The 57671-nt window shown below is 42.2% G+C and carries 55 protein-coding genes and 2 tRNA genes (1 of these 57 only partly in view); 24 read left to right on the top strand and 33 right to left on the bottom strand.

The genetic code is table 11. From position 1 onward, the window contains the following. Positions 1 to 37: 37 nt before the first annotated feature. Positions 38 to 2464, top strand: a complete 2427-nt coding sequence (lon, locus tag FTV34_RS06170) for an endopeptidase La (protein WP_180069362.1) — start codon at positions 38 to 40, stop codon at positions 2462 to 2464. Between the two features lie 63 nt (positions 2465 to 2527). Here the strand turns inward: lon and FTV34_RS06175 are convergent, their stop codons facing one another. Further along, on the bottom strand, positions 2528 to 3487 hold the full coding sequence (locus FTV34_RS06175) for a M28 family peptidase (protein WP_180069365.1): 960 nt from the start codon (positions 3485 to 3487) through the stop codon (positions 2528 to 2530). Between the two features lie 155 nt (positions 3488 to 3642). On the opposite strand from FTV34_RS06175, the gene rlmH reads away from it, so the two are divergent. From rlmH to FTV34_RS06190, 3 genes are all read left to right on the top strand, one after another. Then, positions 3643 to 4125 (top strand): 23S rRNA (pseudouridine(1915)-N(3))-methyltransferase RlmH, encoded by a 483-nt coding sequence (rlmH, locus tag FTV34_RS06180; RefSeq protein WP_004782895.1) that lies wholly within the window; start codon positions 3643 to 3645, stop codon positions 4123 to 4125. Positions 4126 to 4231: 106 nt separating this feature from the next. Next, complete coding sequence (locus FTV34_RS06185) at positions 4232 to 5008, top strand: dioxygenase (protein ID WP_004782897.1); 777 nt, start codon at positions 4232 to 4234, stop codon at positions 5006 to 5008. A gap of 139 nt (positions 5009 to 5147) precedes the next feature. Continuing rightward, positions 5148 to 5930, top strand: a complete 783-nt coding sequence (locus FTV34_RS06190; RefSeq protein WP_125278710.1) for an META and DUF4377 domain-containing protein — start codon at positions 5148 to 5150, stop codon at positions 5928 to 5930. A 70-nt stretch (positions 5931 to 6000) separates the two neighbouring features. On the opposite strand, the gene gdhA is transcribed toward FTV34_RS06190, so the two are convergent. Further along, complete coding sequence (gene gdhA, locus FTV34_RS06195; RefSeq protein ID WP_180069367.1) at positions 6001 to 7344, bottom strand: NADP-specific glutamate dehydrogenase; 1344 nt, start codon at positions 7342 to 7344, stop codon at positions 6001 to 6003. Positions 7345 to 7691: 347 nt separating this feature from the next. Between gdhA and FTV34_RS06200 the strand changes: the two genes are divergently transcribed. Both FTV34_RS06200 and nth read left to right on the top strand, forming a co-directional pair. Beyond that, entirely contained in the window at positions 7692 to 8483 is a 792-nt protein-coding gene (locus tag FTV34_RS06200; RefSeq protein WP_159123332.1) for an RnfABCDGE type electron transport complex subunit B, read from the top strand. 4 nt (positions 8484 to 8487) lie between these two features. Beyond that, complete coding sequence (nth, locus tag FTV34_RS06205) at positions 8488 to 9201, top strand: endonuclease III (protein ID WP_180069370.1); 714 nt, start codon at positions 8488 to 8490, stop codon at positions 9199 to 9201. Positions 9202 to 9236: 35 nt separating this feature from the next. Here nth and FTV34_RS06210 read toward each other — a convergent pair whose 3' ends face one another. The 4 genes from FTV34_RS06210 to FTV34_RS06225 form a co-directional block, all read right to left on the bottom strand. Continuing rightward, the gene (locus tag FTV34_RS06210) at positions 9237 to 9446 is read right to left on the bottom strand and encodes a hypothetical protein (protein ID WP_004782905.1); all 210 of its coding nucleotides are present in this window, start codon (positions 9444 to 9446) and stop codon (positions 9237 to 9239) included. Between the two features lie 82 nt (positions 9447 to 9528). After that, positions 9529 to 10188 (bottom strand): adenylate kinase, encoded by a 660-nt coding sequence (adk, locus tag FTV34_RS06215; RefSeq protein WP_004782907.1) that lies wholly within the window; start codon positions 10186 to 10188, stop codon positions 9529 to 9531. Between the two features lie 82 nt (positions 10189 to 10270). Then, on the bottom strand, positions 10271 to 11587 hold the full coding sequence (locus tag FTV34_RS06220; RefSeq protein WP_034170491.1) for a membrane protein: 1317 nt from the start codon (positions 11585 to 11587) through the stop codon (positions 10271 to 10273). A 65-nt stretch (positions 11588 to 11652) separates the two neighbouring features. Beyond that, complete coding sequence (locus tag FTV34_RS06225; protein ID WP_034703685.1) at positions 11653 to 12171, bottom strand: hypothetical protein; 519 nt, start codon at positions 12169 to 12171, stop codon at positions 11653 to 11655. Positions 12172 to 12405: 234 nt separating this feature from the next. On the opposite strand from FTV34_RS06225, the gene mrdA reads away from it, so the two are divergent. Together mrdA and rsmD are read left to right on the top strand one after the other, a co-directional pair. Then, complete coding sequence (gene mrdA / locus FTV34_RS06230; protein ID WP_180069373.1) at positions 12406 to 14448, top strand: penicillin-binding protein 2; 2043 nt, start codon at positions 12406 to 12408, stop codon at positions 14446 to 14448. Between the two features lie 3 nt (positions 14449 to 14451). Next, complete coding sequence (rsmD, locus tag FTV34_RS06235; RefSeq protein WP_180069376.1) at positions 14452 to 15009, top strand: 16S rRNA (guanine(966)-N(2))-methyltransferase RsmD; 558 nt, start codon at positions 14452 to 14454, stop codon at positions 15007 to 15009. Positions 15010 to 15084: 75 nt separating this feature from the next. Here the strand turns inward: rsmD and FTV34_RS06240 are convergent, their stop codons facing one another. Continuing rightward, a complete protein-coding gene (locus tag FTV34_RS06240; protein ID WP_004782913.1) occupies positions 15085 to 15291 on the bottom strand; it encodes a hypothetical protein in 207 nt (68 codons plus the stop codon). Positions 15292 to 15535: 244 nt separating this feature from the next. Between FTV34_RS06240 and FTV34_RS06245 the strand changes: the two genes are divergently transcribed. The 3 genes from FTV34_RS06245 to FTV34_RS06255 all read left to right on the top strand — a co-directional run bounded on the left by FTV34_RS06245 (position 15536) and on the right by FTV34_RS06255 (position 17587). After that, on the top strand, positions 15536 to 16285 hold the full coding sequence (locus FTV34_RS06245; RefSeq protein ID WP_180069379.1) for a sulfite exporter TauE/SafE family protein: 750 nt from the start codon (positions 15536 to 15538) through the stop codon (positions 16283 to 16285). 84 nt (positions 16286 to 16369) lie between these two features. Continuing rightward, positions 16370 to 17131: a 3-oxoacyl-ACP reductase gene (locus FTV34_RS06250; protein WP_180069382.1), complete on the top strand. Its 762-nt coding sequence runs from the start codon at positions 16370 to 16372 to the stop codon at positions 17129 to 17131. 132 nt (positions 17132 to 17263) lie between these two features. Beyond that, positions 17264 to 17587 (top strand): hypothetical protein, encoded by a 324-nt coding sequence (locus FTV34_RS06255; protein ID WP_034170495.1) that lies wholly within the window; start codon positions 17264 to 17266, stop codon positions 17585 to 17587. Between the two features lie 64 nt (positions 17588 to 17651). On the opposite strand, the gene FTV34_RS06260 is transcribed toward FTV34_RS06255, so the two are convergent. Further along, positions 17652 to 18230 (bottom strand): 1-acyl-sn-glycerol-3-phosphate acyltransferase, encoded by a 579-nt coding sequence (locus tag FTV34_RS06260; RefSeq protein WP_004782922.1) that lies wholly within the window; start codon positions 18228 to 18230, stop codon positions 17652 to 17654. Positions 18231 to 18538: 308 nt separating this feature from the next. Here FTV34_RS06260 and FTV34_RS06265 point away from each other — a divergent pair, with 308 nt between their 5' ends. Beyond that, on the top strand, positions 18539 to 19723 hold the full coding sequence (locus FTV34_RS06265; protein WP_180016817.1) for a hypothetical protein: 1185 nt from the start codon (positions 18539 to 18541) through the stop codon (positions 19721 to 19723). A 38-nt stretch (positions 19724 to 19761) separates the two neighbouring features. Here FTV34_RS06265 and FTV34_RS06270 read toward each other — a convergent pair whose 3' ends face one another. After that, the gene (locus FTV34_RS06270) at positions 19762 to 20916 is read right to left on the bottom strand and encodes a helix-turn-helix transcriptional regulator (RefSeq protein WP_180069385.1); all 1155 of its coding nucleotides are present in this window, start codon (positions 20914 to 20916) and stop codon (positions 19762 to 19764) included. A 230-nt stretch (positions 20917 to 21146) separates the two neighbouring features. On the opposite strand from FTV34_RS06270, the gene FTV34_RS06275 reads away from it, so the two are divergent. After that, positions 21147 to 21653 carry a copper resistance protein NlpE gene (locus tag FTV34_RS06275; RefSeq protein WP_180069388.1) on the top strand — a complete coding sequence of 169 codons (507 nt, stop codon included), beginning with the start codon at positions 21147 to 21149 and terminating at the stop codon, positions 21651 to 21653. Positions 21654 to 21723: 70 nt separating this feature from the next. Here the strand turns inward: FTV34_RS06275 and groL are convergent, their stop codons facing one another. The 4 genes from groL to FTV34_RS06295 all read right to left on the bottom strand — a co-directional run bounded on the left by groL (position 21724) and on the right by FTV34_RS06295 (position 25592). Then, on the bottom strand, positions 21724 to 23358 hold the full coding sequence (groL, locus tag FTV34_RS06280; RefSeq protein WP_005234685.1) for a chaperonin GroEL: 1635 nt from the start codon (positions 23356 to 23358) through the stop codon (positions 21724 to 21726). A gap of 69 nt (positions 23359 to 23427) precedes the next feature. Further along, a complete protein-coding gene (gene groES, locus FTV34_RS06285) occupies positions 23428 to 23718 on the bottom strand; it encodes a co-chaperone GroES (RefSeq protein ID WP_004646315.1) in 291 nt (96 codons plus the stop codon). A gap of 178 nt (positions 23719 to 23896) precedes the next feature. Beyond that, a complete protein-coding gene (locus tag FTV34_RS06290) occupies positions 23897 to 24673 on the bottom strand; it encodes a metallophosphoesterase (RefSeq protein ID WP_180033410.1) in 777 nt (258 codons plus the stop codon). Next, a complete protein-coding gene (locus FTV34_RS06295; RefSeq protein ID WP_180033411.1) occupies positions 24654 to 25592 on the bottom strand; it encodes a diacylglycerol kinase family protein in 939 nt (312 codons plus the stop codon). Before FTV34_RS06295 ends, FTV34_RS06290 begins: the two co-directional genes overlap by 20 nt. Positions 25593 to 26006: 414 nt before the next feature. Here FTV34_RS06295 and FTV34_RS06300 point away from each other — a divergent pair, with 414 nt between their 5' ends. The 3 genes from FTV34_RS06300 to FTV34_RS06310 all read left to right on the top strand — a co-directional run bounded on the left by FTV34_RS06300 (position 26007) and on the right by FTV34_RS06310 (position 30103). Continuing rightward, a complete protein-coding gene (locus FTV34_RS06300; RefSeq protein WP_034706283.1) occupies positions 26007 to 27836 on the top strand; it encodes a phosphoenolpyruvate carboxykinase (GTP) in 1830 nt (609 codons plus the stop codon). Between the two features lie 388 nt (positions 27837 to 28224). Then, positions 28225 to 29544 (top strand): MFS transporter, encoded by a 1320-nt coding sequence (locus FTV34_RS06305; protein ID WP_180069391.1) that lies wholly within the window; start codon positions 28225 to 28227, stop codon positions 29542 to 29544. 136 nt (positions 29545 to 29680) lie between these two features. Beyond that, on the top strand, positions 29681 to 30103 hold the full coding sequence (locus FTV34_RS06310) for a hypothetical protein (protein ID WP_218949340.1): 423 nt from the start codon (positions 29681 to 29683) through the stop codon (positions 30101 to 30103). 55 nt (positions 30104 to 30158) lie between these two features. On the opposite strand, the gene FTV34_RS06315 is transcribed toward FTV34_RS06310, so the two are convergent. Beyond that, complete coding sequence (locus FTV34_RS06315) at positions 30159 to 30827, bottom strand: methyltransferase (protein ID WP_180069397.1); 669 nt, start codon at positions 30825 to 30827, stop codon at positions 30159 to 30161. Between the two features lie 263 nt (positions 30828 to 31090). Beyond that, positions 31091 to 31939 carry a bifunctional methylenetetrahydrofolate dehydrogenase/methenyltetrahydrofolate cyclohydrolase FolD gene (folD, locus tag FTV34_RS06320; protein WP_004782941.1) on the bottom strand — a complete coding sequence of 283 codons (849 nt, stop codon included), beginning with the start codon at positions 31937 to 31939 and terminating at the stop codon, positions 31091 to 31093. A gap of 153 nt (positions 31940 to 32092) precedes the next feature. Here folD and FTV34_RS06325 point away from each other — a divergent pair. Then, a tRNA-Cys gene (locus FTV34_RS06325) sits at positions 32093 to 32166 on the top strand. Positions 32167 to 32177: 11 nt separating this feature from the next. Next, positions 32178 to 32263, top strand: a tRNA-Leu gene (locus FTV34_RS06330). Positions 32264 to 32394: 131 nt separating this feature from the next. Here the strand turns inward: FTV34_RS06330 and FTV34_RS06335 are convergent. The 3 genes from FTV34_RS06335 to FTV34_RS06345 form a co-directional block, all read right to left on the bottom strand. Next, on the bottom strand, positions 32395 to 33300 hold the full coding sequence (locus tag FTV34_RS06335; RefSeq protein ID WP_180069400.1) for a YafY family protein: 906 nt from the start codon (positions 33298 to 33300) through the stop codon (positions 32395 to 32397). Positions 33301 to 33439: 139 nt separating this feature from the next. Then, positions 33440 to 33640 (bottom strand): hypothetical protein, encoded by a 201-nt coding sequence (locus tag FTV34_RS06340; RefSeq protein WP_159123322.1) that lies wholly within the window; start codon positions 33638 to 33640, stop codon positions 33440 to 33442. A gap of 237 nt (positions 33641 to 33877) precedes the next feature. After that, on the bottom strand, positions 33878 to 34870 hold the full coding sequence (locus FTV34_RS06345; protein ID WP_180069403.1) for an NAD(P)H-quinone oxidoreductase: 993 nt from the start codon (positions 34868 to 34870) through the stop codon (positions 33878 to 33880). 129 nt (positions 34871 to 34999) lie between these two features. Between FTV34_RS06345 and FTV34_RS06350 the strand changes: the two genes are divergently transcribed. Next, positions 35000 to 35440 (top strand): N-acetyltransferase, encoded by a 441-nt coding sequence (locus FTV34_RS06350; RefSeq protein WP_180069405.1) that lies wholly within the window; start codon positions 35000 to 35002, stop codon positions 35438 to 35440. Positions 35441 to 35464: 24 nt separating this feature from the next. Then, the gene (locus FTV34_RS06355; protein WP_180069408.1) at positions 35465 to 35815 is read left to right on the top strand and encodes a co-chaperone YbbN; all 351 of its coding nucleotides are present in this window, start codon (positions 35465 to 35467) and stop codon (positions 35813 to 35815) included. Positions 35816 to 35832: 17 nt separating this feature from the next. Here the strand turns inward: FTV34_RS06355 and FTV34_RS06360 are convergent, their stop codons facing one another. The 6 genes from FTV34_RS06360 to cysD all read right to left on the bottom strand — a co-directional run bounded on the left by FTV34_RS06360 (position 35833) and on the right by cysD (position 40300). Continuing rightward, positions 35833 to 36093 carry a DUF2798 domain-containing protein gene (locus FTV34_RS06360; RefSeq protein WP_034704953.1) on the bottom strand — a complete coding sequence of 87 codons (261 nt, stop codon included), beginning with the start codon at positions 36091 to 36093 and terminating at the stop codon, positions 35833 to 35835. 18 nt (positions 36094 to 36111) lie between these two features. Then, positions 36112 to 36423 (bottom strand): DUF3861 domain-containing protein, encoded by a 312-nt coding sequence (locus tag FTV34_RS06365; RefSeq protein WP_180002281.1) that lies wholly within the window; start codon positions 36421 to 36423, stop codon positions 36112 to 36114. A gap of 9 nt (positions 36424 to 36432) precedes the next feature. Further along, positions 36433 to 36948, bottom strand: a complete 516-nt coding sequence (locus tag FTV34_RS06370) for a PadR family transcriptional regulator (protein ID WP_180069411.1) — start codon at positions 36946 to 36948, stop codon at positions 36433 to 36435. 254 nt (positions 36949 to 37202) lie between these two features. Continuing rightward, positions 37203 to 37469, bottom strand: a complete 267-nt coding sequence (locus FTV34_RS06375) for a hypothetical protein (RefSeq protein WP_180016796.1) — start codon at positions 37467 to 37469, stop codon at positions 37203 to 37205. Positions 37470 to 37616: 147 nt separating this feature from the next. Further along, the gene (gene cysN, locus FTV34_RS06380) at positions 37617 to 39230 is read right to left on the bottom strand and encodes a sulfate adenylyltransferase subunit CysN (protein WP_180069414.1); all 1614 of its coding nucleotides are present in this window, start codon (positions 39228 to 39230) and stop codon (positions 37617 to 37619) included. Between the two features lie 155 nt (positions 39231 to 39385). Further along, complete coding sequence (gene cysD / locus FTV34_RS06385; protein WP_034170514.1) at positions 39386 to 40300, bottom strand: sulfate adenylyltransferase subunit CysD; 915 nt, start codon at positions 40298 to 40300, stop codon at positions 39386 to 39388. Positions 40301 to 40617: 317 nt separating this feature from the next. On the opposite strand from cysD, the gene FTV34_RS06390 reads away from it, so the two are divergent. The 3 genes from FTV34_RS06390 to FTV34_RS06400 all read left to right on the top strand — a co-directional run bounded on the left by FTV34_RS06390 (position 40618) and on the right by FTV34_RS06400 (position 43836). After that, positions 40618 to 41160 carry a hypothetical protein gene (locus tag FTV34_RS06390; RefSeq protein ID WP_180069416.1) on the top strand — a complete coding sequence of 181 codons (543 nt, stop codon included), beginning with the start codon at positions 40618 to 40620 and terminating at the stop codon, positions 41158 to 41160. Positions 41161 to 41430: 270 nt separating this feature from the next. Next, a complete protein-coding gene (locus FTV34_RS06395) occupies positions 41431 to 42066 on the top strand; it encodes a YqiJ family protein (protein WP_180069419.1) in 636 nt (211 codons plus the stop codon). 51 nt (positions 42067 to 42117) lie between these two features. After that, positions 42118 to 43836 (top strand): flotillin family protein, encoded by a 1719-nt coding sequence (locus FTV34_RS06400; protein ID WP_180016790.1) that lies wholly within the window; start codon positions 42118 to 42120, stop codon positions 43834 to 43836. Positions 43837 to 43937: 101 nt separating this feature from the next. Here FTV34_RS06400 and sucD read toward each other — a convergent pair whose 3' ends face one another. The 9 genes from sucD to sdhC all read right to left on the bottom strand — a co-directional run bounded on the left by sucD (position 43938) and on the right by sdhC (position 55968). Beyond that, positions 43938 to 44828, bottom strand: a complete 891-nt coding sequence (gene sucD, locus FTV34_RS06405; RefSeq protein ID WP_004782969.1) for a succinate--CoA ligase subunit alpha — start codon at positions 44826 to 44828, stop codon at positions 43938 to 43940. A gap of 11 nt (positions 44829 to 44839) precedes the next feature. Then, complete coding sequence (gene sucC / locus FTV34_RS06410; RefSeq protein ID WP_004782971.1) at positions 44840 to 46006, bottom strand: ADP-forming succinate--CoA ligase subunit beta; 1167 nt, start codon at positions 46004 to 46006, stop codon at positions 44840 to 44842. Between the two features lie 184 nt (positions 46007 to 46190). Then, positions 46191 to 47624 (bottom strand): dihydrolipoyl dehydrogenase, encoded by a 1434-nt coding sequence (gene lpdA / locus FTV34_RS06415; RefSeq protein WP_004782973.1) that lies wholly within the window; start codon positions 47622 to 47624, stop codon positions 46191 to 46193. A gap of 60 nt (positions 47625 to 47684) precedes the next feature. Continuing rightward, positions 47685 to 48905 carry a 2-oxoglutarate dehydrogenase complex dihydrolipoyllysine-residue succinyltransferase gene (gene odhB, locus FTV34_RS06420; protein ID WP_005234619.1) on the bottom strand — a complete coding sequence of 407 codons (1221 nt, stop codon included), beginning with the start codon at positions 48903 to 48905 and terminating at the stop codon, positions 47685 to 47687. Positions 48906 to 48923: 18 nt separating this feature from the next. After that, complete coding sequence (locus FTV34_RS06425; protein ID WP_005234618.1) at positions 48924 to 51746, bottom strand: 2-oxoglutarate dehydrogenase E1 component; 2823 nt, start codon at positions 51744 to 51746, stop codon at positions 48924 to 48926. Positions 51747 to 52568: 822 nt separating this feature from the next. After that, positions 52569 to 53279: a succinate dehydrogenase iron-sulfur subunit gene (locus tag FTV34_RS06430; RefSeq protein ID WP_004782977.1), complete on the bottom strand. Its 711-nt coding sequence runs from the start codon at positions 53277 to 53279 to the stop codon at positions 52569 to 52571. 14 nt (positions 53280 to 53293) lie between these two features. Beyond that, complete coding sequence (locus FTV34_RS06435) at positions 53294 to 55192, bottom strand: FAD-binding protein (protein WP_004782979.1); 1899 nt, start codon at positions 55190 to 55192, stop codon at positions 53294 to 53296. 12 nt (positions 55193 to 55204) lie between these two features. Next, the gene (gene sdhD, locus FTV34_RS06440) at positions 55205 to 55570 is read right to left on the bottom strand and encodes a succinate dehydrogenase, hydrophobic membrane anchor protein (protein WP_004782980.1); all 366 of its coding nucleotides are present in this window, start codon (positions 55568 to 55570) and stop codon (positions 55205 to 55207) included. After that, entirely contained in the window at positions 55570 to 55968 is a 399-nt protein-coding gene (gene sdhC / locus FTV34_RS06445) for a succinate dehydrogenase, cytochrome b556 subunit (protein WP_034705238.1), read from the bottom strand. The genes sdhD and sdhC overlap by 1 nt, the downstream gene beginning before the upstream one ends. A 1004-nt stretch (positions 55969 to 56972) precedes the next feature. Between sdhC and gltA the strand changes: the two genes are divergently transcribed. Further along, on the top strand, positions 56973 to 57671 hold the 5' portion of the coding sequence (gene gltA / locus FTV34_RS06450; protein ID WP_004782984.1) for a citrate synthase. It continues 576 nt past the right edge of the window; only the first 699 of its 1275 coding nucleotides appear in the window; the start codon lies at positions 56973 to 56975; its stop codon lies off the right edge, out of view.

Below are 57671 nucleotides of genomic sequence, written 5' to 3' on the forward strand. Positions count from 1 at the left end.
AACATGGCAACACCGTTGTCACTCATTAGGAGTGCCCATGTCTGAAATTATTATGAATCAAGAAACCTTAGAGCCTCAGGTTCCAAGTGTATTACCACTTTTGGCGCTACGTGATGTGGTGGTGTACCCACACATGCAAATTGCGCTATTTGTCGGTCGTGAAAAATCGATCAATGCAGTTGATGTGGCTCGTAACAGTGACAATCTAGTATTTGTAGTTGCGCAAAAAGATTCGCTTACAGAAGAAATTGATCACGACAACTTATATCAATACGGTACTGTCGCGAAGATTGTGCAAGTTGTGAATCACGAAAATGATGAAAACTGTATTAAAGTCCTGATTGAGGGACTGTATCGTGCCAAGCTCAAAACCATCATTGATGAAAATGAGTATTTGACTGCTGAGCATGAACTTAGCCCAATGACTGTGTCAGTCGATGAAACAACTCAAGCTACGCGCTTGCAGGAGCTGCGTGCCCTGTTCGCTCAGTATGCTGAAGCAAAACTTCGTAATGCTCGTGAGCTGATTGCAGCTGCGAATAAAATCGAAGACTTGTTGCAACTGTTATTCTTCGTAGCGACCCGTGTTCCTTTGAATATCGAAGTGAAACAGAAATTCCTGGAATATGACGAGTTCGATGCACATTTAACTGAGTTGATGACTTATCTACTGCAACAGTCTGAAGAACAGCAGATCGAACAGACTTTGCATGACTCTGTTAAACGCCAGATGGAAAAAAACCAGCGTGAATACTTCCTGAATGAAAAAATGAAAGTCATTCAGCGCGAGCTTTCCGATATGAATGGCGGTGCGGAAGATGACGTTGCGGAAATCGAAAAACGTCTGGCTGAAGCTGATCTGCCTGAGCATGTGCGTAAAAAAGCGGAATCTGAGTTCCGTAAACTCAAAGCAATGCAACCAGCCTCTAGCGAAGCTGCGGTAGTTCGCAACTATCTGGAAGTGATTCTGGATACGCCATGGAACAAAGCCAGCAAAGTTAGCATTAACTTGAATAAAGCTCAGGAAATCCTGGATGCCGATCACTATGGTCTGGACGATGTCAAAGACCGTATTGTGGAATATCTGGCGGTTCAGTCTCGCGTGAAAAAATTACGCGGTCCAATCCTGTGTCTAGTTGGTCCTCCAGGTGTAGGTAAAACTTCCTTGGGTGAATCGATTGCCAAAGCGACTGGCCGTGAGTTTGTCCGTATGGCCCTAGGTGGTGTACGTGACGAAGCAGAAATTCGTGGTCACCGTCGTACCTACATTGGTGCGATGCCAGGTAAGATCGTGCAGTCATTGACCAAAGTTGGCGTGAAAAACCCGCTGTTCTTGCTCGATGAGATTGACAAGATGGCTCAAGACTACCGCGGTGATCCAGCTTCTGCGATGCTTGAAGTACTTGATCCATCACAGAACAACAAGTTCAATGATCACTATCTTGATTTGGACCTTGACCTGTCAGAAGTGATGTTCATCTGTACTGCCAACACCATGAATATTCCTGAAGCCCTCTTGGACCGTATGGAAGTGATTCGTCTGCCTGGCTATACCGAAGAAGAGAAAGTTAACATTGCTGACCGTTACCTTGTTCCTAAAGCAATCAAGAACAATGGTTTACGTGCTAAAGAGTTGACTGTGCATGAAGAAGCGATTCGTGACATCGTGCGTCGTTATACTCGTGAAGCCGGTGTTCGTAACCTTGAACGTGAAGTGTCTAAAATTGCACGTAAGGTAGTGAAAGAAGCAGTTAGCAAGAAAGCTAAAAATCTTCAGGTTGAAGTGAATGCGGGTAATCTTCCAGATTACTTAGGTCCACACAAATTTGACTACGGTATGGCGGAAGAAGAGGCTCAAATCGGCCGTGTAAATGGCTTGGCTTGGACTTCAGTGGGTGGTGAGTTACTGACTATTGAAGTTGCAGCAGTACCTGGTAAAGGTAAATTCATTACCACCGGTTCACTTGGTGATGTAATGAAAGAATCGATTACCGCTGCCATGACTGTCGTTCGTACCCGTGCGGCTGAGCTAGGTATCGAAGCGTCTCGCTTTGAAGAAACTGATGTGCACGTGCATTTACCAGAAGGTGCGACTCCGAAAGATGGTCCATCTGCAGGTTTGGCACTGACCACTGCTCTAGTTTCTGCATTCACCGGTATTGCGATTCGTCCAGATATTGCGATGACAGGTGAAACCAGCTTAAGTGGCCGTGCAATGCGTATCGGTGGCCTGAAAGAGAAACTGCTTGCTGCGCACCGTGGTGGCATTAAACTGGTGTTCATTCCACAGGAAAACGTTCGCGACCTTGCGGAAATTCCTGAAAATGTAAAAGAAGGCTTAGAAATCAAAGCTGTGAAATCGATTGATGAGATTTTACCTCTGGCTTTGATCGATATGCCGAAAGCACTGGTGAAACCGCCAATTGTGAAAGCAAGTGAAGAAGCTAAAGCTGCACGTCATTAAGACCTAAAGACTTTGAAAAACACCCTGTTCTGGCAGGGTGTTTTTGTATCTAGGTGAAGACAATTAAAGGCGAATCACCATATCGACCAAACCATTCACGACCTGAGCCATCTTGGTCAGATCCAGTTTATCTAAGGTATCCTGCTCGGTATTGTAGTAAGGATTACGATAATGCGCTGTGTCTGTAATCAGCATAGTTGAATAGTTAAACTTGGCATAATTCAAATAGCCAGAAAAATTCATGTCCTGAGCGAATGCCGGACTGACAAAACGCTGACAGTCCAGACGCTTGAAACGTTGCATGGACGCACAGTAATCTCCTGTCAAACCGGCCGATGCCAAATGTCCAATCGCAGCAATAAAGTTTCCATGTCGGGGATAGATCCATTTCAATCCTGTGGGATAGGTCTGCACCAGATTTTCATCATAATAGCCAATAGAATCCAGAATAATGACACCTTTCACTTTTTGTTTCTGGGCCTTTAAAGCTTTGGCATGTAGATAGCTTCCCATATGTTCAGTCTTGAAATAGGGCGGCTCCTCCAGTGTATAGAAAGCGAACTCGATATTATGTTTGAGTTTTGACTTTTGTAAGGCCAGTAATCGGGCTGTTTCCAGTACCCCTGCTACACCAGAAGCATTGTTATCTGCTCCATACAAGTCACTAAAGACATCATAATGCGCGCCAATAACCAGTTTGGTTTTGGCTTTGGCATTCAGTTGACACACCACATTTCTATAGCTTAGGCTATTTACAATATAGTTTTGGAACTGGCATGGAATGCCAAGCAGACGCATCTGTTCCTTGAGCCAGGCTGAAACTCGGTTTAATTCACTGGTATTTTTAAAATTCCGGTATTCATCTACACTGATAATCTGTTTGATAAAAAGTTCCAGATATTCTGGCTGTGCCTGTTTGGAGGAAAAATTTGCAGGCGTAGCAAAGCTCATGCCTGAACTGGTTAAACCGAGAATAATTAGTAGAAAAGTACAATATCTTTTAATAATGAAACTGGTCCGCATTTCTTATTATCCATTCCTTTATTATCAAGCGGATACTTGAATCATGTATATTAAAGCAACATTAAATTCATGATTTCAATTTCAATTTGTTTCCCTAGCTCAACTTCGTGTTGTTTGATCGTTATAATGAAGTATCTAATTATTGATCCAGTTCTATGAAAATCCGTATCTTAACCATCGGCCAGAAAATGCCGGCTTGGGTGCTGACAGGCTTTGAAGACTATTTCAAACGTATTCAGCCTTTTGTACAGACTCAGGTGGTTGAATTGCCAATGGCAAAACGGGGCAAAAACGATTCTGAAGCCGATATTCTGAAATACCGAAATATTGAAGGTGACAGTATTTTAAATGCCTTAAAACAGAATGAAGTCCTGATTGCACTAGAAGTCGGTGGCCGTGAGTTTAGTACGGAAAAACTGGCTGAAACCATGAAAGGCTGGATGCTGGAAGGTCATGATATTGCCTTGGCGATTGGTGGGCCAGATGGCCATTCTGAAGCAGTCCGAAAAGCAGCAGCCTGGCATTGGTCCCTGTCTAAACTCACCTTGCCACATCCGCTAGTCCGTGTAATGCTGATTGAACAACTGTATCGCGCTATGAGCATCAACCATAATCATCCTTATCACCGTGCAGGCTGATCTGTTGATGCGTTCTGATTATGCAACGTTTTGTTGAACAATCCCCCCTGCCTTTGCTTTCCTTTTTATTGCATGATTAAAACATTGAATTAATGTGGTTTGACTTATGAACTTACAGACTTTGCCCGGCTTATTTATTTCTCATGGTTCTCCCATGCTCGCACTCAATCCTGAGCAGGTTGGCCCGGCATTGCATCGTTTAAGCCTGAATCTGCCACGTCCAACTGCCATTATTGTTATGTCGGCACATTGGGAAAGTGAAGCTCTGGAAGTCAATACAGGTATTCGTCCTGAAACTTGGCATGACTTCCGTGGCTTTCCACCTGAGTTATATGAGTTACGCTACCCTGCTCCCGGCAATCCAGAGCTGGCTGAGCAAGTCTTGGGCTTATTGGCCAATGCCGGGTTCTCTGCACATGCCAACAGCACCCGTCCACGTGATCATGGTGTCTGGATGCCGCTCTTACATATGTATCCAGAAGCAGACATCCCGGTGGTTGAAATTTCTTTACCAATGTCGATGAGTGCAGAAGAGATTTACAAGATTGGCCAGACGTTGGCGCCACTTCGTGAGCAGCAGGTTTTTCTGATCGGGTCAGGCAGTATTACCCATAATTTACGTGAATTGTCTTGGCAGGGAAATAGCGATGAAGTTCCGGAATGGGCATCGACCTTCCGCAACTATGTGGCCAATAAATTAACCCATAGTGATTTTGATGCCGTTCTGGACTGGCAGTCTATTCCTCAGTTAAAACGTAATCACCCAACGCTCGAACACTTTGCGCCGCTATTCTTTGCCATGGGCACCGGCAACCGTTTCAGTATCGTGCATAGCAGTTTTACGATGGGCGCTTTGGGAATGGATATTTACCGTTTTGACTGACAGTAAACTTCAACCATTTAACATCCGACTTTTTAATTTGGATACATTTTGTTAGCAAAAGCTACGTTTTGTATCCATATTTTTTGTTAATCTCTTGATTATAATCACGTTGAAACTTTAGCACATAGAATATAAACCAATGAAATTCAGTATTTTTGCGCTTGCCCTGCTCCCTTTAGCTTTAACTGCATGTCAATCTTCTCATCTTCCTGCCACTTCAGGAGATCCGGCTATTTCTACTCTATCCACTACATTAAAAACGCCTACACAAATTTTGCCCGCTTATACTTGGGAACTTGATCGTGGGCTGCAACGCCCGATTGTTCTGAGCTTTGATCAGCAAGGCAGACTGAGTGTAGCTTCTGGCTGTAATGGCCTTGGCACGAGCTGGACTGTTAAAGATAATACCCTGAGTACTGGTGACATGATGGGTACCATGATGGCGTGTGATGCACCATTAATGGAACAGGAACGTTTTATCAGCCAGCTTCTGCAAAAGCGTGATATTCCATTTAGTCTGGATCTAAGTGATGCCAATCAGCCAAAACTGAGTATTACTACAGCTGATGGTCAAAAATATGTCTTTACCGGAAAAATGACACCGGAAACCAAATACCAAGGTCAGGCAGAAACCATTTTCCTGGAAGTTTCGCCACAGACTAAAGCCTGTACGGGTGTAGCTCAGCAAACCTGCTTGCAGGTGAAAGAAATCAAATATGATGAAAAAGGTTTAAAGACTCAGGTCGATAAAGACTGGACTTTATTTTACGATCAGATTGAAGGTTTTCAGCATACACCGAATGAGCGTCAGATTATTCGGGTAAAACGTTATGAAATCAAAAATCCGGCAGCTGACCAGTCTAAATATGCCTATATATTCGACATGGCTGTAGAGCGTGAAACAGTCAAAGGCACTCTTTAAAGATAAAATCTGAACATAAAAAAACCGAGGCATTCACCTCGGTTTTTTTTAAGCTTAAACTCAGTCAGACTTAGAATACGCCTTGAGAAAGCATTGCATCAGCAACTTTTACGAAGCCAGCGATGTTTGCGCCGTCTACATAGTTTACAGTACCGTCTTCTTTAGTACCGTATTTCACACAGTTGCGGTGAATTTCTTTCATGATCGCATGCAGACGTTCGTCAACTTCTTCGAAAGTCCAGCCTAAACGCAATGCGTTTTGAGACATTTCAAGACCAGAAGTTGCTACACCACCGGCGTTAGATGCTTTACCTGGAGCATAAAGGATTTTCGCTTCAACGAATTTCTCAACTGCTTCAAGTGTAGAAGGCATGTTCGCGCCTTCAGCAACACAAATTACGCCGTTTGCAAGAAGCGCTGCTGCATCATTCGTATCAAGTTCGTTTTGAGTCGCACATGGAAGCGCGATATCACATTTGATACCCCAAGGACGTTGACCTTCAAGGTATTCAAAACCGTGTTTAGATGCAAATTCAGAGATACGGCCACGTTTAATGTTTTTCAGTTCCATCACTTCAGCAAGAAGCTCTTCAGTGAAACCGTCTTTAACGTGAACAGTACCCGCAGAGTCAGATAGAGAAACAACTTTAGCACCCAGGAACATTGCTTTTTCAGCAGCATACTGGGCAACGTTACCAGAACCAGAGATTGTTACCACTTTATCTTTGAAGCTTTCGCCACGAGTTTTCAGCATCTCTTCAGCGAAATACACTGTACCGTAACCAGTTGCTTCTGGACGAGCCAGAGAACCACCGAAAGTCAGGCCTTTACCAGTGAATACACATGAAGTGTCATTGCTGAGTTTTTTCATCATACCAGCCATGTAACCAACTTCACGGCCACCCACACCGATATCACCCGCTGGGATATCTGTATTAGAACCAAGATGACGATAAAGCTCGATGATTAACGCTTGGCAGAAACGCATGATTTCGCCTTCTGATTTGCCTTTAGGGTCAAAATCAGAACCGCCTTTACCACCACCCATAGGCAATGTAGTCAGGGCATTTTTGAAAGTTTGCTCGAAACCGAGGAATTTCAAAATAGAAAGGTTCACTGACGGGTGGAAACGCATACCACCTTTGAATGGACCAATCGCTGAGTTGTACTGTACGCGGAACGCACGGTTAACCTGTGTTTGACCTTGGTCATCTACCCAAGCAACACGGAACTGGATCGCACGCTCAGGTTCAACTAGACGTTCTAGTAAACCATGTGCTGCGTATTGTGGATTCTTTTCAATGAATGGCCACAAACTGGTCATCACTTCTTCTACAGCTTGAAGAAATTCGGGTTGATGTGCATCACGTGATTTTACGTAATCTAGGAACTCATTAAGTGTGTTGTATTTCAACGCTTAATCCTCAGCAGAAAATGGATCAAAATTGGTCAAATTTACAATCAATGTTAAATTTTGGCGCAAAATATTAAATATCTTTTGTAACTAATCTACAATACTTTTTTGAAAAATAGTTTAAATTTAATTTGATAACAATTATTTATATTGATTATGAATATTTTTTCTGTGTGCTTAAATGCCAATTGAATCAATGCTTAATTGTTAATTTATGCCTGATAATAATGCACAAAGTGACCTTTAATCGTGCATAACTTAGTTCCTTAAAAACATGTTAAAATTGTTAAATTGACATATTTTGTTTCATTCACTCTAAGGCTCAGCCCGAGCAGCCTAGGTTATTCATGAATTCGCAGATCTCTCTAGTCCAGTCTATTGATGCTTTATTGCCCCAAACCCAGTGCGGTTTATGTGGTCATCGTGATGGCTGCTTGCCCTATGCTCAATCCATTGCTGAGGGCGAAGATGCCAATAAATGTGTACCGGGTGGACAGCCCGTCGCTGATGCTCTGGCAACATTGTTAAATCGTTCTAAACTGCCCGCTGAAGAAAGTGTCTGGCCCATTCAGACGGATGGTCGTCCTCAGCGCATGAAAGCCATCATTCGTGAAGATGAATGTATTGGTTGTACCAAATGCATCAGTGCCTGTCCGGTCGATGCGATTATTGGCTCAGGTAAATTAATGCATACTGTGCTCACTGACTTGTGTACCGGCTGTGAACTCTGCATTTCGCCTTGCCCGGTAGACTGTATTGATCTGGTCGAAGATCTTCAGCCTTTGCCAACTGAAGCTCAGCGTATTGCTGAACAGGATGACTTGCGTAAACGTTACTATGCGCATATTCAACGCGAAGAAAAACGTCGCATTGACCGTAAGGGCCCTGTCGTTCGTGCCGAGATTAATACTGCCCTATTTGCCCAGTTCTCTGCTCAGGTCGATCAGGTTCCAGCCATTGAAATCGTGAAAAAACCAGCAGATGAAGTGGTTACACTTGATGCCAAAACCACGATTGAACTTGCAAAATTACGTACACAAATCAAAAAGTTAGAAAAACAGCTTTCGGTCCGTGAGGATGCACGCAAACGTCTGCAACTTGAAGAACTGATGCAGCAATTACAGGCTTTACAGGGATAAGATCATGACTACAGTAACAGCCAAGCCTGTAAAAAACATGACTAAAAAACAGATTCAGACTTTCTTTGAGCGCCTGCGTGAGCAGCGTCCGAATCCAAAAACTGAATTGAATTATTCCAGTCCATTTGAATTACTGGTTGCAGTGACCCTGTCTGCCCAAGCTACGGATGTAAGCGTGAATAAAGCCACCGATAAACTGTTTCCGGTCGCCAATACACCGGAAGCGATTTATGCGCTAGGTGTGGACGGCTTGAAGGAATATATCAAAACGATCGGTTTATATAATTCCAAAGCGGTCAACGTGATTAAAGCCTGTGAGATGCTGATTCAGAAGCACAACAGCGTGGTACCGGATAATCGTGCGGATCTGGAAGCCCTGCCGGGTGTAGGTCGTAAAACGGCGAATGTGGTGCTAAATACCGCCTTTGGCCAACCGACCATGGCTGTGGATACACATATCTTTCGTGTTGGTAACCGTACCGGTTTGGCAGTGGGTAAAAACGTGCTTGAGGTCGAGCATCGTCTAGTTAAAGTGATTCCAAAAGAATTTATTATTGATTCACATCACTGGCTGATTTTACATGGCCGCTATTGCTGCATCGCACGTAAACCGAAGTGTCATGAATGTGTGGTCGCCGATGTCTGCAATTGGCCCGACCGTTTTGAATTTAGCGCAGGTCGCGCAATTCCGGTGAAAAATATTGAAGCTGAACGCTAGGTTCAGCTTTTTAATTTAAGTACTCGAAAAGTTTTTTATTTTTTATTTTGTTCAGCCTGTTCTTGCTTGCGCTTTTGCTCAAGCTCGGCCTGTAATTTGGGATGCAGCTGACGCTCAGGCACCTTACCCACATTCTCAGCACGTTCTTCCTGACGTACTTTTTTCAGCATCTTGAAGCTGACATAGAACAGCGCAAACAGTACTGCCAGAAATACAATCATCAATCCCAATACAGCAAATTTCACAGCAGATCCTTTTGAACAACACAATAAAAAGAGCCCTAATATGACTTAGGGCTCTTTGAAAGTCAAAATGATCGGAAACCGATTATTTTGCTTGATCCAGAATCGCGAAAAGATCTTTTTGAACTTCTTCGATTGGACGTAGACCATTTAACTTGTCATAAGTCGGTGCATTTTCGCCTGAAGCTGCACGGCCTTGATAGAAGCCAACCAGCTGTTCAGTTTCAGTGTGGTATGAACCTAAACGGCGACGAATAGTTTCTTCCTGGTCATCTGGACGTTGTACCAGATCTTCACCAGTTTCATCATCTTTACCTTCCACTTTTGGCGGGTTGTAAACGATGTGATAAACGCGACCAGACGCCGGGTGTTGACGACGACCAGATAGACGTTGAACGATTTCTTCATCCGGCACATCAATTTCAATTACATGATCAATTGCAATGCCTTCTTTTTCCAGCGCTTCAGCTTGAGGAATCGTACGTGGGAAACCATCAAAGATGCAGCCATTTGCACAGTCAGGTTGTGCAATACGCTCTTTGACCAGACCAATGATCAATTCATCAGAAACCAAACCGCCATTGTCCATGACGCTTTTAGCTTGTAGACCTAATTCAGTTCCTTCACGAATTGCAGCACGGAGCATATCACCGGTTGAAATTTGTGGGATATTGTAGCGCTTACAGATCAACTGAGCTTGTGTACCTTTACCTGCTCCAGGTGGTCCGAGTAAGATAATGCGCATATATAAACATCCTCATTTTTTAACTATGTATAAGATACCCAGCTGCACACGACCAAAACGTGTGCTGCTCTTTGGCATCTAATTATAAGAAAGCCACAAACAAATGGATTAAACCCGCAACAAAACCGGTAACTCCCCCCAGGACAATCAAGATCCATTCATCTTCCTGAAAAGCAGGACGTAATAGATTCTGAAACTCGTTAGGCGTCAAATCACGTATGCGGTCTCTAAACATTTGGTAGATCTTCTGTGCACGGCTCGCATTAAACGCAGGGTCGCTTACAGGCACCATCGTAATTTCAATCGAGCGATCGATCAAGTCTGTCTTGAGTTTTGCATACTCTTTTGGTCCTAAAGACAACTGTAAAGAGGTCCGAACCAGCGGTGTTTCCATAATTTCGTTAATATGACGTTTGACAATACGGCGGGTTTTATCTTTTTTACCACCATACATCATTTCTGTCATGATCGATTTTAGCGTAATCAGATCTTCTGTGACCACACTTGCAAATACGTCAGAGACTTCCTCCTGACGTTTCATAAATGCGCCTTGTATGTTATAGGTGCCAATTCTTGGAATTACCGGCTTAATCCAAGGGAATCTGTGATCGGCTGTACGCTTAAAGAATTGCGGGTATTTAATATAATGCGGTTCTACCGGATTAAACACCATCCAGATCGCAATCCAGTTAGTCAGGAAGCCCCAGATAGCCGCCCAGAACGGTACGGTCCAGTGCCATGGCACTACAAACCAGACCACCATCTGGAACAGGCCAAAGAACATCCCGATCAGGGCACTGATATGCCAGATAAAGTTGATTTCTTTTTGGCCAACTTTCAGGAACATGCGCACCATTAAACGGCGATCACCTTCCATTTGACTGACCACCATGTCGCGCATATCGACCAGTGACTCGACGTTCATGGTCAGTTCAGTCACCAATTCTTTTAATACCTGTGGCAGCTGTTTATGGGCTTGGGCATAAATACGGCGCTTGATTGAATAAGGCAAGTTTTCCCATAACACCGCATTTCGGTCCATCATGACTTCATCAATCAGATGTTCCAGTTCAAAACCGACCTGTTCCCCGATAATACGTGCCATATCATCCGGATCCATTGCCTGCAAGAACTCTTGGATAGAACCCAATTTAGACAAGGTATTATCCGTGATAATTCCTGAGATTCTTCCAGCTTTACGCGGCACAATACCTTGCCAGCCAACAGGAACAGGCCCGACATGAAAACCCCAAAAATTAATTGGATAAAACACCATTTTTAGCGCCATCCACACGTGAGCCCATGTTACGAATGCGGTCACCGGGATAATGCTGAGCACTGCCCAAAAATCTGGGCGATTCAAGAAGGCTTGCCACAATTCATTGACGTACTCAAGCATGCATAAATTCCATATTTAATTTTTTGTTCACAGAATACAGGTATTAATAAAGTTGAATATTTTGTCTATAAACCGATACTTAAAGTATAGGAGAATTGTAGTCTGGGTTCAGTTTCGGCTACAACGCGACCATTACTGTCCTGTAATTTCTCCCCCGCCCCAATACCGATACTAAAACTGCTGATCCGTTCTGAACTAAGCAAAACATACGCCAGATCAATGCCCCCACCTAAACGGCTTTCGTATTTGCCATCAACCTGTTTGCTATCGATATGACCGGCATAAGCCCCTACATAATAACCATTTTTGTCCTTGCCGGTGAGGTGTGCAGGATAACGAAAGCCAACTTGTGCTCCAACTGTACGATCATCGTTGAGAAAAGCACCACCTTTCACATAAGCAATCCCATAAGGATTCACCCATTCAGTGTTTAGATGGATAAGTTTCTGGGTAAAACCAACCCCAACATTAAATGCTTTAGGCTCACGATCCTCAGTTCTGTTTGTCGTATTATTCACTTGATCATGTGCATATACCCCATTTGCAAAGAATGCAAATGCCAACAAAGGGTAAACTTTGTTCATTCCTTCACCATCTTCCTTAATTATAGTTTTTGGTAGAGTCCTATTTTTATTTAATTTTGACTTTATCAGAATTATTAAAACTCTTGTACACAGCACTTTACAATTTTCATGTCTGCAAAGTCAAAGTTTAAACACAGGAATTGCTACAGCCAGTTTTCCATTATCAAATCCCGTACAGTTGCGCTAGAATACTCCACTTTGATTCCTTTCCCTCTGGTCTTAAGTCGATCGCGTATGAAGCAGCACTTTCCTTTAAAAAATGCACAACAAGAAAAGCGCATCTATAGCAGTCGGGTCTGGATCTCTGTCGGTATTGTGGTTTTCTTTATGCTGCTGCTGGTCAGCCGCTATGCCTATTTGCAAATTTTTAATTTTGAAACCTTCTCTACGGCTTCTGACCAGAACCGTATTCGTCTGCAGCCTTTAGCGCCAGCACGCGGTTATATTTACGATCGTAACGGTATTTTACTTGCCGATAATTATCCTGTTTTCACAGCTACCTTAAGCCGCGCCGATGTGCAGGATATTGATGATACGCTGAAACGTCTTACACCGATTCTGGAATTAACCGAAGAAGATATTGAACGTTTTCAGGCACGAATCAAGACGGCGCGTAAAACTGAGCGGGTATCAATCAAGCTGAATCTGAATGAAAATGATATTGCCCGTTTTAGTGAGGTGAAATATCTATTTCCGGGCGTCAATATTGAAACGCAGATGACCCGTTATTATCCGCATGGTGAACTCTTCGCGCATGTGATTGGTTATGTTGGCCGTATTAATGACAAAGAACTTAAAGAAATTGATAAGGATCTCTATGCCGGATCTAACCTGATTGGGAAAATCGGGGTAGAAAAATACTATGAAGATTTATTACATGGTGTGCCGGGTAATGAATCTGTTGAGGCTGATGCTTTCGGTAATGTTCTGCGTCACTTAGGCCGTAAAGAGCCGGTACGCGGTAATGATCTGTATTTATCACTGGATTATGGTCTACAAACCATTGCCACTGAACAACTGGCGGGTCGTCGTGGTGCTATTGTCGCGATTGACCCACGTACAGGTGAAATTCTGGCGCTGGTTTCCAGTCCAAGTTTTAACCCTAATTTATTTGTCACCGGGATTAGTAGCAAAGACTATTCAGGCCTTCGTGACAGTTTGGATCAGCCACTTTATAACCGTGCGGTTCAAGGGGCTTATCCTCCAGGTTCAACGATCAAACCGATGTTTGGTATGGGCGGTCTGCATTATGGACTGGTCGACTGGAGTACAGCGATTTCTGACCCGGGCTACTTTACCTTACCGGGCGATAGTCACCGCTTCCGTGACCATAAAAAAACAGGTCATGGTGCTGTGAACCTGCATAAGGCGCAAGTGGTATCCTGCGATACTTATTTCTATGTCATGTCCTACCGCATGGGCATTGAAAAAATGAATAGCTGGATGCGCCAGTTCGGCTTTGGCGAAAAAACTGGTGTCGATTTACCAAGTGAAAGCTCAGGACTTTACCCAAGTCCGGAATGGAAAATGCGTACCCGTAAATCCAAATGGTCACGTGGTGAAACCATCTCGGTGAGTATTGGTCAGGGTGCCTTTACCGCCACACCATTACAGCTCGCCATGGCAACTGCTATTACAGCAAATCAAGGCTCACATGTTACGCCTCACGTACTGCGTGAAAGTAAAGGTGCCAAACCTTTTACAGTACATAATGCCCCTAATGGTAAAATCGACTTTAATGGTCAACCAGATGACTGGATCAAAATGCGTGATGCGATGATCGATGTGGTTCAGTCAGGGACAGGTCGCGGAATCCGCACGCCGATGTATCAAATCGCAGGTAAAACCGGTACGGCACAGGTGAAAAGTATTGCCCAAGGTAAGCGCTATAATGAAGCCCTGCTGACTGAACGCCAGCTGGATCATGGTCTGTTTGTTGGTTTTGCTCCTGCTGAAACCCCTGAAATTGCAGTAGTCGTTGTCTGGGAAAATGGCCGACATGGGGGTTCTGCTGCACAACTGGCTAAACCGTTATTCGACTACTGGTTACTGTCTCGCGATAAAAATCCGATTCACCCTGCCGGTCATCAAATTAGTGGCGGTCTCATGACAGCAGGTATTAAACCGGGCGAATTGCCAAGTGGACCGAATCTGTTAAGTGCTGATCCGAATGCGACCCCAACCCAAGAAGGCGGTCAGGCGACCCACGCACAACCAAACAATCCGCAACCTGCAACTTCTCGCTCTACCCCTTCAGCCAATGACGATCAGGAATAATTCATGAAAAACCAACTTAGAATTATTGGTGGTGACTGGAAACGCCGTCAATTGGCTTTTGCCAATATCGAAGGATTACGTCCTACACCTGACCGTGTGCGTGAAACTTTATTTAACTGGCTAATGTGGGATGTCCAGAATGCCTGTGTCTTGGATCTGTGTACCGGTTCAGGTGCTTTATCTTTTGAGGCATTATCACGTGGTGCAGCTTCAGTGGTGATGATTGAGCCGGATCGTACTCAGGCACAATTCCTCACCCAAAATCTGGAATTACTCAAAGTCACCAAAGCACGTGCGCAACTTAAAATTGCGACAGCACAACAAGCATTAACCATCCTGAAACAGCAGTTTGATCTGGTCTTTCTAGACCCACCGTATAGTCTGGACCTATGGGAAACTTTGGCCACTCAAGCTGATCCACTGATCAAAGAAGATGGTTTTATCTATGTAGAAGCCGATCGTGAACTGAGTACATTAAAGTTACCAAGTTCATGGCGTTTGGTTAAAAATACCAAAGCCGGTACAGTACGCGCAGGGCTATATCAGAAAAAAGCGGTTTAAGACCTACTTATATTCAATGCTCAAATAAAAAAGGACTCCTTAAAGGAATCCTTTTTTATAAATGGAAGGTAACGGTTAACGATTACGACGCCAATCCCGATCGCCTCTGTCACGTTTCCAGTCACGATGATCTTTATGTTTTTTCCAGTCCTTATCACCACGATCCCGATCATAATGTCCATTACGATCATGATGACCGCGATAACCTTCATCCCAAGGATCAACCACACAGCCTGTTAGCGCTACTGCCAATACAGATGACAGTAATATCATTTTTTTCATGTTCATCACCTCTATACCGCACTTAATTAGTATCAAGTGATTTCATGAAGAGTACGCGGAGCCATTGTTGCACTCTTGTATGATTTTGTTCATTTTCCATACTTAATTAAAGGATTTGTCTCGGATTTAATAAAAACTATTTATGCATATTTAGACTTAGATTCGCATAAATACAGCTAAGCATCTGCTTGGTTTTTCTAGCCATATTTTGAATACTACAGACTTTTCTAATAACCTGATTTTTATGACCTGGCTACTCTTTATTCTTGGTGCAATTATCGCAGGATTTGTACAGGGACTTACCGGTTTTGCTTTTGCATTAATTGCCATGTCATTCTGGGTATGGGGATTGAGTCCTCAACTTGCTGCGCCCTTAGTGGTTTTTGCCTCGGTGTGGAGTCACCTCATTTCATTATCCAATGAACCTAGACTTCCTCATCTGCACCGAACCTTATATCTACCTTATTTAATTGCTGGTCTGATCGGTGTCCCACTCGGCACCTGGTTACTGAATATCGTTGAAGCGGGTACTTTTCGTATTTTGCTGGGTATATTTCTCGTGATCTGGTGTCCACTGATGTTGCTTAATCCACAGATTAAATTGATTCAGCATTCAGGTAAAACTGCGGATGCAGGGATTGGTTTGGCTGGTGGCATTTTAGGAGGTTTAGGGGGATTCTGTGGTTCTTTACCCTCTGCCTGGTTAATGCTAAAGCAACTACCGAAAGAACAGCAGCGCTATATATTGCGTCATTTTAATTTTGCCATACAGGTGTTTACCTTGGCCGCCTATTTACTGCAAGGCACCTTAAATCAGACTCACCTTCCCTATATGGCGGTACTCATTCTGGCTGTAAGTATTCCCGCTATTTTAGGCGCATGTCTCTTTCATCGAATTTCAGAATTACGTTTTAAACAGATTGTCTTAAGCTTGCTCTTCAGCTCGGGCTGCTTTCTCCTGATCAAGGAAGGCATTGACTCATTTGCGCGATAGAGCAGCTCTAAAACCTTACATCACTTTGCTTTCAGCCCTATTGCTGTTATGTTAGCCCGAATTATTCTCAGGCGGATATAAGCAATGCAAATTCGTGATCAAATTGTCCTTGTGACTGGTGGTGCTCGTGGATTGGGACTAGCCATTACCCAGCTCCTGATTCAGGAAGGTGCACGTGTGGTAGTAAATTACCATAGCAGCAAAACCCAAGCTGAAGCTTTGCAAAATCAGTATCCTGATCAGGTCTTTGCCTATCAGGCAGATGTAACACAGGCTGATCAGGTAAAAGCTTTATTCGCTGCCAGCAAGGCCCATTTCGGAGAAGCCATTCATTCCGTTATTAATAACGCGCTGGTGCAATTTGAGTTTAATGGTGATGAACGACCTAAAGTTGAAGATCTGACCTGGGAAAGCATGGCCCGTCAGTTTAGTGGAGCAGTTCAAGCCTGTTTAAATACGACACAAGCTGCACTAGAAGATATGAAACAGGCACATTTTGGCCGTATCGTGAATATTGGGACTAACCTGGTTCAAAACCCTGTCGTTCCTTATCACGATTATACGACTGCGAAAGCGGCACTATTGGCCTTTACCCGAACTACTGCGCAAGACCTTGGTCAGCATGGGATTAATGTGAACATGCTTTCAGGCGGATTACTGCAAACCACTGATGCAAGTAAAGCGACACCTGACTTTGTCTTTGACCTGATTGCTCAATCCACTCCTCTGCGCCGCGTGATTACACCTGAGGAATTTGCGTCTGCTATTCTGATGTTCCTGTCACCTTATTCACGTGCAGTGACAGGTCAAAACCTGATTGTTGATGGCGGACTGGTTAAAGGTTAAAGATCGCAAAGGAAGAATGAGATTCTAAATTTCATTCTTCTATTTTTTGACCAGTTGTTGAATAAAACTACTTTTGCATAGCACATTTACTTCTACAATAGTGCGCTCCCCATCAAAGTTCATCTATTTTCTATGAAACTCCTAACGGCATTGCTCAGTAGCATGTTACTGGCAGGTTGTATGTCCAATGATCTTAAAAAGTCAGAACAGCTTCTGCAAAACTTCAATTGTGCCAAGATTGATACAGCGCAAATGCCACACAGTAGTATGACGGATTATTATCAACACATGCTGTACAGCAGCAAAACCAAGGTCGAGTCTTATATTGAGCAATATCATCAAGGTGAAGAGCTCTTTGACCTGCCTTTATATGAAGTGGTAGAACAGCAATACAATCTTTATAAAGATGCCTGCCAGAATCTGGGGGGAATTTTATCTGAAGAGAATCAAAATTAAATTCGGTATTTATATACCGTACAGAAAAGCAGAGTTCATCCCTCTGCTTTTATTTTTCCTGAAATTAAAAATAGCGTTGATCAATACTGAATTTTTCAGGAAATTTAGGTTCAATATTGGCATAGAACGCCATGATCTCAGCCATATCCTGTTCATAATTTCCTGTTGGATAAATGATTTTACCTACACCCGCTTCTTTTTTCGCATAATCCATATAAGCCAGCGCAATTGGCACACCCGCATTGATCGCCACATGATAAAAACCGGTTTTCCATTGTTCCTGACGGGCACGTGTGCCTTCCGGTGTAACCAGCATCACTAGTTTAGGATGCTGTTTAAATAGATCTGTCATGACCTGAACCATGCTTGGACGTGGCTCACCTGGTTGTTTAGGACGACGGTCAATACCAATTCCACCCATCGCACGTACAAAAGGCCCAAATGGAAATTTCATATAGCTGTCTTTAATAGTTAGACGTACATTCACTTTTAATGCCTTTAAGGCCAAACGTGCATATAGTGCATCCCAATTACTGGTATGTGGTGCTGCAATCATCACACATTGATCAAGGTCTTCAGGCCATTGATCATCGGTTTTCCAGCCCATTAAATTTAAAGTTTTCTCAGCTAAATTTTCAAACACAGTTACATCACAATCATTGTCAAAATTTCGCCACAGTCTAACAATGCAGCAGAATATAGATAGTGCATCCTGATCAATAAAACACCAATTAATATATATTTGTATTTTTAAGCTTTAGGAAGAATTTCAATTTATTGTTATTTGAATATTTCTTCTTTCACTACCTATTGCAAGCTCACTCTTTTAAGCAAATAGTGAGTTCAATTTATTTTACTGATTTATATATTTTTCCATCCTAATTTTAGGATATGTCGATTTTAGCTTTCTTTCTATACTTCGCTGACATAATAAATTTCAGGAAGATTTTCATGAAAAAGACTTTAATTTGTCTTGCCTTAGCGGGGTTACTTACAGCATGTGGCGGTTCAGATAATGATCGTACAGAGGGTTCATCACCTGTTCCACCTACAGCTCCGGTCGGGACCGAAACTGGTGTACTGACAGATGGAATTATCTCAGGGGTAACATATATCACCAGCAGCGGTGCGGAAGGGGTTACTAATGAAAAAGGTGAATTTAAATTTAATGATGGAGAAAAGGTTAAATTCCTGATTGGTGACGTACAACTAGGTCAAGAAATTGAAGCGAAAGAACGTGTTACTCCGTTAGATTTAGCACAAACTGAAAATGCACGTACCAATCTGATGGTGCTTTTACAGTCTTTAGATACAGATAGTAATCATGACAATGGGATTAGCATCAGTACTGAAGCTGCTAATGCCCTTCTTAATAAAAGTTTAGATTTTTCTAAGGCCCCTACAGCATTTGCTACAGACGTGGTATCAACAGGCGTAGTTACCACAGAAAAATTGATTACACCTGAAAAAGCTGCAGAAAACTTCCAGTCAACTTTCTATAAAGATATTGCCGGTACTTGGGAAATTGGCCGTAATGCAAACAGCGCTGTTCTAATCCATATTTTAGAAGATGGCCGTTATGCCTTAGGTCAAGCAGAAGCTGCTGATGGTGATGGAACGCCTGGCATTGAAACTGGAGAGTTAAACTGGAATGCAACTACCAGTGTAATTTCACCGCGTATTATTCAAGACAGTAATGGTGAATGGGGACTCTCACATCCTGCAGGAGGCAAACCTTATACGTTAAACTATGATGGAACGACCTTAATTCTGACAGAACCGGGTATCAATACCGAATACCGTTTAAGCCGCGTCAAACAGTCTGCTAATGGTCTGGTAGGTGCATGGAGATTTAGTGACACCCATTTATTTGCCTTCTTTGACACAAACTATTATTTCTTCCTGGACACTGAAGGCGGAGATGATTGTGGCTGGCCTGGTATTGAATATGGCAAATTTATCCTCTCAGGTAATACACTTACGACCACTGAAGTTTTATTCGATACCAATGAATGTGGCGGATTACAAGACAGTTCCGATGGCAGCAAGACCATTGCAAACATCAATGTATCGGCTGAAACTCTGATCTTGCATCCACAAGGTGAAGGTCCTGTAACATTACAGCGCGTTAGATAATGAGCACAGCCTACCTAAAGAATTATCTTTAGGTAGGTTTAATTAATATGTTCAAAATGAATCGTACATCCCATTAATAAGTGCATTAGCTCAATTTGTGAAGTGCAGTCAGTTTTTTCATAAATATTCTTAAAATAAGTTCGTACTGAACTTAAAGTGATCCCACATTTTGTCGCAATTTCTTCTAATTTGTAGCCATTGATTAAAAGCTCACACAAATCAAATTCACGTTTCGACAGTTGATATGCTTGCTGTAAATAAGCTCTAGATAATGAATAATGCCGGTTTTTGTCTGTCATAAATACAGCAATCTGATGCTGAGCTTCAGAAAATTGCTGCATTTTTCTCAACCTTTTAAAAGGCACAACAGTGAGCATCAATTGCTGTCCTTTAGAATCCTGCAAAGCCAAGACCCCGCCTATTTCATTCGACATACTGGTATCTTCCAGCAAAGCACTCGATAGCAATCTTTCCAGACGTTCCTGATCACCTACCGGTGTTTTCAGCCGGTTATGCATATCCATTTCCAGACATGTTGAAGCTTCAATCATGCTTTGTGCTAGTGGATTTGAATAAGATAACTTGAGATCCTGATCCAGCAAAATAATACCGATTTTTAAACAGTCTAATACGGTATATAAGCTGATATTGTCTTGTTGTACCAAACTGATTTGCCGATGAATCTGTAAAGAGCGACGCAAATGTATGCCGATCCGTTTGAGAAAATTCAGTTCAGCTGCTTCAAAACCTTGAGTGTGTGGAGCACGATGTAGTCCCATGACTGCCCAGCGATAGTTTCCTCTGTCCAGCAATACTCCCGCCATATACCCTATCCCTGTAGGCTTAAGGCATTTTTCATAAAAAATATACTGTTCTGTTCCAGATTGATCCGCATAATGACGGCAGTCCTGATTAAGTGCCTCCCCCATATCAATTTCATTCCATAAAGGCATATGCAGCTTCATGTCAATGACCCGAATCCGTTCATCCTGATAAGCAGCCAGGCTTTCTTCCGGGATATTGTAAGTATAAACAAAGTCATAGGCGGGATTGAATTGATCAAGACCGGTAAAAATTGCACTATGACTCTGGGTATATTGCACAATATCCTGAATGACCTCTAGCCATAAAGCAGGCAATAAAGCAGCATCATATATTTTCGCGATGATATTATTTTCCTGTTCTGCTTTCATGACCGCTCTTATTAATAATTATTTCTATCAAATCATAACCTTAAGGTTTATAAAATAAAACTAAAGAAAACCTATCGCTTATTTTGTATTTTAATTATCTTAGTTTCTCATCTACATATATTTAATCCGTTTCACTTAACGAATCAATTTTTAACAAGATCTCTCTGTATATTGATAGCTCATACTTTTAATGTAAATCCTAATACAGAAGAACAAGAGGATGATCTTCAATGAAAAAAATATTATGGCCTGCTTTATTGGTAGTAACAGTTACTAGTTTAAGTGCATGTTCTAAACAGAATGACCGCGATATGGCCAGTGCAGATACTCAATCTAATACCACAAATGCTCCTGTTACTACAGAGACTACAAATAGTCAAAGCAATATGAGTACTGAGATGAGCAGTAATGCCACTGCCAACTCAAACTGGGCAGGTGAATATGAAGGTGTTTTCCCGTGTGCTGATTGCGAAGGGATTAAAGTTGAACTAGATCTTAATCCTGATAAAACCTATGAACTGAGTGAAGAATATTTAGGTAAAACTGGAAATAATGAAACTGAGACCAAAGGTAGCTTCACTTTCGATTCTCAACAACCCTCTATTATCGTCCTAGATGGAAAAGCTGAAAACAGGAAGTTTTATGTAGGTGATAATTTCGTTGAAGCTCGTGATATAGAAACAGGCAAGGAAATACAGAGTAATCTGAATTATAAACTAGTTAAAAAATCACCTTAATCATTTTCTAACTTAATAAAAAATCCCCGCAAATGCGGGGATTTTTTACATCATATGATCGAACGATGAATTACATCATACCGCCCATTCCACCCATGCCGCCCATATCAGGCATCGCTGGTTTTTCTTCTGGGATTTCAGTAATCATACATTCTGTTGTTAACATCAAGCCAGCAACAGAAGCTGCATGCTCAAGTGCAGAACGAGTTACTTTCGCAGGGTCAAGAATACCCATTTCCAGCATGTCGCCATATTCACCTGTCGCAGCGTTATAACCATAGTTACCTTCACCGTTCTTCACAGCATTGATCACTACAGATGGCTCATCACCAGCATTTGCTACGATTTGACGAAGAGGAGCTTCGATTGCACGACGAAGGATATTAATACCAACGTTTTGATCATCGTTTGCACCAGTCAGACCATCAAGTGCAGATGCAGCACGTACCAGCGCAACACCACCACCTGCAACAACACCCTCTTCAACCGCAGCACGAGTTGCGTGAAGCGCATCGTCAACACGGTCTTTCTTCTCTTTCATTTCAACTTCAGTTGCAGCACCGATTTTGATGACTGCTACACCGCCTGCCAATTTAGCAACGCGTTCTTGAAGTTTTTCTTTGTCATATTCAGAAGTAGATTCTTCGATTTGTGCACGGATTTGCTGAACACGCTCAGAAATCTGATTTGCATCACCAGCACCATCAACAATCACTGTATTTTCTTTAGATACAGTTACTTTATGTGCAGTACCTAAGTGTTCAAGTGAAGTTTGATCTAATTGCATACCGATTTCTTCAGAAATTACAGTACCACCAGTCAGGATCGCGATATCTTGAAGCATCGCTTTACGACGGTCACCGAAGCCAGGTGCTTTAACCGCACATACTTTGATAATGCCGCGCATGTTGTTCACTACAAGTGTAGCCAATGCTTCGCCTTCAACATCTTCAGCGATGATAAGAAGAGGCTTACCAGTTTTCGCAACAGCTTCTAGAACAGTGATCAATTCACGGATGTTACTGATTTTCTTGTCAACCAACAGGATGTATGGGTTTTCAAGTTCAGCAGTTAAAGTGTCTTGTTTATTTGCAAAGTATGGAGAAATATAACCGCGGTCAAACTGCATACCTTCTACAACATCAAGCGAATCTTCAAAGCCTGAACCTTCTTCAACAGTGATTACGCCTTCTTTGCCCACTTTTTCCATTGCTTGTGCAATCAGAGAACCAACAGTGGTGTCAGAGTTTGCAGAGATCGAACCGACTTGCTCAATCGCTTTAGAATCAGAAGCTGGTTTTGCAGTTTGTTTAATATTTTCAACAACAGTTTTCACTGCAAGGTCGATACCACGTTTCAGATCCATTGGGTTCATACCCGCAGTTACTGACTTAATACCTTCGTTCAGTATTGCTTGAGCCAATACAGTTGCAGTTGTTGTACCGTCACCTGCGATATCATTGGTTTTTGAAGAAACTTCACGAACCAGTTGCGCACCCATGTTTTCGAATTTGTCTTTTAGGGTGATTTCTTTCGCAACAGATACACCATCTTTAGTGATGTGCGGTGCACCGAAAGAACGGTCGATTACAACGTTACGGCCTTTAGGACCTAAAGTCACTTTCACCGCATCTGCAAGGATGTTCACACCAGCGATCATTTTTGAACGAGCTGAATCACCAAATTTTACGTCTTTAGCTGACATATTTGACTCCGAATATTGTTATATCTTTACAAAATCTGAATTGGAATGAGTAAAACGATCTGGCGCAGATTAAGCTTCTAATACTGCCAGAATGTCAGACTCTTTCATGATTAAAAGTTCTTCGCCGTTTACTTTTACAGTTGTACCTGCATAAGTACCGAACAATACTTTGTCGCCAACTTTTACGTCTAACGCGCGTACGCCATTGTCAGTGATTTGACCATTACCAACTGCAATGATTTCACCTTGTGCAGGTTTTTCAGCAGCAGAACCTGGAAGTAAGATGCCCCCAGCTGTTTTTGTTTCTTCTTCAACACGACGAATAACAACGCGGTCATGTAATGGACGAATGTTGCTCATAAATAACTCCATCAGACTAAGTCTTTTTTAGATCACCGATGACGACTTATTTATTCCATTGGTCATCATCAAAATTTTTTGATGTCCTTTTTATGGAGATGGAATAAAACGCTTCAAGGGCAAAAATGAAAAAAAATTGGTTTTTTTTTAATTTTTTGATGGATTGCGTATTTTTTGTCTATTTATTTATGGGATCAGGCTGTGGAACAAAGGTTTTTAACTGTTCATCAAAACAATATTGCGTAATTTTTCCTGTTTCATCAATTGCATTAAAGCTATTCGGCTGATTCTTATGGAGCCGATGTGACGCAGAAGTCCCTGCATGTACATCATAAACCGGATGATTTCCTCCCAATTCGAATATACGGTTCAAATCATAGACTGCGGTACGATGCAAATGCCCATGCAATACAGCAAACAGCCCATGCTGCGACCAGGACTCCAATGCAATTTTGGCCATCAGGGGAATATCCTTAAAACCCTGCCTATTCTGAAATGGCACATAAAAAGGTTGATGACTGACAATAATCTTGATTTTGGAATCAGGTGCCTGCTGTAGTTTCAGGTCAATCCTTTGAATCTGTTCGAGTGATAAATGCCCTTTAGTATGATATCGACGTCTAATCGAATTTACCCCAATCAGATAAAAATGTTCGGTTTCTAAAACAGGCTCGAGTTCACCGAAAAATAATTGATAACGGGTAAATGGAGTAAATAATCGATTCCATAAATGATAAAGCGGAATATCATGATTCCCCGGGATCACAAGATAAGGCGTATTCAACTGATCCAGAAACCGTTTACAAGCAAAGAACTGCCCCAAACGTGCTCGCTGGGTGAGATCGCCGCTGACTACCACCGCTTCCAATGCATGATCCCGACAAAATTGTTGGATGGCTTCCAAACATTCAGGCCTTTCTGTACCAAAATGCAGATCAGAGAGATGCAGAATCATGAGGCACCATTACACTTAAACTATTTTTTAAAACTGAAATATTTAAAGGTGGTGTCATTTCTACCGTTTCTCCATCTATAGCTACCATTAATTTTTTGCGTTTAGACTCAATTCGCACCTGATCTGCAGCAAAACTATAGACATCAGAGGCTTGATCAATCTTGCCCCGAATTAACTGATATACCAGCTTGAATAACGTCAGCTTGTCACTTTTGGAGACCACAACCCCAGCCACCTTCCCTTGCTCAGCAGCTTGGGCAATCCGCATTTTCATGTCTGCCAGTTGAAGTGGATTATTACCAAAGAAAATCAGTGGAGTTTTGACCGGATATTTCTTTTGGTCTACCCAGATTTCTAGTTTTAATTCTTTACGGTCACGAATCAACACATCGAGTGCTGAGGTATAGGCATGTAAAGGTAGTCGACCAAAAATACGGTTATAGTCTTCACGTTTTTTAATAAATAAAGGATATAAGCCCAGACTAGCATTGTTCAGGTAGATTTCCTGATTAATACGCGCTACATGGATACATTTGGTTTGACCCGTTGCAATGACTTGTGCGGCTTCAACCAAATCTAAAGGAATATCCAGCAATCTTGCCGCATAGTTAAAAGTCCCTAAAGGCAATATTCCGACTGGAATATCAGTTTCAAGCAGGTGTTTGGCGACTGAATTGAGCGTTCCATCTCCTCCAGCCGCCACGATCACACCATGATCTGGCGATTGTTGATGCCGTTGCAGCACTTCAGCAATGACTTTTTTAAACTGTTCTGGAACGTTGATTTCAAAGGCTTTAGTCTCAAAATCATGCGCTGCAAAAATATCTAGTAATTGCTCATATTTTTCTTGTTGGTCGAATAGACGGAAACCAGAATTATGATTATAAATAATGGATAAGGGTTTAGATTGATTAGACATTTTTTACACAGATTGATGCACACCTATTGGCATTTTGTCCAATTCATAAACAATTAATAGTTGCTTTATGTAAAATTCGAATGGCGACCATTTATTTAATCAATAACAAATATAACTGAACAATTTTATTTAAAGGTTTGATTTAAATAAAAATAATTAAAATAAATACCACACATAAAGCTAATAAATACATATTTAAGATTTTGAATTTATTTATATCTTATTGTTTTATATAAATTTAAACAGAAAATAGCATAATATTCCAAATAAAATCCAGCACTTCTTTAGTCTTATTTTTTTGATGATTTTATGCTTTAATACAGCCACTTTTTTTCATATTTCATCTGGCCAGTATTTTATTGACCAGATTGTACTTTGTACAAAATTTTGTACACATTTGAGATAGGCCTCACCATGACCCAAGTGAACGCACCAGAATTCGTTCGTCACCCTAAGCTTATTGCATGGGTGGAAGAAATTGCTAAATTAACAAAACCAGCAAAAATTGAATGGTGTGACGGTAGCGCAGAAGAATATCAACGTTATATCGACTTGATGATCGCTAACGGCACAATGCAAGCGCTTAACCAAGAGAAACATCCTGGTTCTTATCTTGCAAATTCTGATCCTTCTGACGTTGCTCGTGTTGAAGACCGTACTTTTATCTGTTCTGCAAATAAAGAAGACGCTGGCGCGACCAATAACTGGGAAGATCCAGCAGTTATGCGCGAAAAATTGAATGGTCTGTTTGACGGTTCAATGAAAGGTCGTACCCTGTATGTGGTTCCATTCTCTATGGGTCCTTTGGGTTCACACATTGCGCACATCGGTATCGAATTAACTGACTCTCCTTATGTGGCAGTCAGCATGTCTAAAATGGCTCGTATGGGTAAAGCTGTTTATGACGTTCTAGGTACAGATGGCGAATTTGTCCCTTGCGTACACACTGTGGGTGCACCACTTGAAGAAGGTCAAAAAGATGTTGCTTGGCCTTGCAACAAAGAAAAATACATCGTGCACTACCCAGAAACTCGTGAAATCTGGTCATTTGGTTCTGGTTACGGCGGTAACGCATTGTTAGGTAAAAAATGCCTGGCTTTACGTATTGCATCTTATATGGGTCGTCAACAAGGCTGGTTAGCTGAACATATGCTAATCCTTGGCGTGACTAGCCCTAAAGGCGAAAAACACTACATCGCAGCTGCATTCCCATCTGCTTGTGGTAAAACAAACTTCGCGATGCTGATTCCACCAGCAGGTTATGAAGGTTGGAAAATTGAAACTGTAGGTGACGATATTGCCTGGATCAAACCAGGTGAAGATGGTCGCTTATATGCAATCAACCCTGAAGCTGGTTTCTTCGGTGTAGCTCCTGGTACAAATACCAAAACGAATCCGAACTGTATGGCAACGCTTCATAAAGACGTGATCTATACAAACGTTGCTGTAACTGACAACGGTGAAGTTTGGTGGGAAGGTCTGACTAAAGAAGCTCCTGCGAATCTGACTAACTGGAAAGGTCAACCACACACTGGCGAAGAAAAAGCGGCTCATCCGAATGCTCGTTTCACAGTTTCTGCTGGTCAATGCCCTTCTATCGATGCGGATTGGGAAAATCCAGCGGGTGTTCCAATTTCAGCGTTCATCTTCGGTGGTCGCCGTGCAGACACAGTGCCTCTAATTTCAGAAGCATTTGACTGGGTTGATGGTGTTTATAAAGCTGCAACCATGGGTTCTGAAACAACTGCTGCTGCTGTTGGTCAACAAGGTATCGTTCGTCGCGACCCATTTGCGATGCTTCCATTTGCTGGCTACAACATGGCTGACTACTTCACTCACTGGTTAGAAATGGGTGAGAAAGTTGGCGAGAAAGCTGCTGCTGCTGGTAACAAGCTTCCTGGTATCTACAACGTGAACTGGTTCCGTCGTGATGCTGAAGGTAACTTCGTATGGCCTGGTTTCGGTCAAAACATGCGTGTTCTTGAGTGGATCATCGATCGTTGTGAAGGTCGTGCTGATGCTGTTGAAACTCCAATCGGCCGTGTACCTACTTACGAACAGCTAAACTGGACTGGTTCTGATTTCACTAAAGAACAATTTGACCTGGTAACTTCTCAAGACAAAGATCAATGGATCAAAGAACTTGAAAGCCACACTGAATTGTTCAACAAATTAGGTGATCGTCTGCCAGAAGCGTTGAAAAAACGCCAAGCTGAACTTCTTGAAGCGGTTAAATCTGCTTAATTGCTGATTTAATTTTAAAAAGGTCGCGTAAGCGGCCTTTTTTATTATCTTAAGATAAGGTTAAAGCCAATTTTTTAATCTATTTTACATCTAAATAAAAACTACCTTTACCATTCATTAATCCCCTTAAAGAACAGCATTTAACCAGTTAATCTAATATAAAAATCAAGCAATTACTCTAAACAAATGGTAAATTTATGTTTTATAAAAATATTTGAAAACTACATTATTTATTAAGACTAAAGTCCTATAAAAAGAGAAAACTTGGAGGCGTATAAGTATATGAAATCTCCTCACTTTCTCTCTCACTAAAACATAACTTTTTAGATTTTATAGCAATGAAAATTTAAAAAAGATGTGTTTTACAGCATTCCTTTGGAGCAATGTTGTGAATCAGCCACTTCCTGAAGCTGCTACACCGCAGCTTGATCGTAAAACACGGGTTAAATCTATTCTCGGTGGTTCTGCAGGTAACCTGGTCGAATGGTACGACTGGTATGTTTATGCAGCCTTTACCTTATATTTCGCTTCACAGTTCTTCCCTAATGGCGACAATACCGTCAAACTTCTTCAGGCTGCTGCTGTATTCGCACTTGGTTTCTTGATGCGTCCGATTGGCGCATGGATTATGGGAATTTACGCTGACCGCAAAGGTCGTAAAGCAGGTTTGACCCTATCCGTTTCTCTAATGTGTGTAGGTTCCTTGATTATTGCCTGTGCACCCACCTATGATTCAGTGGGCATGCTCGCCCCTGCGCTGCTGTTATTTGCTCGTTTATTACAAGGTTTGAGTGTAGGTGGTGAATACGGTTCAAGTGCCACTTACTTGACTGAAATGGCAGGTAAAAATCATCGTGGTTTCTACTCAAGCTTCCAGTATGTGACCCTGATCTCAGGTCAACTATTGGCACTCTGTGTCTTGATCTTCCTACAACGCACTTTGACTGAAGCACAACTCACTGAATGGGGCTGGCGTATTCCCTTCCTGATTGGTGCATTCTTAGCGATTGTGGTGTTCTGGATCCGTCGCGGTCTGGTAGAAACACAATCTTCAAAACAGGCTGTTGAACAGGCGAAAAAAGGTGGCCCTAAATCCGGTGCCTTAGCTTTATTCACTAAATATCCTAAACAGGCATTTACCGTGATCATGCTAACTGCAGGTGGTACTTTAGCTTTCAATACTTTCACTACTTATTTGCAGAAATATCTGGTGAACACCTCAGGATTTGAAAAAACCACAGCGACTGAAATTACTACCCTTGCGATCTTTGTATTCATGTTATTGCAACCAGTTGTGGGTGCACTTTCTGACAAAATTGGCCGCAAGCCAATCATGATTGCTTTTGGTGTGCTTGGTGTACTATTTACCATTCCTATCTTTAATGGCTTAGGCTCAACTACCAACCCAACAACTGCATTCATGCTGTGTATGAGCGGTATGGTAATTGTAACTGGTTATACAGCGATTAATGCCGTAGTGAAAGCTGAGCTATTCCCTGCACACATTCGTGCCCTAGGTGTAGCTTTACCTTATGCAATTGCTAACACCCTGTTTGGCGGTACAGCAGAACTGGTAGCTTTAAGTTTTAAAAATGCCGGCCATGAAAACTACTTCTTCTATTACATTACTTTTATGATTGGCCTGTCACTGCTGACTTATGTCTTTATGAAAGACACTAAAAAGCACAGCATGATTACTGATGACTAAGTAACTGTATTGCTTTAGGAGCTTTCCGGATGGAAACATTCGGAAAGCTTTTTTATTGGAATTTTATGTTTACTGCCATTCCGCTATTTCATTGCTATGGCATACTTGTCTGATAAAAATACGGGAAATCATCATGATGAAAAAAACAGTTTTTTTACTCGGTTTAACTATCGGCACTTTAGGCCTGACAGCATGTCAGACGGCACCTCAACAATTTAACGGTCAGACCGGTTATGAAATTCTGGAACGTTCAGAAAATTCCGCAACCTTAAGCTATACATTAGCAGGACGACCAAGTCAGGATGAAAACAGATTACAGGCTGCTTGTAGACAAGTTCTTGGAACCTCTAAAAACTATAATATCCAGATTATCAATAGTCAGGAAATAGTTAACCCAACTCCAGAACAGGTTCAGTATGGCCGTCAACTCGGGGATAGCCGCACCCAGATCAGCCTGAGTAATACACCTGATTTATATAACAGTGAAAATCCGGGTGCCCGAGAGGCATTAGAAGCTCGTCCTACCACTGTACGTGTGATTCGTTATACCTGCTCATAAAAACAGAGCATAAAAAAAGGGCATAATGCCCTTTTTCTTTTTCAATTCTTGGATGTTATTTAGTTCGATAGAAGCTGACATTGCGGAATTCTGGTGATTCATCCAGATCTGGCCAGGTGGTCGCACTGCGTTCATCCAGTTTAAGATATTGTGGATGACTAAAGTTTTTAACCCGGCTGTCTGCAACCCAGCCCTCGGGTGCAAATTTCAGGAATTCATCCAGAAAGAAGCGGTTACACTGATCATAGAGCACATCAGCCGCTAGCAGTATATCCACCTGCTCTGCTTTATAGAGATCATCCAGATATTCCAGCTCGACATTATTCAATTCAGCATTGGCACGACAGGCATCCAGACTGACCTGATCGATATCACAACAGATCACCCGCTTGGCTCCTGCCATTTTCGCAGCAATCGCAACTACACCCGAACCCGCACCAAAATCCAGTACGACTTTGTCTTTGACATGATGTGGCTCTGTCAGCAGCCATTGTGCCATGGCCAGTCCTGATGCCCAGCAGAAGATCCAGTACGGCGTATCATTCCAGATGCGGCGAATCACTTCATCATCCAGTTTGTCTGTCGGAAAGACTGGTGGAATCAGCCAGAGTGAAATCGGTGTTTCTGGTAGCTGCTGTGCCATCAGTTCACAATTAGGAATAACTTGGTGTAAGGCTTGAAGTAAATGCTCAGGGGCTTTAGGAAATTGGAAAGTACAGCTCATGAAGAAAGCCTTGATGCGAAAATATCTTTATTGGAATTTATACATTAATCGGATACATGACCACGTCATTCGCAGCTGTTCGAGGCAGACTGAAATCTAATTCGTCCTGTTTTTGCGACACATCAACCACGCAAAAGAAATATGACGAGTTCTGCGAATGACAAATGGTTTTGGTTACTTTTGCCGAAACAAAAGTAACGAATGAGCTTCTTACATCTATAGTCACAACGATACAACTCCGCCGTAACTAATTAAAATTTCAATTAACCCAAAGCCTTCTCAGCAGCTTCTACAGTTTGACGAATCAGCGTAGTGATTGTCATAGGACCTACACCACCCGGAACTGGTGTATAAGCAGAAGCAACTTCTTCGATACCGACCAATTGAATATCACCTACACCACCACCATCACGTGGATGGAAGCCAGCATCAACAACTACAGCACCTGGTTTGATCCAGTCTTTTTGAATCAGTTCAGCTTTACCTACTGCACCAACAATAATGTCAGCTTGTTTTACAAATTCAGGTAAGTTTTGAGTACGTGAATGGCAAATGGTCACAGTAGCATTCGCTTCAAGCAACATTGCCGCCATCGGTTTACCCAGAATTGCAGAACGACCAACCACTACCGCATGTTTACCTGCGATTTCAATATTGTTTTCTTTCAGGATGGTCATGATACCTGCAGGAGTAGCAGAACCGTAAGCTGCTTCACCCATCGCCATACGACCATAGCCCAGACAAGTCACACCATCTACATCTTTTTCAAGCGAGATAGCATCAAAACAAGCACGTTCATCAATTTGCGCAGGTACTGGGTGTTGTAAAAGAATACCGTGAACATCCGGATTTGCATTCAGTTTTTCAATTTCAGCAAGCAATTCTTCAGTAGTCGTTTCTTTTGGAAGCTCAACTTTTAGTGAATCCATACCAACACGGCGGCAAGCATTGCCTTTCATACGAACATAAGTTGCAGATGCGCCATCGTCACCCACTAAAATAGTCGCAAGAATTGGAGTACGACCTGATTTTGCTTTCAGCGCTTCTACGCGAGTTAACAAGTCAGCTTCAATTTGCTTCGCCAATGCACGACCGTCTAAAACTAATGCCACGGCACTTCTCCCAAGTGTTGATATGAATCAATTTTGCACATTCTACATGATAATTCTGAATATTTTCCGCCATATGCTGTTTTTATGCGCATACAAATGAATATCCTATTGTTTTTTTTTCAGAGCTTGATAATATACGCATCAACAAGACGCGGCGGGGTGGCAGAGTGGTCATGCAGCGGACTGCAACTCCGTGGACGCCGGTTCGATTCCGACCTCCGCCTCCAATCTTGTTAAAGCCCGAGTGGTGAAATCGGTAGACACAGGGGATTTAAAATCCCCCGCCCACAAAGCGTGCCAGTTCGAGTCTGGCCTCGGGCACCATTCTTCTACTACTGAAGATGGTGCAAATAAAGAACCCAGCGAAAGCTGGTTTTTTTATGCCTGTAATTTGCTAAATCTAATTCTCAATAGAATTCTATAAGCATTCGCCAACCTGCTCTGCTTTCAAAATATTATCCAGCAGAGCGTAAATAACCTTCCAGATCCTGTTCCAGTTTTTCCTGAAAATGAATCGGCTCAATGATCTTTACATACGGTAGCCAGTAACGTACCAGTGGCAATAACTGCATTTCATGACGAATCTGACAACTAATTAACAATTCTCCAGACTCTGATTCCTGTTCGATCTGCTGTTCCGGAAATAAACGGCGCTCTTTAAAAAATACCGTGACTTCAGGTTGCACCTTCATCAAAACCTGCTGTTTTTGCTGACCAAACCAGATGCTGTCTTCATCTGCCAGCATTTTCAGAACTTCAGGATCATGCTCAAAGCTTTCATTTTCAAAAACCAGTTTGACTTCCTGCAACTGACTTAAACGATAGGTTTTGAGCTCAGCTTCAGTGACACCGGCCAGATACCAGATGCCATGATGATGAATCAACCGGTATGGCTGGATGATCCGTGTTTGTTCGGAATATTGCAGCTCAATCTGCTGCCGTTTATAGATCGCCCCTGCAAGCAGCTTGAAATGCTCGGCAAACTGTTTGGCATCTTCAAAATAATAACCTTTTGCCGAAAATACCTGATTTGCCCGCTCATCCAGCAATTCACGAATAAAAGACATATCCAGTGCCGGATACAAGTCACTGATTCCAGACAACTGTGCAAAATTCTGGATATCCTGCAACTTGAAACGCCCTAAATATGAAGGCTCAAGATAATAGCGTTTGGTATTTTCATCCTGTATGAGCGGTAAATACGCATTCAGACGAACAAAATCACGCTCAATGGTACGGGTGCTGACCTGAAATTCTCGTGCCAGCTCCTGTACACTTAACTGATGCCCTATATTAAGTTTGGTTAAAATATTTGCCAAACGGTCTGCGAGGCGCTCATGCGTTGACGCATTGCCCTTCATAAATACCCTCTTCGTGCCGCTTGTGCAGCACAATGAATCATTTGCTTAGAATTTTTAAATTATGGGAAAATTATACAGCCAAATAAAAACAAGATTAGAGTTATTCACTTCAACTTAAGGCTAATAGGCAAGATGTTTTTTAAGATTTTTTACGACGTTTGTAGTGAGGTTTTGGTGCTGAGTGGCTCAGCCGTTCCATATAGCGTTCCAGATGCAACATGGCTTGATACAGCTTGTGTAAATCGGAACGAAGTAACTGATTACGGATAATCGCTTTATGCAAACGCTTCAATGCACGAAAGCCATGTTCATGCGTATAAGGGGCCGACACTATCTTCATAATATACTTCCTTTTAATACGTGACATTTCATCAAATACCAAACAATTTAGTCAGATTATATTTAAGCGCTAATTTACTCCTCAGTTTTGACAGGTTGTGTCGAACAATCGACACTTTTTACCGTTTTTTAAAATTTATACTCCTATTTCAAGCAATTAATTTAAATTAGTTATCGTTTTTTATGCAAAATAAAAGCCAACAAAAGTTGGCTTTTAGTATTTCTATCACAAGAATAATTAGATGATTTCCACCACAATCTTACCGATATGCTCACCTGTATCCATCGCTGCATGCGCATCCTGAATCTGGTCAAACTTGAAGGTTTTATAAATCATCGGTAAACATTCACCTTTTGCCCAGAGTGGCGCCACATGCTCTTTCAGGCCTTGGGCAATTTCAGCTTTCTCAGCCGTATTGCGTGCCCGCATGGTAGAACCAGTAATGGTCAAACGTTTCATCATAATTTGACCCAATTTTACCTCCTTAGCCTTAGCACCGCCCAGGAATGCGATATACACCAGACGACCATCACGACGCAGCAGATTCAGGTTTTTCTCCAGGTACGGTGCACCTACCATATCCAAGATCACATCTACACCAGCATTATCCGTGGCTTCATTGATGACCTGCTCAAAGTCTTGGGTCTTGTAATTGATTCCTGTGGTCAGATGTGAAATCGCCTGGATTTTTTCATCACTACCTACTGTCGCAAAGGTTTTGATGCCTAATGATTTGCACAGCATTAAGGCCGTGGTTCCAATCCCACTGGTACCGCCATGAATCAGTACAGTCTCTCCTGCCTTAGCCTTACCCATCTGGAACACATTTGCCCATACAGTAAAGAAGGTTTCTGGAATCGCCGCAGCCTGTACAAAACTCACACCTTCAGGAATGTTTAAAGTCTGGCTTTCAGGCACGACGCAATATTCTGCATAACCACCGCCATTGGTCAGACCACAGACTTTGTCACCTACTTTAAACTGGCTTACTTCACTCCCGACTGCAACAACTTCACCGGCAACTTCCAGACCCGGTACAGGAGTCACGCCCTTAGGCATTGGATACAAGCCCTGACGCTGCAAGATATCCGGACGGTTAATCCCGAAAGCATGTACCTTAACCAGCACTTCGTCTGCTTTAGGTTCAGGGATGGCAACCGTTTCATAAGCGAGTTTCTCTACACCACCCGGTTCTGTAATGATGACTTGTTGCATGCTTTGTTGCGTCATGGATTCTTTCCCTAATATTCACGTTTCATATTTTTCGAACTTATTTGAACATAGAAATGCTATGGATTGAAGCAGCATGGACTTATGTATAATCAGCTGCCTATTTAGTAAATTGATATAAGACCACTGATGACAATAATTACAAAAGCGAAAACCGAGGATATCGACGCTATTCTTGAAATCTGGTTCCAGGCTTCTTTAAAGGCGCATGATTTTATTCCTGCTAGTTATTGGGAAAATCAGCTACTTCCAATGCGAGATTTATATTTACCCTTAGCAGAAAACTATGTCCTTAAAGAAAATCATACGGTGCTTGGCTTTGTTTCGTTATTAAAATCGGAAAATGTATTAGCTGCACTTTTCATTGATCCTGAGCAGCAAGGTGCTGGCTATGGCCGCCGTTTGGTTGATTTCTTAAAACAGCAATGTAATCAGCTGCATTTAAATGTCTATGCTGCAAATACATCAGCAGTCAGCTTTTATCAGAAGCAAGGTTTTAAGATTATCAATCAAGGAATCGATGAGAATACCAATCAAGCTGAACTCACTATGAGCTGGTTTAAATCTTAATTTTGAAATGATGAGAGCAAATTCATGTCAGCAGTCATCACCTACAATGAAGATAATTACAGTGACTTCGAATGGTTTGAAGGCCTTGCTGTGATCCGTTTCTATGCTGACTGGTGCAAGCCCTGTGTACAGAATTTTCCGGTTTTTGAGGAACTGGCAGCACAATATGCTGGGCATAACACAGAAATCAAATTCGGCAAGGTCAATGTCGATCAATCACCGATTCTGACCTTACGCTATAACGTCTATGGCTTGCCCTCTACCCTGATCTTTAAAAATGGGCAGATTATTTATCGTATTGCTGGTGTGAAAAGCCTAACTGAAATGAAATCAATTTTATCTCAAGTTCTAAATGAATCATCTGATTCCGGGTGATTCGAATAAGCAATTTCTTATTTAGCAGATTGATCTGACATCTGCACAAACTGCATCAGGAATTTGCGTACCAGCGGCAATACAAGCAGAATCAGTGGAAATGCCACCAGCCATGACAGCCCCCAAGCATGTAACCATAGCGAGATAAACGCATCGCTCCAACCTTTATTCAGCAGCATATTAAAGCAGGAAATCGCACCGCTCATAATGCCGGAAAGGATTAAGGGCATTAACCAGTTCAGATGTTTTGGGTGAAATTTTGGGAGATTCTTTTTCATAAATGACCTTTAGAATACTTACTGTTCTTCACTTTGGGCTTTCACTGTCTGTTTTAAGGATTTCATAAACTGGGCAAATTGCGGCATGAATTCCTTGAAGAGTGGCAACTCTTTATTTTCCAGCATGACTTCACTAAACAGTTTTAAGCCGATAACAAATGCTTTGGTACTTTCCTCATCTAGCAACTGACTGGCTTGAAGTTTTTCCAGTATTTTAAAGATGTCATCGTGATTACCCACCTGAAACTGTAGCTCCTCAGTATAGGTTGATGGATTACCTTGGGCATCAGCCAGATGTTGAACAGTCACTTCATAGAGATGTTGTTTCATGTCCTGCTCCTACAGTTGACGGATATTAATTGCAGCCTGTTCAATCTGGGCAGCAATATCACTGATCTGCTCTGGACGAAGTTCATTTTGCAGTTTGAATCGTAGTGAAGCTTTCAGGCTTTCCATTGAATTATGGATATCGATATAGCGTTCATCTTCTTGAATACGGCGACGGGTTTCAAAACGGCTAAGAACTCTTTGTAGGGTTTCCTGACTATTTTTAAGATGCTCACGGCCTTTATCTGTAATGTGATATTGCTTGCGTTCATCAGCACTCATGACCACTTGGGTATATTGCTGTTCTTCAAGATAGTTAATTGTTGGGCAGATTGTGCCTGTACTCGGCTTATAGTCCCCCCCGACTAGAGCAGCTACCTCTTTAATAATGTCATAGCTAAACTTGGGCGCTTGAGCAATAAAATGCAGCACGAGCAGTTTCATTTCACCTGCTTCAAAGAGCCGTCTACGAGGTTTTGGAGAGTTTTTTCGCTCTTCTTTTAATGCAGAATCAGAAGTTCTAGACATACAAAAGATATATCTTAAATTTAATTAAGATATATCTTATCATAGATAATATTGAATTTATTTCAAGTGAAGCAATAAAAGTCAAATTTAAGAAGAAAAAATAGGCACGAAATACTTGTGAAAAAATCCTTCCTTATAAAGCCATTTTCTCAGTGGAGATTACAACAATTAACTAGGAACTTTTTTTATAGTTACTGTCTTATCTAAATGTATAAAAATAGATGATTTATAATCTTAGTCCCTCAACTTAAATTTTAACTTTTATATTCTCGCACCATCCGATCACTGACATCTTCCGGATAGCAAAACGGTGCATAACCACCAGCACGGTTATAAGCACTACGCTTGCCGCAACGACTACCATTACGCGCTGTATTGTATGGACAAGGACAATTTCCCGGATAGCTTTCAATTGACTGTTGAATAATCTTCTGTTTAATTGCTTCCGTACTTTGGCTGCTCTGCTTGGCTTCTGCTCCAAAAGCTACACATAGTCCAACTAGTAATAATAATTTTTTCATACATTCCCCCCATCTACGGAGCATTGTATAAAGCTACATATAAATTGAAAGATCACATTTTGAATAACCGAATGATTTTCAAACATTCAAAATTCAGGCAATAAAAAACCCGCCTTACAGCGGGTTTTTCTTAAAATCAGTCCAGTCTTATAGACGAACCAATTCCACAATTTTCTCAGCCAGTTCTTCAACTGCATCGGCTGTGTAAGTCACATCTGTACCTTCTGCAAGGTCAGTAATCACCACCACACCTGTTTCACGTACAAGTGCAACCTGTACATCAGTCAGACCCGCTTTCGCAATTGCAACTACACCTTGCTGAATCAACAGGCTTTCAAGTGCTTGAGCATTTTCCAGTGCTTTCGTAGTTACAGTGACCGCAGCAGGTTTTTGACCCAAACGTGCAGCACGTGCTTCAGCAGTTACAGGTTCATTGTGTGCAGTCCATTCCACTGCAGCTTCAACCATACCCGCACCAACAGTCACGTTGCTTAGACGGTCGATGAAAATGAATGAACCGGTGTAACGGCTGTCTTGATAACGGTCAAATACCACTGGCGCATCAAATTCGATGGTCACATCAGCAATTGCATTCAGATCCAGCTGCTCTACTTGTAGTTTTTCCAATGTATTGACATTGGTACGGTAGTTAATTTTCGCAACTTTCGCTGGAATAGTTTGAGTACCAAACTTCACATTATAAAGTTTGCCAACCACGAGCGGTTGATCGTTCATCCACACTACAGACGCACGTGCAGAACGTGAAATCAGTGGTTGTTCGCCAGCTTTTACCAACACGTTACCACGTGAAATATCGATCTCATCGTTCAGTGTTAACGTAACAGCTTGACCAGCTACAGCATGATCCAGATTGCTATCAAAAGTGACAATTTCTTTTACTGTTGATTTCTTGCCAGATGGCAGCGCAACAATTTCATCACCAACTTTCACTTCACCCAGTGCTATGGTACCGCAGAAACCACGGAAGTCGAGGTTAGGACGGTTGACATACTGAACTGGGAAACGGAATTCATCTTTGCTGGTATTACGTGTAATTTCTACAGTTTCCAAAGTCTCCATTAAGGTTTGACCTTGGTACCACGGCGTATTTGGTGATTTGTTTACAACGTTATCACCGTTCAACGCAGAAATCGGTGTAAATACAATGTTTTCCGGCTTACGATCGCCCAACTGGTTCACGAAATCGTTATACTCAGCCTGAATTTCATTGAAGCGTGCTTCAGAGAATTCAACCAGGTCCATTTTGTTCACTGCAACCACGATATTACGAATACCTAACAGGCTCGCAATAAATGAGTGACGACGTGTTTGAGTCTGAACACCGTAACGCGCATCGATCAGGATAATTGCAAGATCCGCAGTAGATGCACCAGTTGCCATGTTTCGGGTGTACTGTTCGTGCCCTGGGGTGTCGGCAATGATGAACTTACGTTTTTCAGTAGAGAAATAACGGTAAGCTACGTCAATGGTAATACCTTGCTCACGTTCAGCTTGCAGACCATCGACAAGCAGCGCCAAGTCAGGTGCATCGCCAGTAGTACCCACTTTTTTAGAGTCACGAGTCACGGCTTGCAGCTGATCTTCATAAATCAGTTTTGAATCATAAAGCAGACGGCCGATCAGGGTTGATTTACCATCATCCACATTACCGCAAGTCAGGAAACGCAATAAGTCTTTATTTTCGTGCTGTTTCAAATAAGCCAAAATATCTTGGCTAATAAGTTCTGATTGGTGAGACATCGCTCATAGCTCCACAAATACGTTGAAATCGTTTCTAATCTTCAAATCCACCTAAATCCTCCTTTACTAAAGGAGGACTTTCCTCCGCTTTTTTAAGCCCCTCTTTGGTAAAGAGGGGTTTGGGGAGATTATTAGGGGGAGATTTCTCAAGATTCTTAGAAGTAACCTTCCTGCTTTTTCTTTTCCATCGAACCTGCTTCGTCATGGTCGATCATACGGCCTTGACGTTCAGATGTGGTCGCTAAAAGCATTTCCTGGATAATTTCCGGTAAAGTTGTTGCAGTTGATTCAACCGCACCTGTTAATGGGTAACAACCTAAAGTACGGAAACGAACCGATTTCATTTGTGGCACTTCGCCTGGATTCAGGCGCATACGCTCATCATCAACCATGATCAGTGTACCATTACGCTCAACGACTGGACGTTCAGCAGCTAAGTACAATGGAACAAGTTTGATATTTTCAAGGTAGATATATTGCCAGATGTCTAGCTCAGTCCAGTTAGACAATGGAAATACACGAATACTTTCGCCTTTGTTCACTTTACCGTTATAAAGATTCCAAAGTTCTGGACGCTGGTTTTTCGGATCCCAACGGTGTTTAGAGTCACGGAATGAATAAACACGTTCTTTGGCACGTGATTTTTCTTCGTCACGACGTGCACCACCGAAAGCAGCATCAAACTGATATTTATCCAGTGCCTGTTTCAGACCTTGGGTTTTCATAATGTCAGTATATTTAGAGCTACCATAGTCGAATGGGTTTACGCCCGCATCACGACCTTCTTTGTTCTGATGCACGATCAGATCAAAGCCATGTTCTTTGGCCATGTTGTCACGGAACTTGATCATGTCTTTGAATTTCCAGCCAGTATCTACATGAAGTAGCGGGAATGGAAGTTTTGCAGGATAAAACGCTTTCAGTGCTAAATGCAGCATGACTGCTGAATCTTTACCGATTGAATAAAGCATAACCGGATTTTCAAACTCGGCAGCAACTTCGCGAATGATGTGAATACTCTCAGCTTCAAGCTGTTTAAGATGAGTAAGTCTTTCCTCATTTAATGACATGGACAACCTGCGTATTACACGTGTACTTATTACACTTTATAAAATTTATATTCATTATAGTGATTAACTTTTCATAACGATTGCTTGTTTTGTGATATTCATATATTAAAACGTCATATAAAAATTCACTAATATCAACTATCAGTTTTTATGAATCTGATAGCTTAGCTAAATAAAGACAATTGATTGTTTAGTCAAAGCACTCTGGAAGATTACTTTTAGCAATGAAATGATATATTAATCATCTAAACGGACAGTTCACATCGTGGTGAAAAAAAATTAGAGTAGGATTAGTTCTTCCAATTTATAAACTATGTATGCCTTATAACGAATTTGATTTAGATACTTTAAAATCCCGTCTGGAACAGGCAAAACTTGCCGGTTTTATTTACCAGCACCAGCAACATATTTTGGTTCTTCAGGAACCCTATACTGAAGATGGCAGTCCTTTAAACATTTATCTCCAGCATGAATTGACCGCGGATCAGATTGGCCTGCAGTTTGGCCTGCGTAAGCTGAACGGTCAATGGGAATACCTGCTCGGTATGACTTATAGCAACCAGCAGGCAGGTTACGAAATAGGTGCCGGCAATCTGAGAAGTGATCAAAAAGCTTTCAATCTGCTTTATGCTTTCTATAACTATCCTAAAGCCTTTTTCTTGGTGGCCCTTCCTTTGTCTGCAAATACTCAGGCATTGGAACAGGCTCTCGATGAACAACTATTTAATCAGCCTGAACTTAAATTTCTGGAGACTGCAGTAAAAACCAATCCAATGGGCGAACAGGTGCAATGGATGAAGAACTATATCCTGCAACAAGCCCTAGAAATGAAAGTCCGTATCCAGACCGCCATTCTTTAATGCTTTTATACATCTACATAGGAATAGAAAAGCAGACGTATATCAATTGCTTTTCTATTCTTGAGATAAAACCTCAGATTCGCCCACCTATAAAATAGTCGACATTTATTTGCAGCTAAGAAAAACGCATCACATATTGTTAAATTTTGGATTTTATCAAGCTATCCCGATTGGGATTTTTGTTGTTTTTTGCTTACAATTTTATTAATAACTGTTATCTTTAACAGGGTCATAAAATTTCTATAAAACCATAATTAGAGACAGAAACTCATGTGGGAACTGTTCACTCATCCTTCCAACATTGTATTTAGTATCAGTTTAAGTCTGATGCTGATGTTTGCTGCCTTAGAATGTGTCTTGCTGATGCTGGGAGGTGGCTCCCAGAATATGTTCGAACAATTTCTGCCTGAAGAACCGCTTCACCCAGAAGTAGGTGTTGATCAGCATACTGGCCTGTTCCATAAAGTATTCGACTGGCTTTATCTTGGTCGCCTGCCTCTCTTTATCTGGCTCATTATTTTCCTGACCAGTTATGGTCTGAGCGGTTTATTGATCCAAGGCCTGTTCGAACGATTTACCAGTCAGCTTTTAAATGCATGGATTATTTCCCCTGCCTGTTTATTTTTATGCATGCCGATTGTACGTGGGCTATCCGTGCTCGCTGCTAAAATTCTGCCTCAGGATGAAACCATCGCGATCTATAGCGATGAACTGATCGGACGAACCGCTACCATTATTCTTGGAGATGCCAAAGCTAACTCCCCTGCTCAGGCCAAAGTTCAGGATCAGCATGGTAAGACCCATTATGTGCTGGTCGAACCTGAACGCAATGAAATATTTAATCAAGGTCAGACAGTGGTTCTGACTCAAAAAACTAAAAATGGCTTTCAGGCTATTGAACTTTAATTAAACCAATTTCCTATAAAAATCAAGCTTGCCCAAAGAGACTTTATAACAATGCTAAATTTTGATTTATATAATGTTTTGATTATTGCGGGGATTATATTCGTTGGCCTAGTTACCTTCGGATTAATCATTGCACGTTTATACCGTCGTTCCAGTAAAGAGATTTCTTTTGTGCGTACCGGTTGGGGTGGTGAAAAAGTGATTCTAGGTGGCGGAGCTTTGGTGCTACCAGTGCTACATGAAATCATTCCCGTCAATATGAATACCCTACGGCTGGAAGTCCGTCGTGCCGATGATCAGGCGCTGATTACCCGTGATCGCATGCGTGTCGATGTGATGGCTGAATTCTATGTGCGCGTAAAGCCTACCGCTGATTCGATTGCTACGGCGGCGCAAACTCTTGGTCAAAAGACCATGTCACCAAATGAATTGAAAAATCTGGTTGAAGGTAAATTTGTCGACTCTTTACGCGCCGTTGCCGCTGAAATGGCTATGGAAGAACTACATGAAAAACGGGTCGACTTCGTACAAAAAGTACAGCAAGTGGTGTCTGAAGATCTACATAAAAATGGTCTGGAACTTGAAACTGTTTCTCTGACAGGTCTAGATCAAACCGGCTTTAAATACTTCAATCCGCAAAATGCTTTCGATGCCGAAGGTCTGACCAAACTCACTGAAACCATTGAAGATCGTCGCCGTAAGCGTAATCATATTGAACAGGATACAGATCTGGCCATTAAAGCCAAAAATCTGGAAGCCGAGCAAGCTCGTCTACAAATTATTCGTGAAGAAGAATATGCCAAACTGCAACAAGAACGTGAAATTTCGATTCGACGTGCTGAACAGTTAGCTGAAATTGCCGCTCAGGAAGCTGCAAAAAAACGTGAAGCGGAAGAAGCTCGTATTGCTGCTGAACGTGAAGTAGAACTGAAACGTATTCTGGCGGCTCGTGATGTTGAAAATGAAAACATTCAGAAAGCTCAGCTTATTCAAAAAGCCCAAGTTGAACAGAAGAAAACGATTGAACTGGCTGAACAGGATCGTGCAATTGCGATTGCAGAAAAATCACGTGCTGAATCTGAAGCCAAAGCTTTAGCTGATCAGGCACGTGCTCAAGCGGTTAAAGCGGAAGAAGAAGTCGTTACTGTCCGCCAGATCCAGCAAGCTGAACGTCAAAAAGCAGTTGAACTGGTTGCAGCCAAAGAACAGGCTGAGAAAGATGCAATTGCCATTACCGTTGCAGCTGAAGCTGGCAAACAGGCAGCAGCTGATGATGCAGAAGCGGTTCGTATTGCCGCTGAAGCCGAAGCTGAAAAAGTTCGCCTGAAAGCTAAAGGTGAAGCGGATGCCAAAGTATTACTTGCTCAAGCGATGGAGAAACAGTATCAAGTCGATGCTGAAGGTACCCGCGCAGTGAATGAAGCAAATAATGTACTGTCATCTGAACAGGTGGAAATGCAAATCCGGCTAGCCATGCTGAAATACTTACCTGAAATCATTCGTGAAAGTGTTAAGCCGATGGAAAACATTGATGACATCAAGATTTTGCAAGTCAATGGCCTACATGGCACACATGCGGGTTCTTGCCAAGCAGATGCCCATCATGAAGGCGGCAATGTTGCCCTCTCCGATCAGGTGGTGAATAGTGCTTTGCGTTATCGTAGCCAGGCACCTTTGATTGATAGCCTGATGAATGAATTAGGCATTCAGGGTGGTGACATCAATGGGATGACTCAAAGCCTGAAAGCTAAAGCTGGTATAGATAACTAAATACTCAATTTTCGAATTATCATTTAGTTAGACTTTAATCTCCTTTTGCAGCAATTATAAAAAAGCCCTCAATATTGAGGGCTTTTTATCAGCTTAATAAATTAAGCCAAACCTTTTTCTTTCAAAACCTCAAGCATGGTTGAACCCAACTCTGCAGGACTACGTGTATACGCCATTCCCGCGCGTTCAAAAGCTGCAAACTTCTCTTCAGCAGTTCCTTTACCGCCAGAAATGATGGCACCTGCGTGACCCATACGCTTACCTTTCGGCGCTGTTACACCAGCGATATAACCTACCACCGGCTTGGTCACATGCGACTGGATATACTCAGCTGCTTCTTCTTCCGCAGTACCGCCAATTTCACCAATCATGATAATGGCTTCAGTTTGCGGGTCTTCCTGGAACAGTTTCAAGCAATCAATCTGGTTCATGCCTGGAATCGGATCACCACCGATTCCGATACAGGTTGACTGTCCAAGACCTAATTTAGTGGTTTGTGCAACCGCTTCATAAGTCAAAGTACCTGAACGTGAGATAATGCCGATCTTACCTGGCTGGTGAATATGACCTGGCATGATCCCGATCTTACACTCGCCTGGCGTAATAATGCCCGGACAGTTTGGACCAATCAGACGTGTACCATTACCATTGGTTTCTAAATAACGTTTGGCTTTCAGCATATCCAGTGTTGGTACACCTTCAGTAATCACAACGATCAGCTCAATACCTGAGTCAACAGCTTCTACAATAGAATCGAGGACAAAAGGTGCAGGCACATAAATCACAGAAGCATCAGCTTGAGTTTCTTGCACCGCTTCACGCATAGTATTAAATACTGGCAGATCCAGATGTGATTGACCACCTTTACCCGGTGTTACTCCACCAACAACTTTAGTGCCGTAGGCAATAGCCTGTTCAGAGTGGAATGTACCGTTCTTGCCTGTAAAGCCTTGGACTAAAACTTTGGTGTCTTTATTAATTAATACGCTCATTGTGATACTCCTTAAGCTTTTACTGCAGCAACAATTTTTTCTGCAGCATCGGCCAAGCCATTTGCAGAAATCAATTTCAAACCAGATTCATCCAGTAACTTGGCACCAAGCTCTGCATTGTTCCCTTCAAGACGAACGACTACAGGTACAGTGACATTTACCTCCTGAACCGCTGCAATAATTGCCTCAGCAATCATGTCACAACGTACAATTCCACCAAAAATATTAATCAAGACACCTTGTACAGAAGAATCTGCCAAGATAATTTTAAATGCTTCGATGACACGCTCTTTGGTTGCACCACCACCTACATCCAGGAAGTTAGCTGGTTGACCACCATAAAGCTTGATAATGTCCATGGTTGCCATCGCAAGACCGGCACCATTGACCATACAACCAATATTACCCTCTAAAGCAACATAGTTCAGGTCAAATTCAGATGCTTTCAGCTCACGCTCATTTTCTTGTGATTTATCACGTAAAGCAGCAACTTCAGGCAGACGGTATAGCGCATTTGAATCAATACCGACTTTGGCATCGACACAGAGAATGTCACCATTTTCACGAACAGAGAGTGGGTTAATTTCAAATAAAGCAAAATCATTTTCGACAAAGGCTTGGTAAGCAGCTGTCATGACTTTAACAAATTGATTGATCTGGCTATCTTTTAACTTAAGTGCAAACGCCACTTCACGCGCCTGAAATGGCAATAATCCTACTAAAGGATCAACTTCGACTTTAATGATTTTTTCAGGATTTTCTTCTGCAACTTTTTCAATTTCGACACCACCTTCAGTGGATGCCATGAAAGTAATACGACGGCTAGAACGGTCTACCACTGCACCTAAATAGAGTTCACGCTCGACCGGATAAACATCTTCAGACACCAAAATACTATTGACAGGTTGACCATTTGCATCGGTTTGATAGGTCACTAAACGTGAACCAATAATCTGATTGGCATATTCAGCGGCTTCTTCAGCCGACTTTACCACTTTTACCCCACCCGCTTTGCCACGTCCACCTGCGTGAACCTGCGCTTTTAATACCGCAAACTTCCCACCAAGCTGCTCAAAAGCATGTACTGTTTCCTCAGCATTAGTAGCAAGAATACCTTCTTGTACAGGCATCCCATATTTTTTTAATAACGCTTTTGCTTGATACTCATGTAAATTCATTGATTAACCTTTTACTACTTATTTGACTTTGTTATTACACGTATTCCCAATATTTCTTGGTTCACATCAATCAATATTGGTATTTTTGGATCTTAAATTTTACTTATCTTTATTTTTAGATGATTATTCATTTAAAAACAACCACCAAATGTAAAAAGAGCGGCCGGAGCCGCTCTTTGAAGAATTACTTACGCTTGCGTTGGATTGCGTGAATCGCACGACCATCGACTGCAAGAGCAGCTTCATGTACGACTTCAGAGAATGTTGGGTGACCAAACGTCATCAACTGTAGATCTTCAACTGAAGATACAAACTCAAGTGCAATCATACCTTGGTGAACGATGTCAGACGCAGCAGGTCCAATCACGTGCATACCAAGTAGACGGTCAGTTTTTGCATCAGCAACAAACTTCACGAAACCGGCACCTTCACCAGCAGCCAAAGCACGACCATTTACAGCAAAACCGAATTGACCAGTTTTCACTTCATGACCTTTTTCTTTGGCTTGCTCTTCTGTTAAACCTACCCAAGCCGCTTCCGGGTGAGTGTAGATGACAGAAATGATAGTATCGTAGTTCACTTGAGCAGCATGACCGTGGATACGTTCAACAGCCATTACGCCTTCTTCCATTGCTTTATGTGCAAGCATTGGACCACGTACCAAGTCACCGATTGCGTATACGCCTTCAACAGAAGTTGCACACCAGTCGTTTACCTCAACCAGACCGCGCTCAGTCAGTTTGATACCTGAGTCTTCAGCCAATAGGCCTTCAGCATAAGCACGACGGCCTACACAAACGATCAGTTTATCGAAAGTCTGTTCTTTGTCTTCGCCGCCCTGGCTGTATTTAACAGTCACTTCACGACCGTTAACTTCAGTACCAGAAACTTTTGCACCAATGCGGATATCAAGACCTTGCTTGGTCAGCAGTTTTTGGTAGTCTTTTGCCAATGCTTTGTCAGCCATTGGCAAGAATGCGTCCATTGCTTCAAATACAACAACTTCCGCACCCAGACGACGCCATACTGAACCAAGTTCAAGACCGATTACACCAGCACCAATCACACCAAGACGTTTAGGCACTTCTGGGAATTCAAGCGCACCAGTTGAGTCCACGATCAGGTCTTGATCTACAGGAGCAACTGGAATATTGACTGGTACAGAACCAGATGCAAGGATGACATATTTAGGCTCTAAAACCTGAGTTTCACCTTCATGCGGTACAAACTCAACTTTTTTACCAGCAAGTAATTTACCAGTACCTTGTAACCATTCAATGCCATTACCTTTAAGTAACTGCGCAACACCACCAGTCAATTGCTCAACGACTTTGTCTTTACGCGCCAGCATTTTAGACAAATCGAAAGCAACTTCACCCGTTGTAATACCGTGGTCATCTAAATGCTTAACAGTATCTTCATAACGGTGAGAAGAATCTAGAAGTGCTTTAGAAGGAATACAACCGACGTTTAAGCAAGTACCACCTAAAGAAGGTTTACCTTTATGAATACGTTTTTCGATACACGCAACTTTAAAACCAAGCTGTGCAGCACGAATTGCAGCTTCGTAGCCACCTGGGCCACCACCGATTACAACTAAATCGAATTGTTGAGACATTATTCTCTCCAAAAATGGGCCTAGAGGATCACCCTAAGCCCATGGATTTATTCTTTAGAATTAAAGATCAAGGATCAGACGAGCTGGTTCTTCTAACAATTCTTTGATTGTTACAAGGAAACCTACAGCTTCTTTACCATCGATTAGACGGTGGTCATAAGAAAGCGCTAGGTACATCATTGGCAAGATTTCAACCTGACCATTCACTGCCATAGGACGTTCCTGGATTTTATGCATACCCAGAATCGCAGTTTGTGGAGTGTTCAAGATTGGAGTTGAAAGCAATGAACCGAAAGTACCACCGTTGGTAATTGTGAAAGTACCACCAGTCATGTCTTCAATCGCAAGTTTACCTTCACGCGCTTTACCAGCGTATGCACGGATACCATTTTCAACTTCAGCATAGTTCATACGGTCTGTATCACGAAGTACAGGAACCACTAGACCACGGTCAGAAGAAACTGCTACACCGATGTCATAGTAACCATGGTAAACGATATCATCGCCATCGATAGACGCATTCACTGCTGGATAGCGTTTCAGTGCTTCAGTCGCAGCTTTAACGAAGAATGACATGAAGCCTAGACGTGCACCATGACGTTTTTCAAACGCTTCTTTGTACTGGTTACGCATTTCCATGATTGGTTTCATGTTTACTTCGTTGAACGTCGTCAACATTGCTGTTTCTTGAGTTGCAGCAAGCAGACGTTCAGCAACACGTTTACGCAGACGAGTCATTGGAACGCGTTTTTCAATACGTTCGCCAACCGCAACGCTTAACGGTGCAGCAGCAGGCGCTGCAGGTTTAGACTGATGGTTCGCAACATCTTCTTTAGTAATGCGACCGCCACGACCTGTACCAGATACGTCAGCAGCATTGATACCAGATTCAGTCAATGCTTTACGTACTGCTGGAGCTTGGTCTTGAACCTGTTGACGCTCAACGATCGGTGCATTACCCGCTTCAGTTTTTGCAGCAGCTTGCTCTACTGATGCTTCAGTTTCAGATTGAACTGCTTGAGTTTGAGTTGCGCCAGATACGGCACCCTCTTCAAACTGTGCAATCACTTCAGCAGAAAGCACTGTATCGCCTTCATTTTTAACGATTGATGCAATTGTACCGTCTGCAGGAGCAACAACTTCTAAAACAACTTTATCAGTTTCAATATCACAGATCACTTCATCACGTGATACTGCTTCACCTGGTTGTTTGTGCCAAGTTGCGATCGTACCGTCCGCAACTGACTCTGGAAATACCGGTGCTTTAATTTCGGTTGCCATTATTTAGAATCTCCTGGATTATTCAGCATCGATCGCTAGAGCGTCGTTAACGAGCTGAGCTTGTTGTTTTGCATGCAAGTATGGTGAACCACACGCCGGTGCAGCTGAAGCTTCACGGCCTGCGTAACTAATACGGATTTGTTTGCCCGCTTTCATCACATCGTCATATAAACGAGGCGCGATGAACAACCAAGCACCCTGGTTTTTCGGTTCTTCTTGTGCCCAAACCAGTTCTTTCACGTTTGGATACTGAGCAAGAACTTCTGCAAGACGTGCTTCTGGGTACGGATACAATTGTTCAATACGTACAATTGCAGTGTTGTTCAATTCTTTTTCACGACGTTTTTCAACCAGATCGTAGTAAACCTTACCACCACACAGTACCAGACGGGTTACGTCTGCTTTGTTGATGTTATCTACTTCGTCGATCACAGTCTGGAATGTACCGTTAGCCAGTTCTTCCAGGTTAGACACAGCCAACTTGTGACGAAGCAACGATTTAGGTGACATGATGATCATTGGCTTACGGATCGGGCGGATTGCCTGACGACGTAACGCGTGGAAGATCTGTGCAGGTGTAGTTGGAGTCATCACTTGCATGTTGTCTTCAGCACATAGTTGCAAGAAACGTTCCAGACGTGCAGATGAGTGCTCAGGACCTTGGCCTTCGAAACCGTGTGGCAGAAGCATAGTCAGACCACATACACGTTCCCATTTGGTTTCACCAGATGAGATGAACTGGTCGATCACCACCTGTGCACAGTTTGCAAAGTCACCGAACTGAGCTTCCCAGATGATCAGGCTCTTAGGAAGAGTAGTCGCGTAACCGTATTCAAATGCCAGTACTGCCATTTCAGACAATAAAGAGTCATAGATCGCAACACGCGGTTGGTTCTCTTTGATATGGCAAAGTGGAATATAAGTTGAGCCATCTACCTGGTTATGCAGTTTTGCATGACGGTGTGAGAATGTACCACGACCCACGTCTTCACCAGTTAAACGAACCAGATAACCATCATCTAGCAGTGATGCATAGGCTAGAGTTTCAGCAGCACCCCAGTTCAGCGGCATTTCACCAGTTTGCATTTTCAGACGGTCGTCAATTACTTTAGATACCTGACGCTGCATCACGAAGCCTTCTGGAAGCTCACGCATTTTGCGGCCAAGCTCTTTAAGACGTTCTAGATCGCAAGTAGTATCCCACTCGTCTGTGTATTCATGACCCAGGTACGGTGTCCAGTCTACAAACATTTTTTTGTTCGGTTCTAGAACCAGTGCATTGGCAACATGTTTACCTGCTTCAAGATCAGAACGGTATTGTTCAACCATTTGATCTGCAGTAGCACGATCAAGTACACCTTCTTGAACCAGTTTGTCAGCATAAAGCGTACGAGTGGTCGCTTTTTTGTTGATCACCTGGTACATCATTGGCTGAGTTGCAGCTGGTTCGTCCGCTTCGTTATGACCACGACGACGGTAACAGAACATGTCGATCACAACGTCTTTACGGAAAGTATGACGGAAATCGTGGGCAAGCTGAGCAACAAACAACACAGCTTCAGGATCATCACCATTTACATGGAAGATCGGTGCCTGAATCATTTTCGCGATATCAGTACAGTATTCTGTAGAACGCGCATCACGTGGATCAGAGGTTGTGAAACCAACCTGGTTGTTCACTACGATATGAACTGTACCACCTACTGTGTAACCACGAGTCTGTGACATCTGGAAGGTTTCTTGGTTTACGCCCTGACCTGCAAATGCAGCATCACCGTGAACAATGACTGGCAATACGTCATCGCCACCAATGTCTTTACGACGGACTTGACGTGCACGTACAGAACCTTCAACTACAGGTCCAACGATTTCAAGGTGAGATGGGTTAAACGCCAATGCCAAGTGAACTTCACCACCTGGAGTCATTACGTTAGAAGAGAAACCTTGGTGATACTTAACGTCACCAGAACCTTTTTTATGTAGTGATTTACCTTCGAACTCACCAAACAGGTCAGCCGGGTTTTTACCCATGATGTTAACCAGAAGGTTCAGACGACCACGGTGTGGCATACCGATCACGACTTCTTTACAGCCTACAGAACCGGCACGCTGGATCAATTCATTCACCATAGGAATGAAAGATTCACCGCCTTCAACACCAAAACGTTTTGCACCCACGAATTTATTACCGAGGTATTTTTCTAGACCTTCAGCCGCAGTTAAACGTTCAAGGACATGTTTTTTCTGATCAGCACTTAGTCCATATTGACCACGTGCGCTTTCAAGACGTTGCTGGATCCAGCGTTTTTCTTTGGTATCCACGATGTGCATGTATTCAGCACCGATAGAGCTACAGTAAGTCGCTTCCATCGCTTGGACCATTTCGCCCAAAGTCGCTGCTTCCTTACCAATCGCAAGGTTACCGGTATTGAATATAGTGTCCAGATCAGACTGAGTTAAACCGTGCGCAGAAAGATCAAGATCTGGCACAACTTCGCGTTTAGCCAGACCTAATGGATCCAATTTTGCTTTTTGGTGGCCACGGTTACGGTACGCAGCAATCAGCTGTAAAACGCCAATTTGACGACGTTCATGCTCTGAACTAACTGTCGATTGGATAACAGGCTGAATACGGCTTGAATTGCGACCTAAAAGTAGGAATTGCTCACGTACATTGCTGTGTGGTTGATCACCTTTTGGGAATTTATCGAAGTACGCTCTCCAGTCAGCACCCACTGAGTCTGGAGCAGTGAGGTACTGCTCATAAAGTTCTTCAATATACGCTGCACTATCAGCGGAAAGTTCAGTGTCAAGACGCAGAGCGTCAGCAACTTCTTGCATTTGTGGACCCATTTCCTATTGCAAAAACATTTTCAGGATGCTTTTTAAGCAAAACCCAGGATTAGTAATGTCAAATTGATAATTCAACATTAGTCCCCCATAAGGCATAAGCCATGAGGCGTTATCACCACACCAAGAAAATTCTTGATATGTTTAATGAACAATAACGCCCCTCAGCGGCATCATCACTCATTGAATACCCGATCGTGACCGAGCAATTTTTTGCAAATCGACTTAGAAAAAACAAAGATTTAAACTATATTTTTTCTAAAGCGACTTTGACTTACATTTATATACCAGTCTCTACTTTTTCCGTGTTTAAAAAATGTACATCAGCCCACACATTTTTTAAATATAGTATTGTGCTAAATGCTATCACGATCTCGACTAATCAATTGATTTTTTTGACGAGGAACGCATGTTTTTTAGTCAAATACTTCTATCAGAAATTACTCTAACATAGGGAGCTTTAAATGAAAAACACATTCAGCGTAGACTAAAGTCCTACATCTTTTTGATAAACAAAAAGAGAGTAAATCTTCCAATCCACTCCCTTTGCAACTTTGCGTTATATAATAACATTATTGAAAACCTTTTTCAGTCCAGAATTACATCTAAAAATCATAAATACCTCAAACAACATCATAATAGTGCATAAATCCGACCAAAATGTTCTGCAATGATTCATCACCCGATTTGATCATATGAGATACAGCACCAATAACAGCAGTTTTCACGACCACTGTTCGTTTATGGAGCCCTATAAAGCAAAAAGCACACCAAGTGGTGTGCTTTTTGAAAAACTGTTTATTGCAGTCTAAATTAGCCAGCCATATCTAGAAGCATATTACGGATGTGACCGATTGCTTTAGTAGGGTTCAAGCCTTTAGGACATACAGATACACAGTTCATGATGCCTTTACAACGAAACAGAGAGAACGGATCGTCAAGACGAGCCAGACGCTCTTGAGTACCTGTATCACGCGAATCGATGATGAAACGGTATGCATTCAACAATGCTGAAGGACCCAAGAACTTGTCTGGGTTCCACCAGAATGATGGGCATGAAGTTGAACAACATGCACAAAGAATACATTCATACAGACCATTCAAGTGTTCACGTTCTTCAGGAGACTGCAGACGCTCTTTAGGAGGTGCAGGCTGGTTGTTGATCAAGAACGGATGAATCTTGTTGTACTGGTCGTAGAACTGGTTCATGTCAACTACAAGGTCTTTGATTACTGGAAGACCAGGTAGTGGACGAATCGTGATTTCATTTGGTAAATCGTTCAGGTTCCAAAGACACGCCAAACCGTTTTTACCATTAATGTTCACACCATCAGAACCACAGATCCCTTCACGGCATGAACGACGGAATGTCAAAGATTCGTCCTGTACTTTTAATGCAAGAAGCGCATCAAGCAACATACGGTGCTTATCAGTCAGTTCAAGCTTAAAAGTTTGCATATACGGTGCTTTATCCTTATCAGGATCGTAGCGGTAGATATGAAATGTACGAGTACCTCTACTCATCTTTAATCTCCTGATTAGAATGTACGTGGTTTCGGTGGAATTGCATCAACCGAAAGTGGTTTGTAACGCACTGGCTTGTACTCAAGACGGTTATCAGCAGAGAACCACAAGGTGTGTTTCATCCACTCGTCGTCACGACGGCCATATGGATACTCTGGGTGATCTGGTGGTAATTCGAAATCTACCACAGTGTGAGCACCACGACATTCTTTACGTGCAGCAGCTGAAATCAAGGTCGCTTTAGCAACTTCATACAGGTTTTCAACTTCTAGAGCTTCAATACGTGCAGTATTGAATACTTTAGATTTGTCTTTCAAGTGAATGTTGCGAACACGCGGCTCAATTGCAAGAATTTGTTTTACACCTTCTTCAAGCAGCGCAGTTGTACGGAATACACCCGCGTGGTCTTGAACGATGTCACGGATTGCATCAGCAACTTCTTGAGCATTCTCACCAGTTGTTGATTCATCCAGCTTACGAACACGCTTAATTGTGTTTTCAAGCACAGTTGTAGGAAGCGGTTCATACTCATCACCGTGGTGTTTAGTCACGTAGTCGATGATGTGCTGGCCAGCAGCCTTACCAAATACAACCAAATCAAGCAGTGAGTTTGTACCTAAACGGTTTGCACCGTGTACAGATACACATGAACATTCACCGATCGCATAGAAGCCTTTCACTGGTTTCGTGAAGTTGCGACCTTCTTGGTTAGTAGAATAGGTATCAGTATTCTTGTCGTAGTTCGTTACTAGAGCTTCAGATTCTGGAGACTCAGGAACAACTACCTGACCATGAATATTTGTAGGAATACCACCCATTTGGTAATGGATTGTAGGTACTACAGGAATTGGCTCTTTAGTAATGTCAACGTTCGCGAATTTCTTACCAATCTCGAATACAGATGGCAGACGTTTCATGATGGTGTCAGCACCCAAGTGAGTCATATCAAGAAGGATATAATCACCTTTAGGACCACAACCACGACCTTCTTTGATTTCCTGGTCCATAGAACGTGATACGAAGTCACGAGGAGCCAAGTCTTTCAGAGTCGGTGCATAACGTTCCATGAACGGTTCGCCGTCTTTATTACGAAGGATTGCACCTTCACCACGACAACCTTCAGTCAACAGTACGCCTGCGCCCGCAACACCTGTAGGGTGGAATTGCCAGAATTCCATATCTTGTAATGGAATACCTGCACGAGCTGCCATACCAAGACCGTCACCAGTGTTGATATATGCGTTAGTAGATGCACGGTAAACACGACCAGCACCACCTGTAGCGAATAATGTAGCTTTCGCCTGGAATACAGCAATTTTACCAGTTTCCTGATCGATTGCTGTCACACCCAGTACATCACCAGCTTCGTTACGGATCAGGTCAAGCGCGATCCATTCAACGAAGAACTGAGTACCCATTTTCACGTTGCTTTGATAAAGCGTATGAAGAAGCGCGTGACCTGTACGGTCGGCTGCAGCACATGCACGTGGAACTGCTTTTTCACCGTAGTTTGCAGAGTGGCCACCAAATGGACGTTGATAAATCGTACCGTCTGCGTTACGGTCAAATGGCATACCTAAATGTTCTAATTCGTATACCACTTGCGGTGCTTCGCGAGTCATGAACTCGATCGCGTCTTGGTCACCTAACCAGTCAGAACCTTTAACTGTGTCGTAGAAGTGGTAGTGCCAGTTATCTTCTTGCATGTTACCAAGAGATGCACCGATACCACCCTGCGCTGCTACAGTGTGAGAACGTGTTGGGAATACTTTAGTCAGTACCGCAACTTTCAAACCTGCTTGAGCAAGTTGGTAAGAAGCGCGCATACCAGAACCACCACCACCAACGATAACTGCATCGAAAGTTTCGTGTGGAATATTTGTGTAATCTTCTTTAGGGGTTATAGCGCCCATGATTGTTTCCTATCAATTCGCCCAAAAAATCTGGATTGCCCAGATCGCATATGCAAATACAGCAATAATCACTGCTGAAGTCAGTACAAGGCGTAAACCTGATGCTGATGGACCCATTTGACGAGTAGTCACATAGTCAGTGAATACCTGCCACATACCGATCCATGCATGCGCAACAAGAGATAAGACTGCCAACAAAGACATGATCTTCATTGGAACTGTCATCATAAAGCCGTACCATTGCTCGTAGTTGAAGCCACCATTCAGTAGGATCCAACCAAACACCACAACGGTATAAACAGCTAGAACTACAGCACTGATGCGTTGGACAAACCAATCACGAGAACCTGAACCTGTTAAACCAGTAGCACTTTTCATTAGAGTACGATCCATACAAATGCTGCAACAATACCGATTGCAGACAAGATTAATGAAATAGTAGCTGCAGTACGACCGCTTTGCAGTTCTTCTGCAACGCCGATATCTGCAAGTAAGTGCTTAATACCAGTGAACAAATGATAAATTAAGCCGGCTACAAATACCCATACGATAAAGCGGACAAAGAAACCGTTAAAGATTTCCTGCACTTCAGCAAAACCTTCTGCTGAAGACAATGATTTATCCAACAGCCACAAAAGGACCGGTACGAGTAAAAATACGATGACACCTGAAAGACGGTGTAGAATTGATGCAATAGCCACGGGTGATTTTAAGTTTACTTCTAAAACTTGACCCATGGACAAATTGACAGGTCTGTTGCTTTTCACAGCGGGCATCCTGTAGTTAAAAACTCCATCCGGAGTTTGTTGGAATTAATTCGAAGGAAAGCTGGCATTATCAGGCAAATACATGCCTAAACATAAAACGACACTGAATTATAAAACGTGAACTATTAAAATACAAACAACTGTATTTGGCTTTTTGAACAAAAAACCTTTAAATAAGAATCATTAACAACAACTTTGAGTTCCCCCCTACTTGCTTTATCTTCATATTCTCATTCTAGATATTTGTTTTTTAATAATTAACTTGATTAATTTAGTCTGTTATCTAGCCAAGCTTCGACTAAGTAGATTTAGACTAAAGATGAACAGCAAAAATATAATTTCGATCCTAAGTCCTTATTAATCCCAAGTAAAATCATAAGGATATATTTCACAAATAAATAATGACTATTTATATAAAGGCATCTCAATTTAGAATTTTTATACTAAAACCTACTTATCTCTTTGTAGATCATAGTTTTTTTGATGTTTTTAGACATTTTATATTCAAAAAAACACTTATTTATTTTTGTTTAAGTTGTATTAAACAAAGTGAAGCAAATTTACGAGCTATTTTTTAGCCGATTAAACAGAGCCAAAAAGAAAATTTATTGCTTTTATTTATAATTCAAGTTTGAAGTAAAAACTTAAGGAAATCGATGTAAGTTACGAGATTTATATAATTTTAAGTTGCAGTCTTAGAATATTTTCTCAATTTCTCCTTTATTTTTTGCTAGGAAAAAACGCTTACAAATACGGCAAAGACTATATTTTTTTCTGCACCTTCTGTTCAATTTGACTTATTATAGAGGTTTGGTACTGTGATTTTATTAAACTTTTTATACCAAGATAAATGACTAAACCACTGTGAGAATGTCATTTTTCATCCATAAGTATAATTGACAAAATTTCAGTAGCCACTAATCTTATAGCAAATTTTTGATCCGTCCGTTTTGTGCATTAAAAGATTGATAGGCAACTCGGATATACATTCACCAGGACAGGAGATCTATTGAATGTCTGAAGCAACTGGCAAGAAAGCCGTTTTACAGCTTGATGGCAAAGAAATTGAATTACCAATTTACAGCGGCACATTGGGCCCAGATGTAATCGACGTTAAAGATGTGTTGGCTGCAGGTCACTTTACTTTTGATCCTGGTTTTATGGCAACAGCTGCATGCGAGTCTAAAATCACTTTCATCGATGGTAATAAAGGTGTTCTTTTACACCGTGGCTACCCAATTGACCAGTTAGCAACTAAAGCTGATTACCTAGAAACTTGCTACTTACTTCTTAATGGCGAGCTTCCAACAGCTGAGCAAAAAGAAGAATTCGACGCTAAAGTTCGTAACCACACTATGGTTCACGATCAAGTAAGCCGCTTCTATAACGGTTTCCGTCGTGATGCTCACCCTATGGCAATCATGGTTGGTGTTGTTGGTGCGTTGTCTGCGTTCTATCACAACAATCTGGACATCGAAGATGTTAACCATCGTGAAATCACTGCGATTCGTTTAATCGCTAAGATTCCTACTTTGGCAGCTTGGAGCTACAAATACACTGTTGGTCAACCATTCGTTTACCCACGTAACGATTTGACTTACGCTGAAAACTTCCTGTACATGATGTTTGCAACTCCTGCAGACCGTGACTACAAAGTAGATCCAATCCTTGCGAAAGCAATGGACCGTATCTTCACGCTTCACGCTGACCAC

The organism is Acinetobacter sp. YH16038 (assembly GCF_013417275.1).
Classification (GTDB): domain Bacteria; phylum Pseudomonadota; class Gammaproteobacteria; order Pseudomonadales; family Moraxellaceae; genus Acinetobacter.

What these genes read in the sequence shown, in the direction of transcription:
- odhB (WP_005234619.1), bottom strand. Translation starts at nt 48,905, where the DNA reads ATGGCAACCGAAATTAAAGCACCGGTATTTCCAGAGTCAGTTGCGGAC.
- FTV34_RS06340 (WP_159123322.1), bottom strand. Translation starts at nt 33,640, where the DNA reads ATGAAGATAGTGTCGGCCCCTTATACGCATGAACATGGCTTTCGTGCA.
- FTV34_RS06300 (WP_034706283.1), top strand. Translation starts at nt 26,007, where the DNA reads ATGACCCAAGTGAACGCACCAGAATTCGTTCGTCACCCTAAGCTTATT.
- cysN (WP_180069414.1), bottom strand. Translation starts at nt 39,230, where the DNA reads ATGTCTCACCAATCAGAACTTATTAGCCAAGATATTTTGGCTTATTTG.
- lon (WP_180069362.1), top strand. Translation starts at nt 38, where the DNA reads ATGTCTGAAATTATTATGAATCAAGAAACCTTAGAGCCTCAGGTTCCA.
- lpdA (WP_004782973.1), bottom strand. Translation starts at nt 47,624, where the DNA reads ATGTCTCAACAATTCGATTTAGTTGTAATCGGTGGTGGCCCAGGTGGC.
- FTV34_RS06430 (WP_004782977.1), bottom strand. Translation starts at nt 53,279, where the DNA reads ATGAGTAGAGGTACTCGTACATTTCATATCTACCGCTACGATCCTGAT.
- FTV34_RS06255 (WP_034170495.1), top strand. Translation starts at nt 17,264, where the DNA reads ATGAAACTCCTAACGGCATTGCTCAGTAGCATGTTACTGGCAGGTTGT.
- FTV34_RS06375 (WP_180016796.1), bottom strand. Translation starts at nt 37,469, where the DNA reads ATGAAAAAATTATTATTACTAGTTGGACTATGTGTAGCTTTTGGAGCA.
- FTV34_RS06265 (WP_180016817.1), top strand. Translation starts at nt 18,539, where the DNA reads ATGAAAAAGACTTTAATTTGTCTTGCCTTAGCGGGGTTACTTACAGCA.
- adk (WP_004782907.1), bottom strand. Translation starts at nt 10,188, where the DNA reads ATGCGCATTATCTTACTCGGACCACCTGGAGCAGGTAAAGGTACACAA.
- mrdA (WP_180069373.1), top strand. Translation starts at nt 12,406, where the DNA reads ATGAAGCAGCACTTTCCTTTAAAAAATGCACAACAAGAAAAGCGCATC.
- rlmH (WP_004782895.1), top strand. Translation starts at nt 3,643, where the DNA reads ATGAAAATCCGTATCTTAACCATCGGCCAGAAAATGCCGGCTTGGGTG.
- FTV34_RS06240 (WP_004782913.1), bottom strand. Translation starts at nt 15,291, where the DNA reads ATGAAAAAAATGATATTACTGTCATCTGTATTGGCAGTAGCGCTAACA.
- sdhC (WP_034705238.1), bottom strand. Translation starts at nt 55,968, where the DNA reads ATGCCCGCTGTGAAAAGCAACAGACCTGTCAATTTGTCCATGGGTCAA.
- FTV34_RS06360 (WP_034704953.1), bottom strand. Translation starts at nt 36,093, where the DNA reads ATGAAAAAGAATCTCCCAAAATTTCACCCAAAACATCTGAACTGGTTA.
- rsmD (WP_180069376.1), top strand. Translation starts at nt 14,452, where the DNA reads ATGAAAAACCAACTTAGAATTATTGGTGGTGACTGGAAACGCCGTCAA.
- FTV34_RS06365 (WP_180002281.1), bottom strand. Translation starts at nt 36,423, where the DNA reads ATGAAACAACATCTCTATGAAGTGACTGTTCAACATCTGGCTGATGCC.
- FTV34_RS06315 (WP_180069397.1), bottom strand. Translation starts at nt 30,827, where the DNA reads ATGAGCTGTACTTTCCAATTTCCTAAAGCCCCTGAGCATTTACTTCAA.
- FTV34_RS06225 (WP_034703685.1), bottom strand. Translation starts at nt 12,171, where the DNA reads ATGAACAAAGTTTACCCTTTGTTGGCATTTGCATTCTTTGCAAATGGG.
- FTV34_RS06345 (WP_180069403.1), bottom strand. Translation starts at nt 34,870, where the DNA reads ATGACGCAACAAAGCATGCAACAAGTCATCATTACAGAACCGGGTGGT.
- sucC (WP_004782971.1), bottom strand. Translation starts at nt 46,006, where the DNA reads ATGAATTTACATGAGTATCAAGCAAAAGCGTTATTAAAAAAATATGGG.
- FTV34_RS06290 (WP_180033410.1), bottom strand. Translation starts at nt 24,673, where the DNA reads ATGATTCTGCATCTCTCTGATCTGCATTTTGGTACAGAAAGGCCTGAA.
- FTV34_RS06295 (WP_180033411.1), bottom strand. Translation starts at nt 25,592, where the DNA reads ATGTCTAATCAATCTAAACCCTTATCCATTATTTATAATCATAATTCT.
- FTV34_RS06400 (WP_180016790.1), top strand. Translation starts at nt 42,118, where the DNA reads ATGCTAAATTTTGATTTATATAATGTTTTGATTATTGCGGGGATTATA.
- FTV34_RS06435 (WP_004782979.1), bottom strand. Translation starts at nt 55,192, where the DNA reads ATGGGCGCTATAACCCCTAAAGAAGATTACACAAATATTCCACACGAA.
- FTV34_RS06395 (WP_180069419.1), top strand. Translation starts at nt 41,431, where the DNA reads ATGTGGGAACTGTTCACTCATCCTTCCAACATTGTATTTAGTATCAGT.
- FTV34_RS06335 (WP_180069400.1), bottom strand. Translation starts at nt 33,300, where the DNA reads ATGAAGGGCAATGCGTCAACGCATGAGCGCCTCGCAGACCGTTTGGCA.
- FTV34_RS06275 (WP_180069388.1), top strand. Translation starts at nt 21,147, where the DNA reads ATGAAAAAAATATTATGGCCTGCTTTATTGGTAGTAACAGTTACTAGT.
- groL (WP_005234685.1), bottom strand. Translation starts at nt 23,358, where the DNA reads ATGTCAGCTAAAGACGTAAAATTTGGTGATTCAGCTCGTTCAAAAATG.
- FTV34_RS06175 (WP_180069365.1), bottom strand. Translation starts at nt 3,487, where the DNA reads ATGCGGACCAGTTTCATTATTAAAAGATATTGTACTTTTCTACTAATT.
- FTV34_RS06220 (WP_034170491.1), bottom strand. Translation starts at nt 11,587, where the DNA reads ATGCTTGAGTACGTCAATGAATTGTGGCAAGCCTTCTTGAATCGCCCA.
- FTV34_RS06185 (WP_004782897.1), top strand. Translation starts at nt 4,232, where the DNA reads ATGAACTTACAGACTTTGCCCGGCTTATTTATTTCTCATGGTTCTCCC.
- groES (WP_004646315.1), bottom strand. Translation starts at nt 23,718, where the DNA reads ATGAGCAACATTCGTCCATTACATGACCGCGTTGTTATTCGTCGTGTT.
- sdhD (WP_004782980.1), bottom strand. Translation starts at nt 55,570, where the DNA reads ATGAAAAGTGCTACTGGTTTAACAGGTTCAGGTTCTCGTGATTGGTTT.
- FTV34_RS06190 (WP_125278710.1), top strand. Translation starts at nt 5,148, where the DNA reads ATGAAATTCAGTATTTTTGCGCTTGCCCTGCTCCCTTTAGCTTTAACT.
- FTV34_RS06355 (WP_180069408.1), top strand. Translation starts at nt 35,465, where the DNA reads ATGTCAGCAGTCATCACCTACAATGAAGATAATTACAGTGACTTCGAA.
- nth (WP_180069370.1), top strand. Translation starts at nt 8,488, where the DNA reads ATGACTACAGTAACAGCCAAGCCTGTAAAAAACATGACTAAAAAACAG.
- FTV34_RS06250 (WP_180069382.1), top strand. Translation starts at nt 16,370, where the DNA reads ATGCAAATTCGTGATCAAATTGTCCTTGTGACTGGTGGTGCTCGTGGA.
- FTV34_RS06310 (WP_218949340.1), top strand. Translation starts at nt 29,681, where the DNA reads ATGAAAAAAACAGTTTTTTTACTCGGTTTAACTATCGGCACTTTAGGC.
- FTV34_RS06350 (WP_180069405.1), top strand. Translation starts at nt 35,000, where the DNA reads ATGACAATAATTACAAAAGCGAAAACCGAGGATATCGACGCTATTCTT.
- FTV34_RS06370 (WP_180069411.1), bottom strand. Translation starts at nt 36,948, where the DNA reads ATGTCTAGAACTTCTGATTCTGCATTAAAAGAAGAGCGAAAAAACTCT.
- sucD (WP_004782969.1), bottom strand. Translation starts at nt 44,828, where the DNA reads ATGAGCGTATTAATTAATAAAGACACCAAAGTTTTAGTCCAAGGCTTT.
- FTV34_RS06200 (WP_159123332.1), top strand. Translation starts at nt 7,692, where the DNA reads ATGAATTCGCAGATCTCTCTAGTCCAGTCTATTGATGCTTTATTGCCC.
- FTV34_RS06390 (WP_180069416.1), top strand. Translation starts at nt 40,618, where the DNA reads ATGCCTTATAACGAATTTGATTTAGATACTTTAAAATCCCGTCTGGAA.
- cysD (WP_034170514.1), bottom strand. Translation starts at nt 40,300, where the DNA reads ATGTCATTAAATGAGGAAAGACTTACTCATCTTAAACAGCTTGAAGCT.
- FTV34_RS06270 (WP_180069385.1), bottom strand. Translation starts at nt 20,916, where the DNA reads ATGAAAGCAGAACAGGAAAATAATATCATCGCGAAAATATATGATGCT.
- FTV34_RS06425 (WP_005234618.1), bottom strand. Translation starts at nt 51,746, where the DNA reads ATGCAAGAAGTTGCTGACGCTCTGCGTCTTGACACTGAACTTTCCGCT.
- FTV34_RS06245 (WP_180069379.1), top strand. Translation starts at nt 15,536, where the DNA reads ATGACCTGGCTACTCTTTATTCTTGGTGCAATTATCGCAGGATTTGTA.